Source organism: Prevotella denticola, assembly GCF_900454835.1.
GTDB classification, from domain to species: domain Bacteria; phylum Bacteroidota; class Bacteroidia; order Bacteroidales; family Bacteroidaceae; genus Prevotella; species Prevotella denticola.
Genome location: NZ_UGTM01000001.1, coordinates 1,388,946 through 1,445,202 on the forward strand (window position 1 = coordinate 1,388,946; position 56,257 = coordinate 1,445,202).

At 50.1% G+C, this 56,257-nt stretch carries 70 protein-coding genes and 2 tRNA genes (3 of these 72 cut by a window edge); 19 read left to right on the plus strand and 53 right to left on the minus strand.

Translation table 11 applies throughout. From position 1 onward, the window contains the following. Positions 1–6: the 3' end of an ISAon1 family transposase gene (locus DYH27_RS05835; protein WP_455430468.1), read on the plus strand. Its footprint begins 978 nt before the window's first position; only the last 6 of its 984 coding nucleotides appear in the window; the start codon falls outside the window, past its left edge; it ends in the stop codon at positions 4–6. Here DYH27_RS05835 and DYH27_RS05840 read toward each other — a convergent pair. The 3 genes from DYH27_RS05840 to DYH27_RS05850 form a co-directional block, all read right to left on the minus strand. Then, positions 1–316: the 5' portion of a hypothetical protein gene (locus tag DYH27_RS05840; RefSeq protein WP_029216644.1), read on the minus strand. Its footprint begins 14 nt before the window's first position; only the first 316 of its 330 coding nucleotides appear in the window; it begins with the start codon at positions 314–316; its stop codon lies beyond the left edge, outside the window. The two genes, DYH27_RS05835 and DYH27_RS05840, sit on opposite strands and share 20 nt — an antisense overlap. 797 nt (positions 317–1,113) lie before the next feature. Beyond that, positions 1,114–2,106, minus strand: coding sequence for a glycosyltransferase family 2 protein (locus DYH27_RS05845; RefSeq protein WP_025068326.1), 993 nt, complete (start codon positions 2,104–2,106; stop codon positions 1,114–1,116). Continuing rightward, a complete protein-coding gene (locus DYH27_RS05850) occupies positions 2,093–3,598 on the minus strand; it encodes an oligosaccharide flippase family protein (protein WP_025068325.1) in 1,506 nt (501 codons plus the stop codon). The genes DYH27_RS05845 and DYH27_RS05850 overlap by 14 nt, the downstream gene beginning before the upstream one ends. A gap of 57 nt (positions 3,599–3,655) precedes the next feature. On the opposite strand from DYH27_RS05850, the gene DYH27_RS05855 reads away from it, so the two are divergent. From DYH27_RS05855 to DYH27_RS05865, 3 genes are read left to right on the plus strand one after another with little or no spacing between them, the layout of a single operon-like run. Beyond that, complete coding sequence (locus DYH27_RS05855; protein ID WP_025068324.1) at positions 3,656–4,552, plus strand: glycosyltransferase family 2 protein; 897 nt, start codon at positions 3,656–3,658, stop codon at positions 4,550–4,552. Further along, a complete protein-coding gene (locus tag DYH27_RS05860; RefSeq protein ID WP_036860737.1) occupies positions 4,501–5,493 on the plus strand; it encodes a glycosyltransferase family 2 protein in 993 nt (330 codons plus the stop codon). Before DYH27_RS05855 ends, DYH27_RS05860 begins: the two co-directional genes overlap by 52 nt. 23 nt (positions 5,494–5,516) lie before the next feature. After that, complete coding sequence (locus DYH27_RS05865) at positions 5,517–6,611, plus strand: glycosyltransferase family protein (protein ID WP_029216645.1); 1,095 nt, start codon at positions 5,517–5,519, stop codon at positions 6,609–6,611. A 599-nt stretch (positions 6,612–7,210) separates the two neighbouring features. Here the strand turns inward: DYH27_RS05865 and DYH27_RS05870 are convergent. From DYH27_RS05870 to DYH27_RS05890, 5 genes are all read right to left on the minus strand, one after another. Then, entirely contained in the window at positions 7,211–8,728 is a 1,518-nt protein-coding gene (locus tag DYH27_RS05870; RefSeq protein ID WP_025068322.1) for a glycoside hydrolase family 10 protein, read from the minus strand. A gap of 153 nt (positions 8,729–8,881) precedes the next feature. Next, on the minus strand, positions 8,882–9,319 hold the full coding sequence (locus tag DYH27_RS05875; protein ID WP_013671063.1) for a hypothetical protein: 438 nt from the start codon (positions 9,317–9,319) through the stop codon (positions 8,882–8,884). A gap of 24 nt (positions 9,320–9,343) precedes the next feature. Further along, positions 9,344–9,736 (minus strand): hypothetical protein, encoded by a 393-nt coding sequence (locus tag DYH27_RS05880; RefSeq protein WP_029216646.1) that lies wholly within the window; start codon positions 9,734–9,736, stop codon positions 9,344–9,346. 71 nt (positions 9,737–9,807) lie between these two features. Further along, complete coding sequence (locus DYH27_RS05885; protein ID WP_025068320.1) at positions 9,808–10,356, minus strand: RNA polymerase sigma factor; 549 nt, start codon at positions 10,354–10,356, stop codon at positions 9,808–9,810. A 45-nt stretch (positions 10,357–10,401) separates the two neighbouring features. After that, positions 10,402–10,713, minus strand: coding sequence for a T9SS type A sorting domain-containing protein (locus DYH27_RS05890; RefSeq protein WP_025068319.1), 312 nt, complete (start codon positions 10,711–10,713; stop codon positions 10,402–10,404). A gap of 279 nt (positions 10,714–10,992) precedes the next feature. On the opposite strand from DYH27_RS05890, the gene DYH27_RS05900 reads away from it, so the two are divergent. The 6 genes from DYH27_RS05900 (at position 10,993) to DYH27_RS05925 (ending at position 23,750) form a co-directional block, all read left to right on the plus strand. Then, a complete protein-coding gene (locus DYH27_RS05900) occupies positions 10,993–12,687 on the plus strand; it encodes a putative transporter (protein WP_004352950.1) in 1,695 nt (564 codons plus the stop codon). An 848-nt stretch (positions 12,688–13,535) separates the two neighbouring features. Then, positions 13,536–16,535, plus strand: a complete 3,000-nt coding sequence (locus DYH27_RS05905) for a SusC/RagA family TonB-linked outer membrane protein (protein WP_025068318.1) — start codon at positions 13,536–13,538, stop codon at positions 16,533–16,535. 15 nt (positions 16,536–16,550) lie between these two features. Continuing rightward, positions 16,551–18,173, plus strand: coding sequence for a RagB/SusD family nutrient uptake outer membrane protein (locus tag DYH27_RS05910; RefSeq protein WP_025068317.1), 1,623 nt, complete (start codon positions 16,551–16,553; stop codon positions 18,171–18,173). Between the two features lie 32 nt (positions 18,174–18,205). Continuing rightward, positions 18,206–19,927 carry a BACON domain-containing protein gene (locus DYH27_RS05915; RefSeq protein ID WP_025068316.1) on the plus strand — a complete coding sequence of 574 codons (1,722 nt, stop codon included), beginning with the start codon at positions 18,206–18,208 and terminating at the stop codon, positions 19,925–19,927. A gap of 12 nt (positions 19,928–19,939) precedes the next feature. Then, on the plus strand, positions 19,940–22,795 hold the full coding sequence (locus tag DYH27_RS13665) for a S8 family serine peptidase (RefSeq protein WP_029216647.1): 2,856 nt from the start codon (positions 19,940–19,942) through the stop codon (positions 22,793–22,795). Positions 22,796–22,805: 10 nt separating this feature from the next. Continuing rightward, complete coding sequence (locus tag DYH27_RS05925) at positions 22,806–23,750, plus strand: PorV/PorQ family protein (protein WP_025068311.1); 945 nt, start codon at positions 22,806–22,808, stop codon at positions 23,748–23,750. A gap of 368 nt (positions 23,751–24,118) precedes the next feature. On the opposite strand, the gene DYH27_RS05930 is transcribed toward DYH27_RS05925, so the two are convergent. From DYH27_RS05930 to DYH27_RS05990, 13 genes are all read right to left on the minus strand, one after another. Beyond that, positions 24,119–24,192 (minus strand) — tRNA-Asp (locus DYH27_RS05930). 24 nt (positions 24,193–24,216) lie between these two features. Beyond that, a tRNA-Asp gene (locus tag DYH27_RS05935) sits at positions 24,217–24,290 on the minus strand. An 89-nt stretch (positions 24,291–24,379) separates the two neighbouring features. Then, the gene (locus DYH27_RS05940) at positions 24,380–24,898 is read right to left on the minus strand and encodes a GNAT family N-acetyltransferase (RefSeq protein ID WP_004352774.1); all 519 of its coding nucleotides are present in this window, start codon (positions 24,896–24,898) and stop codon (positions 24,380–24,382) included. Beyond that, entirely contained in the window at positions 24,899–26,104 is a 1,206-nt protein-coding gene (locus DYH27_RS05945; protein ID WP_025068310.1) for a glycosyltransferase family 2 protein, read from the minus strand. Beyond that, positions 26,101–26,559, minus strand: coding sequence for a hypothetical protein (locus DYH27_RS05950; RefSeq protein ID WP_013671051.1), 459 nt, complete (start codon positions 26,557–26,559; stop codon positions 26,101–26,103). The genes DYH27_RS05945 and DYH27_RS05950 overlap by 4 nt, the downstream gene beginning before the upstream one ends. Before the next feature lie 8 nt (positions 26,560–26,567). After that, positions 26,568–27,176 (minus strand): recombination mediator RecR, encoded by a 609-nt coding sequence (gene recR, locus DYH27_RS05955; RefSeq protein WP_013671050.1) that lies wholly within the window; start codon positions 27,174–27,176, stop codon positions 26,568–26,570. Positions 27,177–27,229: 53 nt separating this feature from the next. Next, complete coding sequence (locus DYH27_RS05960; RefSeq protein ID WP_025068309.1) at positions 27,230–27,724, minus strand: outer membrane beta-barrel protein; 495 nt, start codon at positions 27,722–27,724, stop codon at positions 27,230–27,232. A 257-nt stretch (positions 27,725–27,981) separates the two neighbouring features. Next, positions 27,982–28,491, minus strand: coding sequence for an Lrp/AsnC family transcriptional regulator (locus tag DYH27_RS05965; protein WP_013671049.1), 510 nt, complete (start codon positions 28,489–28,491; stop codon positions 27,982–27,984). Between the two features lie 141 nt (positions 28,492–28,632). Then, entirely contained in the window at positions 28,633–29,109 is a 477-nt protein-coding gene (locus DYH27_RS05970; protein WP_025068308.1) for an ExbD/TolR family protein, read from the minus strand. Then, on the minus strand, positions 29,106–29,651 hold the full coding sequence (locus DYH27_RS05975; protein ID WP_025068307.1) for an ExbD/TolR family protein: 546 nt from the start codon (positions 29,649–29,651) through the stop codon (positions 29,106–29,108). Before DYH27_RS05975 ends, DYH27_RS05970 begins: the two co-directional genes overlap by 4 nt. Then, positions 29,648–30,160, minus strand: a complete 513-nt coding sequence (locus DYH27_RS05980; RefSeq protein ID WP_013671046.1) for a hypothetical protein — start codon at positions 30,158–30,160, stop codon at positions 29,648–29,650. Before DYH27_RS05980 ends, DYH27_RS05975 begins: the two co-directional genes overlap by 4 nt. 44 nt (positions 30,161–30,204) lie before the next feature. Next, positions 30,205–31,023, minus strand: a complete 819-nt coding sequence (locus tag DYH27_RS05985; protein WP_004352816.1) for a MotA/TolQ/ExbB proton channel family protein — start codon at positions 31,021–31,023, stop codon at positions 30,205–30,207. Positions 31,024–31,205: 182 nt separating this feature from the next. After that, complete coding sequence (locus DYH27_RS05990) at positions 31,206–31,679, minus strand: Lrp/AsnC family transcriptional regulator (protein ID WP_004352762.1); 474 nt, start codon at positions 31,677–31,679, stop codon at positions 31,206–31,208. Between the two features lie 157 nt (positions 31,680–31,836). On the opposite strand from DYH27_RS05990, the gene DYH27_RS05995 reads away from it, so the two are divergent. Next, positions 31,837–32,958 carry a 5-methyltetrahydropteroyltriglutamate--homocysteine S-methyltransferase gene (locus tag DYH27_RS05995; protein ID WP_025068306.1) on the plus strand — a complete coding sequence of 374 codons (1,122 nt, stop codon included), beginning with the start codon at positions 31,837–31,839 and terminating at the stop codon, positions 32,956–32,958. A gap of 211 nt (positions 32,959–33,169) precedes the next feature. Here DYH27_RS05995 and DYH27_RS06000 read toward each other — a convergent pair whose 3' ends face one another. Beyond that, positions 33,170–34,018, minus strand: a complete 849-nt coding sequence (locus DYH27_RS06000; RefSeq protein ID WP_025068305.1) for a COG1361 family protein — start codon at positions 34,016–34,018, stop codon at positions 33,170–33,172. Between the two features lie 17 nt (positions 34,019–34,035). Here DYH27_RS06000 and DYH27_RS13385 point away from each other — a divergent pair, with 17 nt between their 5' ends. The 8 genes from DYH27_RS13385 (at position 34,036) to DYH27_RS13555 (ending at position 40,428) form a co-directional block, all read left to right on the plus strand. Next, positions 34,036–34,233, plus strand: a complete 198-nt coding sequence (locus DYH27_RS13385; RefSeq protein WP_025068304.1) for a hypothetical protein — start codon at positions 34,036–34,038, stop codon at positions 34,231–34,233. Between the two features lie 125 nt (positions 34,234–34,358). Beyond that, positions 34,359–34,583 (plus strand): helix-turn-helix transcriptional regulator, encoded by a 225-nt coding sequence (locus DYH27_RS06010; RefSeq protein ID WP_013671043.1) that lies wholly within the window; start codon positions 34,359–34,361, stop codon positions 34,581–34,583. Continuing rightward, entirely contained in the window at positions 34,580–34,726 is a 147-nt protein-coding gene (locus DYH27_RS06015) for a DNA adenine methylase (protein ID WP_115338002.1), read from the plus strand. The genes DYH27_RS06010 and DYH27_RS06015 overlap by 4 nt, the downstream gene beginning before the upstream one ends. 8 nt (positions 34,727–34,734) lie before the next feature. Continuing rightward, entirely contained in the window at positions 34,735–35,715 is a 981-nt protein-coding gene (locus DYH27_RS06020) for an IS982 family transposase (RefSeq protein ID WP_036876464.1), read from the plus strand. Positions 35,716–35,740: 25 nt separating this feature from the next. Further along, positions 35,741–36,472 carry a DNA adenine methylase gene (locus tag DYH27_RS06025; protein WP_029216581.1) on the plus strand — a complete coding sequence of 244 codons (732 nt, stop codon included), beginning with the start codon at positions 35,741–35,743 and terminating at the stop codon, positions 36,470–36,472. Next, positions 36,473–38,224 (plus strand): McrB family protein, encoded by a 1,752-nt coding sequence (locus tag DYH27_RS06030; RefSeq protein ID WP_029216582.1) that lies wholly within the window; start codon positions 36,473–36,475, stop codon positions 38,222–38,224. Positions 38,225–38,234: 10 nt separating this feature from the next. Continuing rightward, a complete protein-coding gene (locus tag DYH27_RS13550; RefSeq protein ID WP_244595149.1) occupies positions 38,235–39,311 on the plus strand; it encodes a DUF2357 domain-containing protein in 1,077 nt (358 codons plus the stop codon). A 13-nt stretch (positions 39,312–39,324) separates the two neighbouring features. Then, entirely contained in the window at positions 39,325–40,428 is a 1,104-nt protein-coding gene (locus DYH27_RS13555; RefSeq protein ID WP_244595150.1) for a nuclease domain-containing protein, read from the plus strand. 381 nt (positions 40,429–40,809) lie between these two features. Here DYH27_RS13555 and rplQ read toward each other — a convergent pair whose 3' ends face one another. The 31 genes from rplQ to fusA form a co-directional block, all read right to left on the minus strand. Then, complete coding sequence (gene rplQ, locus DYH27_RS06045) at positions 40,810–41,319, minus strand: 50S ribosomal protein L17 (protein ID WP_013671039.1); 510 nt, start codon at positions 41,317–41,319, stop codon at positions 40,810–40,812. A gap of 50 nt (positions 41,320–41,369) precedes the next feature. Beyond that, the gene (locus DYH27_RS06050) at positions 41,370–42,368 is read right to left on the minus strand and encodes a DNA-directed RNA polymerase subunit alpha (protein WP_004383889.1); all 999 of its coding nucleotides are present in this window, start codon (positions 42,366–42,368) and stop codon (positions 41,370–41,372) included. Positions 42,369–42,385: 17 nt separating this feature from the next. Next, entirely contained in the window at positions 42,386–42,991 is a 606-nt protein-coding gene (gene rpsD / locus DYH27_RS06055) for a 30S ribosomal protein S4 (protein ID WP_004352784.1), read from the minus strand. A 37-nt stretch (positions 42,992–43,028) separates the two neighbouring features. After that, positions 43,029–43,418: a 30S ribosomal protein S11 gene (rpsK, locus tag DYH27_RS06060; RefSeq protein ID WP_004352779.1), complete on the minus strand. Its 390-nt coding sequence runs from the start codon at positions 43,416–43,418 to the stop codon at positions 43,029–43,031. Positions 43,419–43,438: 20 nt separating this feature from the next. Continuing rightward, the gene (gene rpsM, locus DYH27_RS06065) at positions 43,439–43,819 is read right to left on the minus strand and encodes a 30S ribosomal protein S13 (protein WP_025067926.1); all 381 of its coding nucleotides are present in this window, start codon (positions 43,817–43,819) and stop codon (positions 43,439–43,441) included. A 97-nt stretch (positions 43,820–43,916) separates the two neighbouring features. Continuing rightward, positions 43,917–44,033, minus strand: coding sequence for a 50S ribosomal protein L36 (gene rpmJ, locus DYH27_RS06070; RefSeq protein WP_004352823.1), 117 nt, complete (start codon positions 44,031–44,033; stop codon positions 43,917–43,919). Between the two features lie 13 nt (positions 44,034–44,046). Then, on the minus strand, positions 44,047–44,265 hold the full coding sequence (gene infA, locus DYH27_RS06075; protein ID WP_004352768.1) for a translation initiation factor IF-1: 219 nt from the start codon (positions 44,263–44,265) through the stop codon (positions 44,047–44,049). Between the two features lie 8 nt (positions 44,266–44,273). Next, entirely contained in the window at positions 44,274–45,074 is an 801-nt protein-coding gene (gene map / locus DYH27_RS06080) for a type I methionyl aminopeptidase (RefSeq protein ID WP_025067927.1), read from the minus strand. Between the two features lie 16 nt (positions 45,075–45,090). Then, entirely contained in the window at positions 45,091–46,431 is a 1,341-nt protein-coding gene (gene secY / locus DYH27_RS06085) for a preprotein translocase subunit SecY (RefSeq protein ID WP_013671037.1), read from the minus strand. Between the two features lie 4 nt (positions 46,432–46,435). Further along, positions 46,436–46,882, minus strand: coding sequence for a 50S ribosomal protein L15 (gene rplO / locus DYH27_RS06090; RefSeq protein WP_004352807.1), 447 nt, complete (start codon positions 46,880–46,882; stop codon positions 46,436–46,438). Between the two features lie 28 nt (positions 46,883–46,910). Continuing rightward, on the minus strand, positions 46,911–47,087 hold the full coding sequence (rpmD, locus tag DYH27_RS06095; RefSeq protein ID WP_004352793.1) for a 50S ribosomal protein L30: 177 nt from the start codon (positions 47,085–47,087) through the stop codon (positions 46,911–46,913). Positions 47,088–47,106: 19 nt separating this feature from the next. Continuing rightward, entirely contained in the window at positions 47,107–47,619 is a 513-nt protein-coding gene (rpsE, locus tag DYH27_RS06100) for a 30S ribosomal protein S5 (protein WP_013671036.1), read from the minus strand. A gap of 6 nt (positions 47,620–47,625) precedes the next feature. Continuing rightward, positions 47,626–47,970 carry a 50S ribosomal protein L18 gene (gene rplR, locus DYH27_RS06105; protein WP_004352769.1) on the minus strand — a complete coding sequence of 115 codons (345 nt, stop codon included), beginning with the start codon at positions 47,968–47,970 and terminating at the stop codon, positions 47,626–47,628. A 21-nt stretch (positions 47,971–47,991) separates the two neighbouring features. Further along, complete coding sequence (gene rplF, locus DYH27_RS06110; RefSeq protein WP_025067928.1) at positions 47,992–48,558, minus strand: 50S ribosomal protein L6; 567 nt, start codon at positions 48,556–48,558, stop codon at positions 47,992–47,994. A gap of 14 nt (positions 48,559–48,572) precedes the next feature. Beyond that, on the minus strand, positions 48,573–48,968 hold the full coding sequence (gene rpsH / locus DYH27_RS06115; RefSeq protein WP_025067929.1) for a 30S ribosomal protein S8: 396 nt from the start codon (positions 48,966–48,968) through the stop codon (positions 48,573–48,575). A 124-nt stretch (positions 48,969–49,092) separates the two neighbouring features. After that, entirely contained in the window at positions 49,093–49,395 is a 303-nt protein-coding gene (gene rpsN / locus DYH27_RS06120) for a 30S ribosomal protein S14 (protein ID WP_004352786.1), read from the minus strand. 5 nt (positions 49,396–49,400) lie between these two features. Further along, the gene (gene rplE / locus DYH27_RS06125) at positions 49,401–49,955 is read right to left on the minus strand and encodes a 50S ribosomal protein L5 (RefSeq protein WP_004352813.1); all 555 of its coding nucleotides are present in this window, start codon (positions 49,953–49,955) and stop codon (positions 49,401–49,403) included. Then, complete coding sequence (gene rplX / locus DYH27_RS06130) at positions 49,955–50,272, minus strand: 50S ribosomal protein L24 (protein WP_004352818.1); 318 nt, start codon at positions 50,270–50,272, stop codon at positions 49,955–49,957. The genes rplE and rplX overlap by 1 nt, the downstream gene beginning before the upstream one ends. Positions 50,273–50,292: 20 nt before the next feature. After that, positions 50,293–50,658, minus strand: coding sequence for a 50S ribosomal protein L14 (gene rplN / locus DYH27_RS06135; RefSeq protein ID WP_004352833.1), 366 nt, complete (start codon positions 50,656–50,658; stop codon positions 50,293–50,295). Positions 50,659–50,660: 2 nt separating this feature from the next. Further along, positions 50,661–50,927, minus strand: a complete 267-nt coding sequence (gene rpsQ, locus DYH27_RS06140; RefSeq protein ID WP_004352789.1) for a 30S ribosomal protein S17 — start codon at positions 50,925–50,927, stop codon at positions 50,661–50,663. A 2-nt stretch (positions 50,928–50,929) separates the two neighbouring features. Beyond that, positions 50,930–51,124: a 50S ribosomal protein L29 gene (gene rpmC, locus DYH27_RS06145; RefSeq protein WP_004352830.1), complete on the minus strand. Its 195-nt coding sequence runs from the start codon at positions 51,122–51,124 to the stop codon at positions 50,930–50,932. Between the two features lie 5 nt (positions 51,125–51,129). Further along, entirely contained in the window at positions 51,130–51,558 is a 429-nt protein-coding gene (gene rplP, locus DYH27_RS06150) for a 50S ribosomal protein L16 (RefSeq protein WP_004335808.1), read from the minus strand. A gap of 14 nt (positions 51,559–51,572) precedes the next feature. Next, positions 51,573–52,301 carry a 30S ribosomal protein S3 gene (gene rpsC / locus DYH27_RS06155; RefSeq protein WP_004352815.1) on the minus strand — a complete coding sequence of 243 codons (729 nt, stop codon included), beginning with the start codon at positions 52,299–52,301 and terminating at the stop codon, positions 51,573–51,575. 8 nt (positions 52,302–52,309) lie between these two features. Continuing rightward, entirely contained in the window at positions 52,310–52,723 is a 414-nt protein-coding gene (gene rplV, locus DYH27_RS06160; RefSeq protein ID WP_004352772.1) for a 50S ribosomal protein L22, read from the minus strand. Positions 52,724–52,759: 36 nt separating this feature from the next. Then, the gene (gene rpsS / locus DYH27_RS06165; RefSeq protein ID WP_004352759.1) at positions 52,760–53,029 is read right to left on the minus strand and encodes a 30S ribosomal protein S19; all 270 of its coding nucleotides are present in this window, start codon (positions 53,027–53,029) and stop codon (positions 52,760–52,762) included. Positions 53,030–53,051: 22 nt separating this feature from the next. Continuing rightward, positions 53,052–53,879, minus strand: a complete 828-nt coding sequence (gene rplB, locus DYH27_RS06170; RefSeq protein WP_004352819.1) for a 50S ribosomal protein L2 — start codon at positions 53,877–53,879, stop codon at positions 53,052–53,054. 7 nt (positions 53,880–53,886) lie between these two features. Further along, on the minus strand, positions 53,887–54,231 hold the full coding sequence (rplW, locus tag DYH27_RS06175; protein WP_013671035.1) for a 50S ribosomal protein L23: 345 nt from the start codon (positions 54,229–54,231) through the stop codon (positions 53,887–53,889). A gap of 23 nt (positions 54,232–54,254) precedes the next feature. Next, the gene (gene rplD / locus DYH27_RS06180) at positions 54,255–54,884 is read right to left on the minus strand and encodes a 50S ribosomal protein L4 (RefSeq protein WP_004352800.1); all 630 of its coding nucleotides are present in this window, start codon (positions 54,882–54,884) and stop codon (positions 54,255–54,257) included. After that, positions 54,884–55,498 carry a 50S ribosomal protein L3 gene (rplC, locus tag DYH27_RS06185; protein ID WP_004352782.1) on the minus strand — a complete coding sequence of 205 codons (615 nt, stop codon included), beginning with the start codon at positions 55,496–55,498 and terminating at the stop codon, positions 54,884–54,886. The genes rplD and rplC overlap by 1 nt, the downstream gene beginning before the upstream one ends. Before the next feature lie 72 nt (positions 55,499–55,570). After that, positions 55,571–55,876, minus strand: coding sequence for a 30S ribosomal protein S10 (rpsJ, locus tag DYH27_RS06190; protein WP_004352787.1), 306 nt, complete (start codon positions 55,874–55,876; stop codon positions 55,571–55,573). A gap of 88 nt (positions 55,877–55,964) precedes the next feature. Further along, positions 55,965–56,257, minus strand: partial view of an elongation factor G gene (gene fusA, locus DYH27_RS06195; RefSeq protein WP_025067930.1) — the final stretch only. 1,825 nt of this gene lie beyond the right edge of the window; the window shows 293 of its 2,118 coding nt (coding positions 1,826–2,118); its start codon lies off the right edge, out of view; its stop codon occupies positions 55,965–55,967.

Genomic DNA, 56,257 nt, shown 5'->3' on the forward strand with positions numbered 1-56,257 from the left:
GCTTAAGAGAAGTAGGTTTGCAACTGGGTTTTAGGACTGACCCAGGATTGACCGTCACCAGGTTCTTCAGATCCGCAGGGCGGATGGCAATCGTCGGACTGCTGAACGGCGATTTGACGTCTCGTGGCAGCGTCTTCGCCAACAGTGTCGGGAAAGCCTTCAGCGGATCAACCTTCTGTTGAGCCGTCTTCTGTCCAGGCAAAATCCTGGAAGGAGTAAGAGGCACTTGGTTTTCTGGCATCACTTGCGCGGATGCAGGCAGCATTGTCATTGTCGCGGCAAAAGCTGCAATTAGTTTGGTAAATCTTTTACTCATATCTGACGGGTTTAATTAATAAAAAAAGTTTTTAAACCTATGAAAGATTTCGATTACAAATATATTAATTTTTCCTCAATACCTCCAAATAATATTACGATTTATTTCTAAATTATTTAATATTTGTGCACATTTACAAGAAAACGTGCAATTTTATATCGTTTTTATTCGTATCTGGCAGGATATCCGATAGTCGGGGACGGGCGAATATTCAGCGGAAGAGAGACACCCAACTATTTTTCATGATTGGGACAGACTTGTTTTACTTCTCAAAAAAAACGATTCTATTGTGGAATGCCCTACGGACAGACGTGTTGATGAACCACATCCTCTGTTTTATTTCTGTTTTCAGTTGCTGTCATTATTAACACTTCGCACAAATGCCACTTTACAAGCCACTTGCAACACCCCATTACATGACAGCAGTGACAGCAACCTACAAATTCTGACTCAATGTGGATTCAGGACAAGACACTTTTGATTGCGTAGGAATGTGCCTCCCCGGACAGAAATCTGGCTACATACAGTCCCGCCTATATAATAAGGCGTAATATGGGGATATGAGGCTGCGCCAGAAGTTCATGCGTAGCTAAACTGTAGGAACACACTTTCGGTTCTGAAGATGGAGAGGAATGGAAAGTGCCGGATTGACAATTGAGAACAAGAGTACCGGATGCCGGGAACTGGAGTACCAGGTACTGGGAACAGGAGTACCAGGTATCGGGAACAGGAGTACCAGACACCGGGACAACAGAATTGAGAGCCAGCCTGCAAAAGAACACAGGTGCTCATCACGATTAAACAGTCTCCTTATTGCGCCCGGCAAAACCACGGAGCAGGAAGTACAGTTCTTCCTGCAGGCGGAAGAGCAGCCATGAACAGCGCAGAGGCATATAGCCGAATTTACGTTTAAGAGAGGGCTGCACCTGTTTCAGGTTGACAGTCTGCCAGACATGACGCATGATTTTCCTCCCCTTCCGGCGGTCTGCTGCGGAGAGTTCCCTGCGGTGAAGATAATAGAAGAGATAGACTCCGACCAGATTGAGCCACCGTACCGTTTCATAACAATGCAGGTCGTCATCCGACGCACCTATATCGACGAGCTGGCGCCGCATACTCTCGTTGGCCAGAAGGAAATCGAAGCGGTGGACACTTGCCTGATGCGTGACCGACACAGCCTGCTGCCGATAATAATAAACGCCGTCGCAAAGGGCCACCTTACGTGAATAGTAATAATGGATTCTCGTAGTGTTGTCATCACTGTATACCCTTTGCGACTCATCGTAGGGATGCGCTTTGTGGAGGGTACTGCGCACAACGTAACAACCGTGAATTCCCCAGGTCAGGCTCTGCCGGAAGGCTTCCTCGCCATTCATCATATTGAAATGAGGCATGGAATACTCCTCCTGATGCCCATCCGCATAGACGCAAAACAGACGGAACAACACACAGTCGACCTCTGTCTGGCAGAAAGCCTCGCATACCCTTTCCAGCGCATCCGGCCCCAGCCAGTCGTCACTGTCTACAAAGCCGATGTAATCTCCCGTTGCACAAGACAGTCCGATATTCCTCGCATGAGCCTGTCCCCGGTTCTCATCCAGTGCTATCACCCTGAGACGTGTGTCCCGGGCCGCATACTGATGCAGGATATCCAGAGAGTCATCCGTCGAGGCATCATCAACGCAGACCACCTCAACGTCTTTCAGCGTCTGGTTCAACAGCGAATCAAGGCACTGAGGAAGGTATTCCGCTGTGTTATAGACGGCAACGAGCACACTAATCTTTGGCATGACGGATAAACTTATTCTTCAATCTACTTATCAAGACATTCCACAGCCCAGTCTTCGACTTCAGCACACGAAAGGAAACCATCATGCTTACGACACACAGTGCGGCAGCAAGCCCCCACCGCAACCAACCGCAGTCAGAGCGGACACAAAGGAACACAAAGAAACCGATTGACAGCTGGACAGCGGCACAGCGCAACACAGAAGAAGACTGCCGGTAACCATAATGGAAACGAGCATAGACATAAACAAAAACAAAACTGAAGATTCCTGCCGCAGCCACACCGACACCGGCACCGAAAACACCCCATTGCCTGAAGCCGACTATTACCAGTGCGGCAAGGCACACATCATACAAAGACTCCAGAAGCAGGTAAGAGCGCGAGTCGCCTTTCGCCAAAGGGATATACTCTACCGGCAGACGTATTGCCCGTACGTACATGGCAAGGACCAGCACCTGTGCCATACTGAGGGCGGGCAGGAATTTGCCGGAATAAAGGGAGACTGTCAGCTGGGGCAGGAACAACAGAAAGAGCGTCAGAAGGGGGGAGATGAGCAGGAGTGTGACTTCTATCTGGCGGTTGACAATCTGGTTAAAGGTAAAATTCAGGCTGCTTGCACCTGACAGCCGAGGAAAATAATCGGTCTCCATGGCTGAAAAAACCATCCCAGAACAGACCATTGTCATCATGAAAGCGGCATTGTAGAAGCCGACCGCCTCAATGTCCGCCACATTGTTAAGGTAACTCCTAATAATGAAGTCCGCACCCGACCCGAGGATACCGGCAAGGACAAATGCCGTTCCCAGACGGATCATACCCCACCCTTTGACCAGAAACGGCCTGCGGAAAGAGACACGGAAAGGATAAAGTCGGCAAGAGACCATGGCTGTGAGAACCATCTGCACCAATGCCATCAAGACCAGAGAGGGGACGATGGCTGCATTGCCGAAGAGATAATAAAGCGGAACGGTCAGGACCAATGCACCAAGCACGTTATACACTGAGACGGAGGCCAGCGAACGAAGACGGCGTACACCCTTGAGGATGGCAAGCTCGCCGCCGCTCAAAGCAGCCAGTGACACACAGGGAGAAAGAAAGATGAAGTGCAGCGTATGCCCATCCCAGGAGAAGGTGTATCTGCTGAGCAGAGGACTGAACACGATGCAGACCAGCAGACCCAGCAGGGCTGTGAGCAGGCTCCACGAACGGACAAGGGCGATATCCTCCGTCAGTTTTTCCTTGTCTTGCCGGTCGTAGTCCTCTGATATATTGCGCACGGCACTCATCGGAAGGCCAAAGTTGGTGGAGTCGCCGATGAGCTTTGTCGTGGAGTTGAACAGCGAGATAAGACCGACTCCCTGCGGCCCAAGCAATATGGCCACGAACTTGTTGCGGACGACACCTATCAGCACGTTGAGGCCCTGCACACCGCCAAAGAGGCTGATGTACTTCAGAATATGCAGATAACCATCCGTATGGGTGTCTTTTTTCATCGTATTATCTAACGGATATAAAAGTTTTTTATTATATTTGCATCAAACAATGATTGCATGAAACTGTCCATCATCATCCCCATCTATAACGTTGAAGATACACTCAGACGCTGTCTGGGGAGTGTACTGGGACAGATGGACGACAGGATGGAAGTGATCATCGTTGACGACGGATCGACGGATACCTCGGGACAGATTGCGGAGCAGATGACAGCTGGGAGGACTGACTGCCGGTTTATCCGCCAGGCCAACAAGGGACTCTCTGCAGCAAGAAACGCAGGAATAGAAGCGGCGACAGGAGAGTACATCACCTTTGCCGACTCGGACGACCTTGTTGCCAAAGGTACTTATACGGCCTTGCTGGCCGTACTTGCAGAACATCCTGCCTATGACATCCTTGAATATCCCGTCATGCTGCATTACGGATGTCCTGCCAAGCAGCATCTGCTGACTTTCCCTGACGCCGTAGTCGGTTCCATCCGTGACTACTGGCTCTGCGGAGGTCACCTCCACACGTATGCCTGCAACAAGCTGTACCGCCGTGAGCTCTTTGCTGACATACACTTCCCCGAGGGCAAGGCATTTGAGGACGCATACACCTATCCTTTCCTGCTGCAGCGTGCCAAGGTGGTGGCGACGACCTCCGTAGGACGGTATTACTACTGTCACAACGACAGGGGAATCACGGCACAGGCCGGGGGAAAGGAGCTGACCGACCTGCTGGAAGCGCATCTCACACACCTACATCTATGGGGCAGGCTGACACGGGACTATTACCAGGCACTGCTCAACATACAGATGGATGTCTACGAGGCAACACACGCTGCCCCCGTCCTCCCTGTCCTGCCCTATAAAGGAACCCTGAAACTCTTTGTTCTCCACTTAATAGGATTAAAACGCTTATGCCAACTCAACCGGTTTATACACAGAATAAGGAAAAGAAGCCGCTCGTAAGTTTCATCGTCACTTACTGCAACGAACCCATTGCCATGCTGAAAGAATGCCTCAGAAGCATTCTGGCATTAAGTCTGAACGAATCGGAACGGCAGATCATCATCGTGGACGACGGCTCGGACCTCTCTCCCATCAACGAGCTGATCACACTCACAGACAACATCATCTATGTTCGCCAGCCCAACCGGGGACTGAGCCGGGCACGCAACAGAGGCATGGAACTGGCCGAAGGCAGGTTCATCCAGTTTGTCGATGCCGACGACTTCCTGCTGACAAACACCTACGAACAGTGCCTCGACATTATCAGGTACAAGGAAGCCGACATGGTGCTCTTCCGTGCGACAAGTGCCGAAAAGTCTGTTCCTCTGTCCGAGGCGGAAGGCCCAGTGGGCGGAACGGAATACATGACCCACCACAACCTGCACGGCAGCGTATGCTGCTATCTCTTCGGGAGAGCCATCCTGTACGGCCTGCGCTTCACGGAGGGTACGCTGCACGAAGACGAGGAGTTCACGCCGCAGCTGATGCTGCGGGCGGAAAGCCTGTATGCCACCGAAGCGAAAGCCTATCATTACCGTACACGCCACGGCTCCATCACCCACCGTACTGACAGACGATGGAAGATGCGCCGTCTGTCGGATGCCGAGCAGGTAATCTGCCGCCTGAAGGAAAGGGCGGACTATCTCCCTGTCAAGGAACGTATTGCTATGGATCGGCGTATCGCCCAGCTGACAATGGACCTTATATACAACGTGATGCTACTGACGCATGACGAGACCCACCTCAACCACGTACTGCAACGTCTGGCGCGGCGCAGGCTCTTCCCCCTGCCCGACAAGGGCTATACGGCCAAATACAGGTACTTCAGGAAGATGACGAACTCCGCCTTGGGGCGCAAGATGCTGATGATGGCATTGAGGATAAAGAAACACCCATTATAACCGTGGATTTTGAACCGAGACGCATGAAAATCCTTCTCTTAGGCGAATACAGTAACGTACACAATACGCTGGCACATGGACTCCGCAAGCTGGGGCATACGGTGACGGTCGTGTCAAATGGGGATTTCTGGAAGAATTACCCACGTGACATTGATGTCACCAGACGGCCGGGGAAGATCGGCGGTATGCTTTTGCTGGCAAAGATTTACGCCCTGCTGCCCCGTCTGCGAGGCTATGATGTCGTGCAGTTCATCAATCCTTTGTTCTTTGAACTGAAGGCGGAACACCTCTTCCCGCTCTTCCGTTATCTGAAGAGGCATAACAGGAAGGCCGTGCTGTGTGGTTTCGGAATGGATTACTACTGGGTACACACCTGCTCAACGGCGATGCCCCTGCGTTACAGCGACTTCAACATCGGCAATGAACTGCGTCAGAACAAGGAGGCAATAGCCGAGAGAGAGGATTGGATGGGTACGGACAAAGAACGTCTGAACCGACTGATGGCAGAGCAATGTGACGGAATCGTGACGGGACTCTACGAGTACTGGCGATGTTACAAACTGTGTTTTCCGGCGAAGACAATCTTTATCCCTTTCCCCATCATCGTAGGAGAAGCACCGGTCATCGCTGATGAAACGCCGGAGAAGCTGAACCTCTTTATCGGAATCAGCAAGAACCGTTCGGCTTACAAGGGGACGGACATCATGCTGCGGGCAGCCGAAGCCGTCAAGCAGCAGTACCCCGACCGCCTCGACCTCACCGTCGCAAGCGGACTGCCTTTCGCCGAATACGTACGCACGATGCTCGGCTCTGATGCCATCATGGACCAGCTTTACAGTTACACACCGTCTATGAACCCTCTGGAGGCCATGGCACACGGCATCATCTGTATCGGTGGCGGAGAACCGGAGAACTACGAAATCCTCCACGAGACCACGCTCCGCCCTATCATCAACGTCCTGCCGACCTACGAGAGCTGTGTTGCCGAGCTTACCCGGCTCGTCACCCATCTTGACCTCATCCCCCGGCTGCGCCGTCAGAGCTACGCCTATGTCCGCAAACACCACGACCACATCAAGGTGGCCAAGCAGTACGAAGCCTTTTACCGGTCGCTGTAGCCGGGCTTCATACGCATTGTCCTTTCAGTTTTTACTCATTGCAGCAATTGATCCGATAAAACAGCAATATGTAAAAACGAACTTACCACAGTCCGGATATGATAGATACCGGACTGTGGTAAGTTCTTTGCTGACAGTCTACTTACGACTGCAAGATGCTATTTGACAACATAATTTTCTATCCAAGGAAGACAATGAGCAAAAAAACCTCCATCTCGGAAACAGAGTGATAAAATCTGTCTGAAATGCGAAAACCCATCCCTTGTATGTGCCTTTCATGTCACTACAGAACTTTTCAAGAAATTAGCATTTATCGCAATATAAGTTTTTATTTTGTCTGCTGTCATTTTAACATTTCTCTCCAACATTCTGTATATAAACATTTTAAATTTGAGAGAAGCGTGACGGAAATGACAGGAAACATCGTCAGGGCCTGTACCCTGTCTAAGCCATATCCTAAAAATTCCACGCCGGTCTGTCGTCGATATGGATATTGTCAACTCGTTGTGCTTCTTCAGAACCTACCTGAGGGGAATTCATCACACACGCATCCGACAGGGGCAGATGAACCATAAATAAAAAAACAGAAAGGTGAAGCTTCAAAGCTTCACCTTTTTCTTTTTCCCTGTACTCTCATTGCTCATGCGGTCGAGCGCAGTGACGACATAGATGTATTTTGTTCTGCCGTCCTTGTAGTCGAGCCGGAGTCGGTTGTCGTAAGGCATACCGACAATCTTGGACGGATCGTCCGTATCGAGCGGTTCACCGGGCAGGAAACGGTAGACGACATAGCGGTGGGCTTCGTCCTGCCAGCCTTTCCCTTTCGGTGCTTTCCACGTGAGGTAACAGCCGTCACGTTCATGTTTCGCCTTTACCTTCTTCGGTTTCGACGGAGCATCACCGTCAATGAAAGGCATGAGCGGCTGCAAGGCAGGATAACGCCAGTAGTCTGTCCGCAGGAGCGTTCCGTAGTTGCCCGGGTTGTCTACCACCGCCTTCGCATACCACAGTACGGTTCCCTGCACATTCGCTGTCTGTCGGTGCAGGCGGTGTTTGGCGGGAAGCTGGTGGGAGGCGGGGTTCTGCGGGTCGGCATACTTCACCGTCCGGAGCACATCCTCGCCGATGTAAAGCGGACGGTTGGCGGCCTTGCGGTTCCACCAGCCGATGAGTTCCTGATAGTCGGCGGCTCGGTTGCCGATTTCCCAATAGAGCTGCGGTACACAATAGTCAACCCATCCGTTGTTCACCCATTTGAGCACGTCGGCATAGAGGTCGTCATAATTCTGCAGACCGCTCGTCCGGCTGCCGTTCCTCGGGTCGCTCTTCTGGTTGCGGTAGATGCCGAACGGCGACACACCGAACTTCACCCATGGCTTCCGCTGGTGTACCGATTCGCCCAGCTGCTTGACGAAGAGGTCTACATTGTCGCGTCTCCAGTCTCTTATATCAGTGAATCCACGGCTGTCATGCTGGAAGTCACGCTGGTCGGGAATGGTCTGACCGGCAGCAGGATAAGGATAGAAATAATCGTCGATATGGATTCCGTCGACATCATACCGGCTCACGATATCGTCGACCACTCTGCAGATGTAATCCCTGTTCTCGGGCAGGGCCGGGTTGAGAATATAGAGTCCGTCATAAGAGAAGATGCGGTCGGGATGGGTAACCGCAATGTGGTTTGCAGCCAGCTGGCTGGTCGTCTTCGTCTTGGCACGGTAAGGATTGATCCACGCATGAAGCTCCATACCCCGCCTGTGACACTCGTCTATCATCCACTGCAGCGGATCCCAGTAAGGCGACGGAGGCGTACCCTGCCGTCCCGTAAGGAACTTGCTCCATGGTTCGTACCTGCTTGGATAGAGCGCATCACACTCTGCACGCACCTGGAAGATGATGGCATTCACGCCGTCCTTCTGCAGCTCGTCCAGCTGATAACACAACGTACGCTGCATTTCCTGTGTGCCGATACCTTGGAACTGTCCGTTCACGCACTGTATCCATGCACCACGGAATTCCCGCTTCTTAGGCTGGCTCTTGCCATAGGCCATATTACCGATGCCGATGAGCAAAACAACGGCAAACAACAACTTCGAGAGAGGATGGATTAGTCTCATGTATTCTTCAATTTGTTTTCAAGGAAAGGAAGAAAGTGGAAGGAAGTAAGGTAAGAACTCTTAAATCCCTACTATTTACTTCTGTACATTTTAGATTCTGCTTTCTCGTCTTTTACTCCCTTGTATCTTTATACTTTCCTCGACCTTAACTTTTTACATTTTCATCTTTGGTTCTCCTCCTGCCATTTTTCGGAATGTCTGGCGGTGAAACCTGCGTTCAGCCTCCAGCACCTGCATCAGCTTCCTGCCCGGAATGACCCTGAGCATTTTCCGGTGATAATGCTGTTCCATCTGACGCAGCTGTATTTCAAGGCCGTCCGCCTTTTCAATCAGCCTGCAGGCCTCCTGGTCGGACGACGGCTTCGCATTATGCAGCGTCCGCAGCCGGTCGAAGACAGGACGCTGCTTCGCCATCATCTCGTCATAGACAGGGAACAGACGTGCCGCCTCCTGCCGGGTTAGTCCTGCTTCAACCGTAATGAACCGGTGCAGTTCTGCCCTGAACTTATCGGGATCGAACCTCCGCTGTGCGCCCATTGACACAAAGCAGAGGAAGGCACAGAGTGTCAGTATCAGTTTTCTGTATTTCATAATTCGCATACGTAATACCATCAGCTAATCATCCGCCATATAGGCATACATATCGTCTTCATCCATCATGAGGTAGTCGGCCGCCTCGTCAAATTCATCCTGCGATGTGACGGTCTGTTCCTTGCCGGTTCCCGACCTGCTGAAGGTCCCGGTCATGCTGCCCTCCTTCGGGGACAAGAACATGGAATAGGCCAGGAAGCCTGTCAGCACCACACCGACCGTCATCGCAGCAGCTGCCAGCGGACGCAGACGGCGCACAAGCACACGGTACGGTTTCTCTGCAGCAGACTTCTCTTTCCGTTCTTCTGCCGGCAACTGTGCCATGATGCGTGAAGGAAGCCGGGAGAAATAGTCGTCCGGAACAGAGAAAGGCCGTTTGCTGCCATATACGGATTGTAGCTGATGTTCTGACTCCATAGGAATTCTGCTCTTGGATATAAATTAGACTCCGGCAAGGCGGATCGGTTTAAACGTCGGAGCGGGAAAATCTACTCATGCCGCTTTACATAATCCGTAATCTTCTGCACGGCGATATGGTAAGAGGCTTTCAATGCACCCTCACTCGTACCGAGCACCTCGCTGATTTCAGAATATTTCATCTCGTCATAATACCTCAGTGTGAACACTGTGCGCTGCACGTCAGGCAATGTTGCAACGGCTTCCTGCAACAGGGCCTGACTTCTGTCACCGTCGAAATACGTATCGGCCAGAAGCCGGTTGGCAACAGAAAGGTTGGCATCCGCACTTGCGAGTGTCGCCGTCTTCGCATGACGAAGGAAATCAAGAGCTTCATTGATGGCTATCCGGTAGAGCCATGTAGACAGCTTCGCCTTTCCCTCAAAAGACGGCAGGTTCTTCCATGCCTTGAGAAACGTATTCTGCAACACGTCATCGGCATCGTCATGTGTCAGGACTATGCCACGAATTTTCCAGTACAACGGCCGGCTGTACTGATTCACTATCATGGGAAAGACCTTTCGCCTTCCTTCCGGACTCGCCAACAGGCGGTCCATTTCCGACTCATCGAGGGGAGACACTGTCTTTCAGAAACGGATTATCGCATCAGGAGTACAGGCAGTCTCTTAACGCACCGAAATTTTACGGACGATCCTGCCCACCTTGACGATGTAACATCCTCTGGGCAGGCTGAGTGTATAACGCTTGTCGTTTCCATCGACCTTCACACTCATTACGCGTACCCCTGTCACATTATATATATACAGCAGCTCGTCTTCCGCACCCACAACGTGCAGCACGTTTCCTGCTATGGACACCGAGACCGTCTGGAAGTCCTGATCGATGGCTTCCGTCTCCGTGCGTGCCTGCACCGTGACAGCTCCCCCGAACGAAAACAGGAATGCAAACAGGAAAGGAGTAAATATCTTTCTTACCATAGACGTATGCTTTTATTGTCCAACTACAAAGATAACAACTTTCGAGACACATACACCTATTTTATTGTCTCAACAGCCGATTTTTTAATGTTAATTAAGCAATCGCTGCCGCCTGCATCCGTCAGCGGCAGGTCTAAAGGCCCGGAAGCCCCATCCATACCCTCCTCGCTGTCCTGGGACAAAGAAAGGAAGATTTTAGGCACAAAGCGTCAAAATGACTGTCAAAGATTAGTTTATATGCCTTTTAATCATTATCTTTGCAACCGATAAATAATACTTATGGACTGGTTAATTCAATTATTTCAGACACAGGATTCAGTGGCACACATCGTGCTGCTCTATTCCATCGTAATCGCCTTAGGTGTCTATCTCGGAAAAATCAAGATCGGAGGCATCTCACTCGGCGTCACCTTTGTGCTTTTCGTCGGCATCATTGCCGGACACATCCACTTCACGGGACCACTGCCCGTGCTGAACTTTCTACAAGACTTCGGTCTGATCCTTTTCGTCTTCATGATCGGTCTGCAGGTAGGGCCGGGCTTCTTCGAGAGTTTCGGAAAAGGCGGACTGAAACTGAACCTCCTCTCGTCAGCAGCCATCCTGCTGAACATCCTCGTGATGTTCGCCTGCTATTTCATCTTTTTTGACACCGCTGACGACAAGAACCTGCCGATGATGGTGGGTACCCTATACGGTGCCGTGACGAACACGCCGGGACTCGGTGCTGCCAACGAGGCACTGCACAGTGTCTTCAAAGACGGCATGAACTTCGACATCGCTTCGGGCTATGCCTGCGCCTATCCGCTCGGTGTCGTGGGCATCATCGGTGCAACCATCGCTATCCGGTACATCTGCAAGGTAAACCTCAAGGCAGAGAACGACAAACTGCTCGAGGAAGAGGCGGAGAACCCGAACGCCAAGCCGCACATCATGTACCTGAAGGTGGCGAACGCCTACATTGCAGGCCGCACGCTGAAGGAAATTTCCGAGTTCCTCAACCGTGATATCGTCTGCACACGTATCATGCACAACGGCGTGATCACCGTTCCGATGCGCGACACCGTCTTCGAAATGGACGACGAAATCCTCATCGTCTCTGCCGAGGTGGATGCCAAGGCCATCCAGGCTTTCATCGGTCCAGAGATTACCGTCGACTGGCACGAAGAGGACCAGCCGCAGAAGATGATCAGCCGCCGCATCGTCATCACGAACAGCTCGATGAACGGGAAGACACTCGGCAAGATGCACTTCAGTTCCGTGTACGGCGTGAACGTCACACGCATCAGCCGCCAGGGCATGGACCTCTTCGCCGGGCGCAATCACCACTTCATCGTCGGCGACCGCATCGTGGTGGTAGGGCCGGAAGAGAATGTGAACCGTGTCGCCGAAATGATGGGCAACTCGGAAAGACGTCTGAACACGCCGAACATTGCAACCATCTTCATCGGTATCCTCTTCGGTATCTTTTTCGGCAGTCTGCCCATCGCCATTCCGCAGATGCCCGTACCGTTGAAACTCGGTCTGGCAGGCGGTCCGCTGATCATCGCCATCCTCATCGGCCGCTTCGGCTACCGGATGCACCTCGTCACCTATACCACTACCTCCGCCAACATGATGCTGCGTGAATTCGGCCTGGCGCTCTTCCTGGCGTCGGTGGGCATCAAGGCCGGTGCCGGCTTCTGGGAAACGGTAGTACAGGGAGACGGTCTGAAGTATGTCTACACAGGCTTCCTCATCACGATCATCCCCATCCTCATCATCGGGACGATCGCCCGCCTCAAGTACAAGTTCAACTACTTCACCATCATGGGCATGCTGGCCGGAACCTATACCGATCCCCCTGCACTGGCCTATGCCAACTCCATCTGTGCAGGTGAGGCACCTGCCATCGGCTACTCGACGGTCTATCCGCTCAGTATGTTCCTCAGAATCTTTACCGCACAACTGATTGTTCTGTTCTTCTGCAGGATGTAGAGGGGGCGGACCGACAGCCTGGCGGGAGTTACAGGCATCCCACTGTGGAACGGGAAAACCTGCGTCTGAAAAACGGCAATGCCTGAAGCCTACGGAAAAAGGCTGCGTCAAATATCTCAAATACAGAGATATCTGACGCAGCCTTTTTTCATGTTGACACAATGACCGTGAAACGCACCACCTACAACGAACCGTATGACCTGCCTGAAAGCAGATGAGAAACGCCCTGTTTCTGTCCTTAAATTTTACGCCATACATCACCCGCTTAACACCCGCCCCCATACTTCCTCCGCACCGGAAGAGACACGGCCGGAACGTATAAGGAAAGGGAAATGCCGAAAGGCTGTATTCAGCTTATAACCAGACAGATAATCCATGTGCAAAAAACGGTGCCCAATTGCAGTGCAAACAGGCCTTACTTGGCGGCCAAGTAAGCCTTACTTGGGACGCTATCAGGCGTTTGTTGGAACGCCGTCAGTGGACAGTCAGAAGACGGACAGCCGTCCTTTACACTTCCAGAGGAGAAAATAACAGAGAAAGAGGGAGTAGTCTATGCGTTAAATGTAAAGGTAATTCATAACATATCCTCTTCTCACACAGGAAATACAATCGTCCCGGGAAAACTGCAAAATGCCATAAAATACCAAACAAGCATTCAAAAAAAGTGTAATTTTAGTTTGTACTTATAAAAATTATACATATATTTGCAGGCGAATTAAGGTTTACGGCTGAAGTGATCAGTCCTGATCTATACCAATAGTCTTTTAGAAGAATTGGATTAAACTTATTCTGTAAACATGGGCTGATGCCTGTGGAAAACAATAATCAACCTAAATTATTGCATTTTTATGAAATTGAGAATTTGGATGTTGACCCTGTTCTTGTTCATCGGATTGAGTCCGCTTTGGGCACAGACAATATCCGTAAAGGGAAACGTCGTGGATGAAAACGGGGAGGCTTTGCCCGGTGTTAGCATTATTCCGAAGTCGGCTCCGAAATCCGGAACCGTGTCTGACATCGACGGCCGGTTTACCGTCAGCGTGCGGAGCGGAGAGAAACTTACATTCAGCTTCGTAGGCTACAAGAGCATCGAGCAGGTTGCCGCACCACAGATGGACATCAGGATGGAACCATCGGACCAGATGATGAACGACGTGGTGGTGGTCGGCTACATGGAGCGCAAGGTAGCCAACACGTCGGCATCAGTGGTGAAAGTAAGCGCAAAGGACCTTGCCATGAAGCCTGTCGCCAACCCGCTGGATGCGGTACAGGGAAAGGTGAGCGGCCTGCAGGTGTTCTCTTCCTCAGGTGAGCCTTCCGCCCGTCTGTCCATGGCCCTGCACGGACAAGGGTCGCTGGGAGCCGGGACAGGCCTGCTCGTCATCATGGACGGAATGCAGGTCAGCATGGCGGTACTTCAGGCGATGAACCCCAACGACATCGAGAGCGTGCAGTTCCTCAAGGATGCCGCAGCCACGTCTATCTACGGTGCGCGTGCGGCCAACGGTGTCATGTACGTCACCACAAAGCACGGAAAGACGGAAACACGTCCTTCCATCAACATCAGAGCACAGTATGCGGTGTCGTCGCTGGCTAACTCCGACTATTTCGACCAGCTGATGAGCGGGCCGGAGCTGCTGCGATACTACCAGGAGACCGGCATTTACACTGCCGACGAGATAGCCACCTTCAAAGACAAATATTTCAAGGAGACCGACTTCAAATGGTATAAATATGTTTACCAGCCGGCACCGATGTACACTGCCGACGTCTCCGTGGCAGGCGGCACATCAGCCGTGAGATACTATCTGTCGGGCGGCGGACTGAGTCAGGACGGACTGCGCATGGGTTCCAGCTACAAGAAGGTGTTCGGACGCATCAACCTCGATGCGAAGCTCAACGACTGGATCCGTGCCAACGTGAACACACAGGTATCTTATGATGACACACGTGTCTCCCCCTTCGGCAACAACAACGCCGTAGGCGGAGGACTGGCAGCCATGAATGCCCCATTCGCCTCGCCCTATGATCCAGACACAGGGAAAGAGCTGGAACGTGTACCCCTGCTCGACATTGCCACGCCGTCTCATGTCATCTCGACAAATCCCGCCAAGACCAACGCCTTTATCCTCTCGGCCAACGGCAACCTGACCATCACACCTGTCAGAAACCTGACGCTGCGGTCGCTTGTCGGACTGGAGCTGGATTACGGCAACAGCCGCTCACGCACCCTTCCGAGCTATTACCGTGCCTACGGCAACGGAAGCTCAGAACGAGGCTATACCATGGCATCCAACGTTACCGTCACCAATACGGCTGCCTACAACATGGCCTTCGGCGACCATCATCTGACGACCCTGCTGGGACAGGAGTATACCAACTACAAAGATGACGGATTCTCGGCAGGCGGCTCCGGCATCCTGGACGACCGCCTCTACCTGCTCAACAACGTCACGAAGAACAAGTCGGTCGGCGAGGAGACGAACGGCTATGCCTTCCTTTCATTCTTCACACAGCTGTCCTACGACTTCTCCGAACGTTATTTCGTCGACCTCGTCTTGCGCAATGACGCCTCTTCACGCTTTGGAAAGAACAAGCGCAACGGACTCTTCTGGTCGCTGGGTCTTTTGTGGAAGGCCAAGAAGGAGAACTTCCTCAAGAACGTGGAATGGATTGACGAGCTGGACCTCAAGGCCAGCTACGGTACACAGGGCAACTCCTCCATTCCGCCTTACAGCACGGCGGCATACGCCGGGAAGGTAGGCCAGAAGAAAGGCGACATGAGTCTGGGATTCGTCAGCCTCGGCAATCCGGACCTGGGATGGGAACACCAGAGCAAATTCACCGTCGGCGTGAAAACACGCCTGTTCAACAGGCTCGACCTGAACATAGAGTATTACAACCGTGTAACAAGCGATATGCTCTTCGAGGTGCCGCAGCCTTATTCCTCCGGTCTGCCAGTCGGCAGCGCAGGTTATCCCACACGCTACGAGAACGCCGGCCGCTACCTCAACCATGGCATCGATTTCCAGATGAACGTCGACCTCCTGCGTGGACGCGACTGGGGTATCTCGGCCAACATGAACTTCAACTACAACCGTGACAAGGTGCTTGAACTCTTCGAGGGCCGCCAGACCTGGCAGGAACCGGGCGGGCAGCTCGCTTACATCGTAGGCAAACCGGTCACCTTCGTCGTACCGCTGTACAAGGGCGTGAACCCCGATACGGGTGTTCCCGAGTGGTACAGGCCGGGCAAGGACAAGTACCAGACGCACAGAGATGACAAGGATGTCGTCAGCGAATGGTCAAGTTCGCTGGACCAGAATACGGGTGTGAACGCCTATACGCCATTCACCGGCGGATGGGGAATATCCGCCTATTGGAAAGGATTCTACCTCACGGCCGATTTCTTCCTGGCTCTCGGCAAGCACATGCTGTCGGTAGACAAGCAGTATTATGAGAACGATTACTTTGTCCGTGACAAGAAGGACAACTCGAACGGATCGCGCCGCCTCTTCGACTACTGGAAGAAGCCGGGTGACAGAACAGAATTCCCCTCACTTGAATGGGTGCGCGACCCGGCCCACCAGAGCACTTATGTCGACACGAAGATGCTCGAGAACGCCTCGTTCATGCGCCTCAAGAACTTCACGCTGGGCTATGAACTTCCACACAAGATGCTCGGACACCAGAATGTCGTACGGTCTGCAAAAGTCTTTTTTACAGGGCGCAATCTGCTGACATTCACGAAATTCCGAGGCATAGACCCGGAGGTGAACCGCAACGTTTCCTATGGTGTAAATCCCAATACCAAGCAGATGAGCATCGGTGTGGAAATCGGTCTCTAACACGAAAACATAACAATGAACACGCAAATGAAAACAACGAAGATATTATTCTGGGCATTGACGCTCATGGTCACTCTCCAAGGATGCGATCTCGACCGTGAGCCTGCCGACTACATCGACTACGCTGCCTCATACCGCAATATGCAGGATGCCAGGAAATGGGACAACGGCATCTACTCGACGCTCCGCGGCAAGTTCGGGGGCGGATACATCCTGCCGCAGGAGGCACAGGCGGATATGCTGAACGCCCATGCGGCCTTCGGAAACCTGTACGGAGAGTTCCATGGATGGAACATCAAGCCGGAAAGCAATGTGCTGCAGGAAATCTACCATTCCTATTATAACGCACTGATCGATGCGAATGTCGTCCTGACACTGCTGCCCGGACTGGAGGCAGGCAATGCGGAGATACCGGTGAAGAACCATTATCTGGGCGATGCCTATTTCGCCCGGGCGTTCTATCACTTCAATCTCGCACTGCGCTGGGGCATGCCCTACCAGGAAAGCACTGCCGACAAGGACCTGGGAGTCGTCCTGGCATTGACCCCGGGGGACTTGAGGAAGTCCGCACGAGCTACCAACGCACAGACCTACGGCTTGATTCTGTCCGACCTGCACAAAGCAGACTCGCTGCTGAGCGACCTCCCCGTCATGCAGGGCAACAGCGAAATAAGCGCAGATGCGGTGAAAGCACTCCGTGCACGTGTCTACCTGTACATGGGTAACATGGCGAAAGCCTACGAGGAGGCCAAGCAGCTGATAGACCGCGGCACCTATCCCCTCATCAAGCCGTATCAGGCAAAGCTGAACAGTGAGAACAAAATTGATCCGCGTGAAGATGCCTTTGCACAGATGTGGTTCTATGACAACGGCAGCGAACAGATATGGCAGCCCTTCGTGGACAAGGAGAATGAAATCGCCACTACCACGGGACTTTACGGTGCCGACCTTTCCACCGCTACCTACTGGGATGGCAAACATGATGCGGGAAAGACCGGCGATTACAACAAACCGGCTTACGTCCCGACACGTGAGGTAATCAACAATCTCTTCTCCGGTGACAACGACCACCGCGCACTGGCACTGTTCGAATTTGTCCGCACTACGGTGAACGACATGAATGTGTCGGCACAGCTCTATGTCATCGCCAAGTTCAAGGGAAATCCCAACTATGCTACACTGAACAGTACTCACTGGGGAGGATATGTGCCGAACGGCAACCAAGCCCCCAAGCCCTTCCGCATCGCCGAGCAGTACCTTATTGCCGCCGAGGCGGCCTACTGTCTGGGAAACATGGGCGAGGCGCAGCATTACCTGAACCAGCTCCGTATGTCACGCGGTGTTCCTACCACCAACCTTGTCGGTGACGACCTCTACAAGGAAATCAAGGAGGAACGGGCAAGGGAACTGGCCTATGAGGGCTTCCGCCTCTGGGATCTGCGCCGATGGAAGCAGGGCGTCAGCAAACGGACTTTCCAGGGACGCGAGAACTATTACCAGGTGCCTGCCTCGTTCTTCGCCGGCGGATATAAAGTGAACATAGAGCCAGACAACTATATGTTCGTATGGCCGTTCCCGAAGAATGAACGGCTGATTAACACGAACATCCAGCCTAACCCGGGCTGGGAAGACAAATAAGGATGTATCACGCAACAAACCAACAATACGCTATGCACAAGAAAATAAGAATATGGGCGTTACTCATGGTCGTCCTGATGGCGGCAGCCTGTCAGAAAGACCTTACCCTGGGCGGGCTTGACAATGTCGTCTCAAGTGACATACCCTCCGTCACCCTCAAGCAGAAAGGCGAGACCGTAGCCGTCGACTTCGCCTCACTCGGCGACGAGTGGCAGATAGAAAGCGGTGCGTATGCTTCATGGCTCACTGCCGTGAGAAAAGGGGCACTGCTCGAACTGACCGCCGGTGCCAACGAGAGTGCGGAAGAGCGGCGGGCAAAGGTCGTATTGAAGACACCAAGCGGACAGCAGATACTGACTGTAACACAGTTCGGCACCGATCCCGTCATCGCCGTCGACGGAAGCAACGGCACGGAAATCTTCAATCACGAAGCACACCCGGCTGTGGAACTGAAGGTCATCTCCAATTCAGACAACTGGACCGTCGAGCAAGTCGACAAGGAGAAAAACAGCTGGCTTACCGTCAGCACCGACCCGAAGGAACGCAAACTGCGGCTGAGTCTCACCTCCATCGAGCGGAACAGCCAATGGGCGCAGAGCAGCCGGAGCGAAAAACTCTTCCTGACCAACGGCAACAAGCACTATCTGCTGACCGTAACGCAGAACGGATTCGTACAGTTCCAGTTCCCGGTATGGGACCTTGATAACTTCGACATCAACCGTGTCACCGCACTTGAAGAAGAAAGGAACAATCATCGGGACAAGGCTTTCGAAATCGATTCCCTCCTACCATGGGGGACGGACACCAAAAAAGCCTTCTATGCCTTCCACTCTCCCGGAGAGCAGGCACCTCACATCCTCTACCAGCAGAAGAACTATGGTACGGATATGTTCTGCGCATGGCTGAAAGCCCCCAAAGGGAAGACCTTCCAGAAAGAGTCGTATGACAGCTGGCTGAAACAGAACAACTTCAAACCGGGCAACAAACAGCGGATTGACACGGAGACACAATACTACAGCGACGACATTGACAAGACCCGCCTGATGAACGTCTACAATTCCGTAGACAACTACAAAATGCACGGCGGCATCTTCCAGAGTGCCTGCATGCGGTATATGGAGTCCTCCAACGATCTGAAGTTAGACGGCAACGGAAAGGTAGAGACTTTCCCGCTGTTCCCCTCAGCCTACCTGCACAACAAGGCCTTCAAGCTGAAAGAAGTAGTCGAGTTCGAACGCAAGCGTGGAATGAAACCCGACTTCAACAACCTGTACAACAACGAGAAGGTAACGGCCACCACCGAAGACCCGCTGTGCAAGTACTCCCGCCTGCTGTTCGTCCCGGAGAATGCAAGCTACGATCCGGGATCACTGGCCAACGTTATCTACTTCTTCAACTGGCAAGGCGTAACCCCCGAGGACAAGGATGCCGGCCTGCTGCCCGACGCTGAACTCAGCGGGACCGTAGGCTCCTGCCAGGTGTTCTACATGGGTGGCGAGGTGTTCTACAACCGTGAGGAAGAAGGTACACCCGGCGTGTACTCATGGTACACCTACACCCTGCCCACCAGCACCCGGCGCGCCATCGAGAACAAAGGCTACAGCCTGGTGCGCGAGGCAAGTGGCGGATTCGTCACCTACTACCGAGGGGACGAAGACCTGATCGATATGCGCCCGCAGGAGACACGTACCGTCATCAGCTACTACAAGAGCAAGCACTATGTAGACATCATCAAGAAAAACCTTAACTATTAGACATCACACACAATGAAGAAGTTCAGCAATCTATACATACTGGCTGGTATCATGGCTCTTGTCATGGGACTTTTCTCCAGCTGCCACGACGACATGCTTCCGGAACAGAACAGTCCGGACCAAGCCGCACAGACTTCTGATGATGCTTTCCCCTGGGAGCCGGGACTGGCGTTCATCAAGCTGAAAGCCGGTGTCACACCCACTACACGCGCCGCCACACAGACCGTGACATGCGCCCAGGTGTTCGACAATGCGAATGTTAAGGTAGAACAGATCTTCGACATGACCAGCGAATATGCCAGTCTGAAACGCGCACGCGGACTGGACCGCTGGTTCGTCGTGAAATTCGACAAAAGCAAGGATGTCGCCGAAGTTCTTAAAGAACTGAACGACGACCCGGCCATCGAGAAAGCCCACGGCAGCGTCAGGATTGTACCGGAAGAAACGTCCTATGCGTCCGTCACACGTGCTCCGATACAACCCGGCCAGCTGACGGCCGCCAACGACGGAAAGGGCTACATGAATTTCAGCGACCCTTACCTGCAATACCAGTGGCATTACACAACGACCAACGACGTGTACCAGACCTTCAAGACCGGAGCTGACATCGACCTCTTCCCCGCCTGGCAGAAGGAAACAGGCGACCCGCATGTAGTAGTCGCCGTCATGGACTCCGGAATCGATTTCACCCACGAAGACCTGACTGGATCGGCATGGGAGGGGAAGGACCCCAAGACAGGCGAGACCATCCACGGCCGGAATTTCTGGGCGGCCGAGACCGGCAACGGCAATCCCAATGAAATCATTCCGGGCGGACACGGAACACACGTGGCAGGTACCATTGCGGCACGGAACAACAACGGAATCGGTGTCTGCGGTGTGGCAGGCGGCAACGGCAACCCCAATTCCGGCGTACGGCTGATGAGCTGCGAAATCTACGGACACGATGACAAGAACGAGACGGCCACGACCGACTATATCGTCAAGGCCTTCGAATTCGCTGCCGAGAACGGCGCATCCGTAATGAACTGCTCATGGGGCTATGGTTTCGACCGCAAGAAGTACCTCAACAACGAGAACTTCCAGAGCATCTTCAAACACCAGTTCGACCTGCTGAAAGAGGGAATCAATTACTTCACCGACTATGCCGGGTGCGACCCGCAGGGCAAGAAAAAGCCTGAATCCTATATGAAGGGAGGACTGATCTTCTTCGCCTCGGGCAATGATGCACAGTACGACATCGACATGATTCCAGCTTCCTACAACCGGGTGGTAGCCGTAGGAGCCATCAACAGCATGGGCATTCCCACCGACTACATGAACAAGGGGCCGTGGGTGGATGTCCTTGCGCCGGGCGGCACCACGGATGCCGGAGAAGTCTACAAGGGCGTGTTGAGCACTGTTCCAAAGAACTTCGTGAACCTGTCCACCGGTCCTTATCCCAATACCGACTTCACCTTGCCCGACAATCCGAACTACGCATACGCCCAGGGCACATCAATGGCAACACCGCACGTGACCGGCATCGCCGCACTGGTCGTCTCCAAGTTCGGCAGGAACAATCCCAACTTCACCAACGATGACCTGCGCCGCCGGATTCTCGGTGCCGTCAAGCCGGCCAGCCCCTATGCCGTCAAGTCCGATGCCAACCTTGCGGGCAAGATGGGTGTCGGCTTCATCGATGCCGATTTCGCCCTGTCCGATGCTGAAACGGTAAAGCCGGAAGCACCGGTCGTCACCGTGACGGATTACTCAGCAGATGCAGAAAAAGGCTATTACGACGCCCAGATCAACTGGAAGGTTACGGCCGACGAAGATGCGCTGAACCCGCAGCACACCGCATTCTCCTACGACATAAGACTTTACAAGAAGGCCGACCAGACCCAACCCATACAAAGCCTTATGCGCTATTCATACGAGATGCCTGTCGGGACACCGATGGAACAGACGTTCACCGGTCTGGAGACAGACGTGGACTACGTGGTGAAAGTGGTGGCGTGCGACCGCTTCAACAACCGGTCACAGGAGGCGACAGCCGGCTTCAGGACAAGACTAAACCATGCCCCCGTCTTCACGGAGACCATAGACGAACCGCTCCGCCTGCTCGACACACAGTCCTTTTACCACAAGCTGCTGCCCGTGAAAGATGAGGACGGACACTCCTGGACCTATACGACTTCCGAACTGCCGCAAGGCGTTGAGCTGAAGCGTTCGGGCAATACGTTCGACCTGCTCATAAAGGTGGGCAAACCCGGGAAATATGCTTTTGAGGTGACACTTACCGACCAGCTGGGCGGACAGACCATACAGAAATTCGCCTATGAAGTCGTTGCACACACCGCCCCTACGGTAACGAATGTGCTGGGCGACGTTTCTCTCTTCGAGCAGGGCGAACCCATCCACATCAATCTGACAGACGCCTTCACGGCGATGAGCGGACGCAAGATGAGCTTCCAGGCCGTGTCCGACGACGAGGAAGTGGTGAAGGTGGCCGTGAACGGCTCGGAACTCACACTTACCCCCGGCAGGAAAGGTACGGCAAACCTGACCGTCACCGCTGTCGACGGGAACAAGCGGACAAGTGCGACCGTCAAGGTACGTGTGACCGACAGGAACGCTCCGGACGCACACGCCGTCTATCCCATCCCTGCACACAGCTACATCAAGGTGCTCATGCGCAGCAATGTCGACAAGGTTCATGTCATTGTCACCTCGGTACATGGACAGAAACTCATCGAAGAGACCCTGACCCCTGACAGCCGTACACACGAGATAACCCTGGGCATAGACCGCCTTGTACCCGGTACGTATTATCTGCTGCTCAAGACGGCACGTCTGACAAGCAAGCACACTTTCATCAAGAAATAAACAGCACACAATGAACAAGATCACAACGGCACTCCTCATCCTGGGCACAGGACTTGCGATGAGAGCCACGGCACAAAGCCGCATACTTCCCCTACTGGAAGGGACAACCGACGCACGCACTGCCGCCATGGGTGGTACAATGCTTGGCAACACCGACCAGATGCACATCTATACCAACCCGGCCGGCCTTACTTTCGGCGAAAGGAAATTCTCCGCCGACGCTTCGATTGAAGCACAGCCCAAGACGGATGACGGCCGGCTGACACAGTACAACCTGTCTGCCGGATACCAGTTCAAGAACCGTTCCGCACTGATGGGCGGCGTACGTTACCTGGGCGGACTGACCGTCCCTGTAACGGGAACGCACGGAGAGGCCGGAAGTATTTCACCTTATAATATAGCATTAGACCTGGGCTACTCCTTTTCCGTGACTCCTGAAATAGCCGTATACGCTACGACCACTTATGCCCGGGACCATGCAGCCACCCATGCTGACGCATGGGCATTCTCCGTAGGTGCAGGCTATCAGAAAGCTTTCAGTCTCTCCCCTGCCCTGCCTACCCGCCTTACCTTCGGTGCGCGGCTGATGGATTTCGGCAAGTCGGTAAAGTTCGACGACACCGGTATCCCGCAGAGCCTGCCGACCTCTGTCGTACTGGGCGGTGACTGGAAGGCGGACATAGCCCGGCAGCACGCAGTTACCTATGCGCTGTCGTACCGTTATTTTACGCCGAAGGAAGCCCACGAAACCTTACTCTGCACCGGTCTGGAATACACTTACAGGCAAATGGTCTCTGCACGCATTGGCTACCGCCATGCCGACAAGGGGTCTGATGCCCTGACCTTCGGTGCAGGAGGAGAGCTGGCCGGTATCAGACTTGACGTGGCCTACCACCACGCCTTCGCCAGCTACGGCATGAACACCTTTACGGTAGGCCTCGGCTATGCGTTCTAAAAACAGCAGCCTCCGGATTTTTTCCTTCACCTGAAAGGAAGAACGTGAAGACACATCTGCCTTGCGAAGTATCGCTCTGGAAACAGAGAGGATGAGCCGGAAAAAGGTGCGTCAAAATATGCCGGAAATAACGTGGTGCTTACTTGCGTTCCAAGTAAGGCTTATTCGGGCTGCAAGTAAGGCCTACTTGCACGCCAGGTAACGCCTGTTTGGCCTGCAATTAAGCACCTTTTCCCGACCCGTCTATATCCTCCTGATTACAAGTACGTTACAACCACCCAGGAAACAACATTCCCGAGTGATGCCGCCTGAAAGGAACAGACACGGAAAGACACAAAAAAGCCCTGACAAATAAGCCAGGGCTTTTGCGGTGTGTACGAGATTCGAACTCGTGACCTCCTGCGTGACAGGCAGGCATTCTAACCAACTGAACTAACACACCCTGCATTACAGAAAAAGAGGCCTGCGGTGTGTACGAGATTCGAACTCGTGACCTCCTGCGTGACAGGCAGGCATTCTAACCAACTGAACTAACACACCAGATAACTGGATGGAGAAAGCCCCTTTTCTGTTTTGCGAGTGCAAAGGTAACAATAAAAATCCGTACTGCCAAGAAATCAATACGCTTTTTAAACAAAAAATTGCATGACCCTTGCGTCCTGATAACCGCCGTCACAGTACAGCCACGACTTCAGAATACTGTCGCCGGTGAACCCCAGCGAGGCAAGGCAACGCTGTGATTTCTCGTTCCTTACACCGACGACAGCATAGACCTGTTTAAGGTGCAGCACATCATGTGCATAAGTCATCAGACTTGAAATGGCCGCCTGTGCATAGCCTCTCCGCCGGTACTGCTGCATGATGACGATGCCCAGTTCCGCCCGCTGATGCTTGGGATCGAAATTGACAAGGTCGATCACGCCCACCACCTCATGCGAACAGTTTTCAATCATCATGCGGATCTGTCCGTCGATATAGATATCGTTTTTCGCATCGGCAATATAATTGTGGAGGGCATACCGGCTATAAGGAACATTCGTCGAGGCAATGTTCCACAGACTGCGGTCGTTTTCTATCTGATAGAGCACATCGAGGTCTTCAGGCTCCATGGCTCTCAGCGTAACGGATACTTCATGTTCCTTCTCCATTCATTGTCCTCCTATTATCTCATTCATGGTTATAATGCAGTTTTCGCATACATGATAGAATCCTATGTGAATATTAGACTGCGGCTGCCGGGCGAAAGCCTCAAGAATACTCTGATAACTGTACTGCGCGGTGTCGTAAACTACACAGAACTCCCCGCCCTGCCCCACCAGGCTCTCAAGCAGGGTGGAATGAACAGACGGCAGGCCTTCGTCTCCTGCCACATAACTCATTGCCGAAAGCGCATTGTCGGCAGCCAGCTGCTCACAACACCGCACCATCTCCTCTCCACCCACGAATATATAATGTGGACAGGAAACGGCGACAGGACTTCTGAACCCCATCTTCTTCCGGACAGTGCCCACCGTCATTCCCACCAGAGATCCGATGGCCTTCGCATAGATAGCCGCCTTGATGGGCAGACGCCAGAGTACATTCATTCCGCCATAATGCTTGCGGAAGAAGATGAGCATGGCCTCATAGAAAACGTGGACATAACGGAAGCTGGACTTCTGCGTACTCTCGCCTTTATAATGCAGGATGTGAACAGGCAGGTACCAGTTTTCGCAGCCGCCTTTCAGCAGTCGGTAACTCAGGTCGACATCCTCACCATACATGAAGAAATCCTCGTCGAGCAGTCCGACACGTTCCAGAGCCGACCGGCGCAGAAAGCAGTAAGCACCGCTGACCACCTCGATCCGCCCCGGTACATCCCACGGCAGACTGCCCATGTAATAATGGGCGAACCTGTCATGCTGTGGAAACCGCCGACAGAGTCCTGTCATCTTGTAGAAGGCCACAGATGGAGAAGGCAGGCCACGACGGCTCTCCGGAGCTCTTCGTCCACGGTCGTCAATCATCTCGACACCATGCGCACCTGCCGCAGGATGACTGTCCATGAAAGCGATGGACGACTGAATGACCGTTTCGCCCACGACCGTGTCAGGATTCAGCAACAGCACATATTCGCCCTTGCACTGGCGGAGGGCAATGTTGTTACCGCGTGCGAAACCCAGGTTATGCGCACTGGCGATGACATGGACAGCAGGGAAACGGCTGCGGAGATATGCCACAGATCCGTCATGAGAATGGTTGTCAACCACAAACACTTCGGCCTCCACGCCTTTCAAAGCACGGAACAGACTTTGCAGACACTGCCCAAGATAATACTTGACATTGTAGTTTACGATGACAACACTCAACTTCATTTGTCCTCTTCCTCCGGATTATCCAAATGACATTCGTGCATACAGCGTTTCCTGCCGGGATAGATGAAGAAGAGACTCAGGGCCAGAATGACGGCAAGATAAAAGAACCCGGCAAGGTCGCCAAAGGCATAGTAAAAGAATAGATTGAGTACCATGGGCACACAGATCAGCATCATCCGCACGCTGCCCCAGAAGAGCAGACGGCGCGAAACCTGCTGTCCGCCGTTCCGCAGGTCTCTCCTGACGGGTCCTGTTCTGAACAGGAAGAGTGCCAGAGGGATGACGGAAAGGGTCAGGAACTGCATCAGAAACTGCAGGGTCACCACTGTCCCGCTGTCCGCACCGGCCCATCCGCCGGGCAGAAGCAATCCGGTTTCAAACATGGCGACAAGCAGCACTGTCAGCAGACAGGAGCCGGCAAGTTCCGAAAGAAGTATTTTCCTTGTTCTGTCCATCACTGCAATCAGCTTTCAAAAGGCGTACGGTTCAGAATGCTTCTGCCCAGCGTCACCTCGTCCGTATACTCGAGTTCATCGCCGACGGATATGCCCCGTGCGATGACCGATAGTTTCACGTTCTTTCCCTTCAGCTTCCGCGAGAGATAGAAGTTGGTGGTATCACCCTCCATCGTGCTGGCAAGGGCAAGAATCACCTCCTTCACGCCTCCCTCGTCCACACGTTTCACGAGCGAATCAATCTCGAGGTCGTGCGGTCCGACACCGTCCATCGGCGAGATGATGCCGCCCAGCACGTGGTACAGTCCGTGGAACTGCTGGGTATTCTCAATGGCCATCACGTCCTGTATGTTCTCCACCACGCAGACCAGCGAAGCATCCCGCCTCGGGTCGGAACAGATGGAACAGACATCAGAGTCCGAGATGTTATGACACACCTTGCAGTATTTCACATCGTGTTTCACCCGTACAACGGCTTCGGCAAAGCCATCCACCTCATCGGCCGGCTGACGGAGCAGATGAAGAACAAGGCGCAGGGCGGTCTTCCGTCCCACGCCCGGCAATTGGGAGAAGGCCTCAACGGCACGTTCCAGGAGCTGGGAAGGATATTGCTGCATTGCGATTATTCAAGCCTCTACACACACGTCGTTCCGCTGACATCCCTCTCTTGTCAGTCGTCAAAAAGATAAATACCAATCCCCACCTTAAGGCCTACCGTCGAGTAGTCCGACTTCTTGAACGACTGGTCGTAATAGATGGCCGGTTCGATGGTGACTGAACGGTTGAGGAAGAAGGCATAACCCACCTCGAGACCCGGCATCATATCATTGTAGCTATGATTGGCATGGAGAAACTTCACGCCTGCACCCAGATAGAGTCCGTTCTGCGTGATGTAGTACCGGCCGGCGGCACCGACGGTGATGTGATCGGCAACGGCCTTAGACCCATTGTGTACTGCATCGACAGAAGCAAGTACCATGACGTTATCCCAAGGGAAGTATCCGGCCTTTCCCTCAATGCCGATATTGAATCCATCCTGACTGTTGTAGTGCAGGTCAAGTCCTGTAAGGGAAGCTCCCAGATACCCCTTACCTTCCTGAAACTGTGCTGATGCACAGAGGCTTACTATCATTGCTGCAACAAGCAGCATACTTCTTCTGAACATAATAACTTATGAAAAAATGAATACTAAGGATTGACAAACAGTACCCTAAGGTTTATGCCAATATGTTAAGACAAAGGTAAGGATAATATTTTGATTGAAGAAAAATATGGCATCCTTTGTAATTTATTAAGAAATGAACAGATACAGAAAACTCCCCCTCTGATGCTTTCAGGGAGGGAGTTATGGGGGACGGCGGCAAGCGGCAGACAAACGACCGCCATTGCCAGCCCGTGCAGATTCCCACTGACTGACAGAGACTATTCCTCGTCTTCGTCCTCGTCGTCAGGCACATGATCGGCCACCTTCATGCCGTCAATAGGCAATGCGCGGTCGATGACAGCGTTGTAAGAGATGGAACTCTCACTGCGCGACAGCCCGAGCGGCATCAGCTTGTCGTGGATAATCGCCATCAGGTGATGGTTGTTGTAGGCATACATCTTCAGGAAGAGGTCGTACTCGCCTGTCGTGTAATGACATTCGACAACTTCCGGAATTTGCCGCAAAGCCTCTACCACATCATCGAATTTCTCCGGGTTTCTAAGATTCAAGCCGATGAAAGCACAGGTCTCATAACCAATGCGTTCCGGGTCAATGATAAACTGCGAGCCTTTCAGGACTCCAAGGTTTGTAAGTTTCTGAATACGCTGATGAATTGCTGCGCCGCTGACGTTGCACGCACGTGCAACCTCAAGGAACGGGATGCGGGCATCCTCGGCAATGAGGCGCAGAATCTTCTTGTCAAGATGATCTAAACTTCTATGTGCCATTCTATACAATTGTAATATTGTCTACAAAGGTACGAAAATACTTTTAATCAACCAAAGGGAGACCGCTTTTTTACAACAAATTACAACCCGATTCCAACATTTTAATCACTTTTCAATTACCCGCCACCAGCAGACAGATGGTCATTCAGCTTTTCTCTGTCTGTCCATGACAGCTGTAAAGTTGACATCCAGCACATTAGCCTCCCTCAATGCCTGCTTGAGATCCATGATGGTTCCCATGTCTACATGGCGGTCGGCCTTTATGCTAACGCTGAGCCGGCGGCGTTGTTCCGGCGGAAGTGCGGCGGAGAGATGGACAAGATAGTTCCTAATCTCAGGAATCGTCGTGATCCTGTCGTTGAGCTGGACGACCATTTCCTTTCCGTCCACCTTCCCGATCCGGTTGACCGGGCGGCCGATGTAAATGTACTGCACGCTCGACTTATTGTACAGACGGGACAGTTCCGTGGCCGAAGGTACCTGGTACTTCACGTGTACCGTCGTCTTCCGCATATGTACGACCAGCATGAAGAAGAAGAGGATAGAGAAGATCAGGTCGGGAAGGGAGGCCGTGTTCAACGCCGGTATTTCGTGTTTCCTGCTGCGATAGAGTCTCATCTTCCACCTCCTTTCACCGTCTTCTCCAAACCGCCGACAGCATATACCTCCGTAATACGGATGGGCACTTCGGAGGCCACCTGGTCCTGCTGTTCACGGCTGCACTGGTCGAACATCTTGCCGAACAGGCCAGACGAACGGCGGTTGCGCACGGCGTTATAGGCAGCCACCAGCTGGTCCTGCACATGGAGGTAGGTGTCGTAAGAGGCCTTACGGTCGGTCTGCAGCTGAATGAGATGCCCTTTTCCGTTGGCTTCTACGAACTGCACCGCACGCTGCCGTATTTCCTTCATCGTCACGGTCTTGCCGTCAAGCGTCACCCTGTTGCCGCCATCGATGACAAGGCGGATGACCCTTCTGCTGTCCACGGCTGCAGGAGTCTTCTTCGTCCTGTCGATAGCCGGAAGCCGGCGAGCCAGCCCCCGGTCGAGATCCATGGAGGATGCAACCAGGAAGAGTATCAGCAGCATGAACGAGATGTCAGCTGTCGAAGTCGTATTCAGCCCCGGGACGCTGCGTTTCTCCTTTCGTCGGAACATCATCTGTGCTCCTTTCTGTAATAACGCGTAGCCCCGAAAGCGACGACTCCCGCCGCCAGAACAAGCAGAAGCAGCGAACTGTTGACGAACATATCCGACATACGGAGCCAGAAGGCATCCGAGAACATCTGTCCGTTGACGCTCATCGCCTGCGTAGAACCGAAGACAAAAGTCAGGACAAGAATCAGAAACGTTACACCATAGGTAATCCAGGCAATCTTCCGGGAGGGAATGCCGTTCGTCAGTCCTTCACGGCTGTTCGCTCTCCGCACGCCATACACGACAGCCACGACCGACGCAAGGACGGCCAAGCCGAGCAGAATACCCATGAAGCCGAGCAGGACATCGGTCAGCAGCGGAGCCTTGAAAGACGGGTCGGCGGCATACGGTAAGTCGAACCCGACGAGATAGAACGCCAGAAAGACAACAGCAGAAAGAGCTACTGTCACATAGAGAACACGCTGCGATATGCGTTCCTCATCCATCTTTGCCAACCCTTTTATCTTTTTCATCTTGCACCTCCAATTAATACAATGCCGTCCATCCGGCAACTCGTCTACTTGTCAACTCGTCCAACTGTCAGCTTATACTTCATGATCGCATCCAGCAGCGAGATGGCCGACTCCTCCATCTGTGCCGTAATATGCTCGATCTTCGAGAGAATATAATTGTAGAACACCTGCAGGACAAGGGCCACGATGATACCGAAAATGGTCGTTATCAGTGCCACCTTCATGCCGGCCGCCACGATCGTAGGGCTGATGTCGCCGGCCTCCTGTATCTGGTCGAACGCCATCACCATGCCGATGACCGTCCCCAGAAAACCGAGCGACGGAGCCATGGCGATGAAGAGCGTAATCCACGAGCAGCCTTTCTCGAGGTTGGCACTCTGCACACTGCCGTAGGAGGTAACGCTCCGTTCGATGTTCTCGATGGAGTCATCGATGCGCAACAGGCCCTGGTAACAGATGGATGCCACCGGACCGCGCGTGTCACGGCTCAGCGTCTTGGCCTGTTCGATGTCGCCGGCCGCTATCATATCCTCCAGTCTGCCCACGAACCGTTTGGCATCGATCTCCGACAGACTCAGATAGATGATGCGCTCAATGCAGAACGCCAGCCCCAGCACCAGCGCCAGTGCCACAAGCGACATGAAGCCCGCATTGCCCTCGATGAACTTCCGCTTCAGCGACTGGTGGAAGCCGGCATCCTTTGCCGAAGGCTTCTGCACGGCAGCCGTGTCCGCCACGCCTGTGGCATCCAGTGCCGCATCCGACAGTGTATCGGCAGCAGCGGCAGGCTGGGCCTGCAGAACTGTCGAGCAAGAGAAAGTGAGAATGGTTATGATTGCTGACAGCGCAATTATTTTCCTCATAATTTCAAACCCCTTGGGGTCTCCTTGGTTTATATACCGGCATCATTACCTTTTTACAATGAAAGGCACGACAGCCTTTTCTGGCGGGGCAGGACCTGCCCCGATTATCTGCGCAAAGGTATATAAAAATGTAATAACCGCCAAGTCTTTGTGCTTTAAAAGATTTTAAAGACCCGTGGCTGCTACGGAACCGGCACTCCACGGGTGTTCTTGGTCTCGTCGATGACGAAGATACTGTGCAGGCTTCCGATACAGTCGATCTTGCCCAGGGTGTTGAGCATGAACTGCTGGTAGCTCTTCATATCCTGTGCATACACCTTGATGAGGAAGTCGTAATCGCCGCTGGTGTTATAGCACTCCGTAATCTCGTCAATGCCCTGCACCACGTCCATGAATTCCTGGATAAGTGCCTGAGTATGCTGCTTCAGCCGGATATTGCACAGCACGAGGATACCGTTCCCCACCTTGTGGGCATCGACGACGGCCATGTAACGCACAATGTAACCCTCACGCTCCAGCCGCTTCTGCCGCTCGAAGACCGGAGACGGCGAGAGGTGGACACGTGCAGCCAGCTCCTTCACCGTCAGATGGGAGTCCTGCTGCAGGATTTTCAGAATCCGGCGGTCTGTCTCATCTAGACTGGTTGTATGCTCCATTTCTTCCACTTTTTGCAGAATAATATTCTGTCAGATTGAACAAAACACAGCAAAGGTAGCATATTTTCCTGAATCATGCAGGATATTTTGAGGATAATTATCTTTTGCATAACTTTGCACCCACAATCCGTCAGGAACAAACAAGAAAACAAAAGATATGAGCAACATTCCATCCAACGCACCTTACCGTGCCGACATCGTGGGCAGTTTCCTCCGCCCGGCAGAACTGAAGGAGGCAAGAAAACAGTTTACAGAAGGAAAGATAGACCGCCGGCAGCTGAAAGCCGTGGAAGACCGCCTGATTACCGACCTGATTGCCAAACAGAAGGCGCACGGCCTGAAAGTGATCACCGACGGCGAGTTCCGGAGAAGCTACTGGCATCTGGACTTCATGTGGGGATTCAACGGCATCGAGGAGATAGAACTCGAACACGGCTATCAGTTCCACGGCGAGGAGACGACACCGGGCTCTATCCGCCTGACAGGACGCATCAGCGGAGAGAACCACCCCTTCGTCGAGCACTTCAGGTTCGTCAAACAGTTCGAAGAGGAGGGTATCACCGCACGCCAGACAATCCCCGCACCGGCGCAGCTGCTCGCCGAGCTTTACCGGGGCGACAACACGAAGAACACGGAGGCGGTGTACCCGGACTTCGACCTGCTCCTGCACGACATCGCCGAGGCTTACCGGCAGGTAATAGCCGACCTCTACGCTGCAGGCTGCCGCAACATACAGTTCGACGACTGTACATGGGGAATGATCGTCGACAAGGATTACTGGAAGGCGCGCGAGGGCGACCACGCCACCCTGGAGAACGAGGCGGAGAAATACCTGAAGATAAACAACCTCGCACTCGAAGGCAGACCGGCCGACATCGCTTTCACCACCCACATCTGCCGGGGCAACTACCATTCCACCTACGCCTGCCGGGGGGCTTACGACCCGGTGGCACCGTTCGTCTTCGCACAGGAGAATGTCGATGCGTTCTATCTGGAATACGACGACGAACGTTCCGGAGGTTTCGAACCGCTGGAATACGTGCCTGCCGACAAGAAAGTCGTACTGGGACTGATTACGACCAAACGGCCGGAGCTGGAGGACGAAGCGCAGGTCAAGGCACGCATTGCAGATGCCGAACTGTATGTCGCCCACGACAACCTCTGCCTCAGTCCGCAGTGCGGCTTCGCTTCCTGCGAAATCGGCAACAAACTGACCGAGGAGGAACAATGGGCGAAGATCGACCTCGTGCAGAAGATCGCCGCCGACGTGTGGAAATAAAGATGCCTGTGGAAACACATTGAGGGCGTGCCCGACAGTCTGCCGGGTACGCCCTCATTCCGTTCATACGCCGTTCCGGTTGTCCGCCATCAGAACCGCACAGAAAAACTTAGTCGGAAATCCCGACACATCTCAAGGCTGGCTTTAAACAGCCGCCGTCACACAACCCTGTCAGCCAACTTGTCAACTCGTCGACTGTCAACTCGTCCACTCACTTCCCCGTTCTTATATTGAATTCCGTCACCTTGCTGATACTCTTCTGTCCTTGCAGGACCGTCACGGCGAATGCGACCCTCCCGGTCTTCAGTTTCTTGTCAGCCTTCACAAGTGCCGTGTAGCGGATGCCCTTGCCGGGGGCGATGCTCTCCACATGAATGGAAGGACTGATGTAGATGTGCGGATTGCCTGTCGTCTCCAGCACCGAGGGCTGAACATCATAGACAGGCTTCTCCCCGCGGTTCATCACCTCGAAGATGATCTTTCCGACCTCATTGCGCGAGAGCACACCGTCCTGGTTGTCATCCACAAAGCGGGCATTCAGGATCTCGATGTTAGGCGTATAGCGGTAACTTCCGGCCAGCTCCTCCACACTCGACTCCGCCGGAGCCTTTGTCTTGGACTGGGCGGCACTGTAATCGCCTGTATAGTCACTCCCCTGGAAGTCGTAGAGGCGGTCGTCGCCGGAGTTCATCGCATCAAATCCGCTGCTGTCACGCCTGCCGGACAGGGCGTAGTCGTCCGTCTGGCTGTAATCATCCCACCCAGTATGGCTCCGCTGCATACGGGCCTTGCGCTGCTGCACTTTCTCATAGCGGTCGTGTACCTCATCCTGCGTACGCTGGTCGGCCTTTGCTCCTGCCGAAGCACCGATAATGGCACCGCCCGCCATGCCAACAATCGTCCCTATATCCGAACCGCGTGCGCCGCCCGCAATACCACCGATGGCACTACCCAGCACGCTGCCCAGCGATCCGCCGGTCATCGCTCCCGAGCCGGCATACGTCCCGCAGCTGCTCAGCAGGACAGCTGCCGAAATCGGTAGAATAAACAATTTCTTCATAACTTACAAATTACTTTATGTTTACAAAGGTAGTCATATACTCCCATATCCGCAAAGCCATTTCCCTACCAGACGAGGGGGAAACCCTAAAACTGCACTTCCCAACCGATCGGGAATACGATTCCCAACCGATAGGTACACCTGTTCCCAACGGCTGGGAACAGGAGTACCAGACACTGGTAAAAACGGACTTTTGTAGCAGTGCATCAGCCTGAAAACAAGAATCGCATATTTAACAATAGAAGATTATTCATTTTATTGCGAATATCCTATAAACTTCATCAAGACATTCTTTATATGGAGAAAAAAACGTATCTTTGCCAAGAGAAACGATTACTATATGGCAAGTAAAAATTTAAATAGGCTAAAAGTAGTTCTTGCAGAAAAGCGACGGACGAACAAATGGCTGGCTGAACAGTTAGGTAAAGACCAAACAACCGTATCTAAATGGTGTACCAATTCAAGTCAGCCCGATTTAGGCAATCTGATGCAGATTGCAAAAATATTAGATGTAGAACTGACTGACTTGGTAAGGTTCGAAGAATTTAAGAAAGGCAACGTATGAAACCAATTATTAAATATCGTGGAGGAAAAAGTAAGGAAATAAAGAATTTCTTACAGTTTATTCCTCATGATTACGATAAATATGTCGAACCTTTTGCGGGTGGTGCTGCCCTATATTTACCCGTTGGCGGAATTAAAATGTAGCTATAATGATATACAAAAAGTTGCACATATCGTTGATTTTTAGTAACTTAGTGAAGTCAAAACCATTAAGTACAAATCCTCGTATGTGCAACTTATACACAAAATTCGTCAAAATCCTTGAGATATGCAAGCAATTCTCTCACAACCTTGTCAATGAGCAGGGAAATATACCCCGTCGTGGTCCCATGCCAAAATTTTCAGATTTGGAGGTCGTTGCCTTGTCCTTGACAGCGGAATCAGAGAGCATTGATAGTGAAAAATGGCTTTTTGATTATAAGCTTCAGGAGTACAAAGACAAAATACCTAACCTCATATCTCGCAGGCAATTCAACGACCGTAGAAAGAATACCGCAGGATTATGCGAAGACATACGAAAGAGAATCGCTGCCCAAATGGACGGTGGGGAAACTCAATTCTTCGTAGATTCCAAGCCGATAGCCGTATGCAGGGTTGCCAGAGGGAAGCGTTGCAAGATGGGGCGAATGGGAGATTTCTCACAAGCACCGGATTTCGGCTTCTGTGCATCTCAAAATATGTATTACTTTGGCTATAAACTCAATGCACTCTGTGGGTTAAGTGGGGTGATACACTCCTATGACTTGTCAAAGGCCAGCGTGCATGACCTCAATTATATGAAAGATGTCAAGCTGGTCTATCATGACTGTAACATCTATGGCGACAAGGGATATATAGGGGCTGATGTTCAACTCGATCTTTTCCAAACGGCTCACATTAGATTGGAATGTCCATATAGGCTGAACCAAAAGAATTGGAAACCAAAATTAATCCCTTTTGCCAAAGCCAGAAAAAGGATTGAAACTCTCTTCTCACAACTCACAGATCAATTTTTGGTTATCAGGAATTATGCGAAAATAACAAATGGTCTGTTTGCCCGAATAATCGGGAAAATTAGTGCGCTGACCATATTACAATATGTCAACTTTATTAATAACAAACCCATCGGAAGAATTAAATACGCACTAAATTAATTCCGCCAACGGGTTATATTTTTATTTGGAGCCACAGCAGGCATTGATTAATGACATAAACACAAGACTCACAGATTTCTACTTGACGGTTCAAAATAACTATGAACAGTTAAAGAAAGAATTGGACAGCTTGGAAAGCATTTATCATTCCAATCAAATAGAATATGAAATACAGAAAAAATCTGAGGTTATGCAAGGATATGTCGAAAATAAGAATGAAGTTTTGTATTACTTACTCAGAGATATGTATAATGGAAAGATTGAAAAAAAATATTTAGAAGCAACATTGTATTACTTTATAAATAAAACATCATATTCGGGAATGTTGAGATTCAATTCTAAAGGTGAATTTAATGTTCCTTTTGGTCGATATAAAAATTTCAATACCAAAATGGTATCGGAAGAGCATAGTGCATTATTGAGAAGAACAGAAATTACACAAATGGATTACTCTAAAGTATTTGAGAGATGTTCTACCACAGATTTCGTTTTTCTGGATCCTCCATATGATTGTGTGTTTACTGATTATGGAAATGTTGGCGGGAATGACTTTTTGGAACAGAACCAAGTAAAATTGGCTGAAGATTTCCGAAATTTGTCTGCAAAGTCTTTGATGATAATAGGAAAGACTGAACTCACAAAAAAATTGTATGAACCATATATTGAAGCAGAATACTCTAAGAAGTATGCGGTAAATATTAGAAATCGCTTCAAAGCGGAAAGTATGCATTTAATTATAACTAATTATAATATATAAATGGACTCTATAACTCGCATAAAGGAATATATTAAGAAGAATTTCTCCAGTTGGATAAAAGTTGACTATTCTGAATTTGATGAAAAAATCGATTTCAGAAAAGATTGGAGTGAACTTTACAAAATAAATGATGAAGAGATTATACTAATATCATATACTAATATTAGTATAACAGGGACAGACCGTCCTAAACCACAGCTAAGAGTGTTTTTAGACGAATATAAAAAGCCATTTTATTTTGCAAAGAAACACCAGTTTCGTTACTATTTGTTTTCTATATTTACCAAGGAAGATGAAATGGCAAGGGGACTAAACAATTTCAATCCCAAGGAGTATATTATTTCGATTGAAACAAATCTTGATAAAGAAGGCTCTCGAAGAGATTTAAGAAGTATTTATGATTATGCGAATGACAAACTTAAAGGAAGAAAATTTCTAAAATGTTCTCGTTCAAACTATAAAGCAGATATAAATCAGGCTTCATTCATCTATATTGGTTCACAAGACCATCCGGAAAAAGATATTTTCGAGAATTTTGTGAATATGTTTGACTCAAGACCTTATTTGAATTCTATAAATGAATGGCCTGATGATATTAAACATGCAGAAACTTTAGAAAATGTGGTAAATATTTACCGCCCCTACATCACCGCCATCAAGTCCAAGCCATTCCTTTTGCTTGCAGGAATCTCCGGCACTGGCAAAAGCCGAATAGTACGAGAGTTGGCAAGGGCTTGTTGGGACGAAGGAACGGACGAATACAAGGCGCAAAAGCCCAAGAACTTCCAAATGGTACAGGTGAAGCCCAATTGGCATGACTCAAGCGATTTGATTGGTTATGTGAGCCGTGTCAGCGGCAAGGCAGAGTTTGTGGCAGGAGAGTTCTTGAAATTCATCGCCAAAGCATGGGAAAACACTGAAACTCCATACTTCCTGTGCCTGGACGAGATGAACCTTGCCCCTGTAGAGCAGTATTTTGCCGAATATCTGAGCGTGATAGAATCACGCAAGAGTCATGAGGATGGCACTGTAACAACAGACCCTATAGTTGAAAAGGCTAACGAAGAATGGTATTTTAATCTGACTGCCTCGCTGACATCAGACGAGGATATTCGCAAGCAATTCAACGAGCAAGGCATTTGCATTCCTCAAAACCTCATAGTCGTAGGCACGGTGAATATGGACGAGACAACATTCTCTTTCTCTCGCAAGGTGCTTGACCGCGCCATGACCATTGAAATGAACGAGGTAGATTTGCACGGAGGTCTGACCGAGCGCAATGAGCCAATAGGCAAACTCGACAAGGCAGAACTTATAGGCTATGCCGTTGATGGTGTGGATGTATATGCAGCCAACAAGGAGGTCTGTGAGACTGTGCTGACTTATCTTGATGCGGTTAATTCTGTATTGGAAGGTACACCCTTCAAGATTGCCTATCGTACACGCAATGAGTTCTTGCTTTATGTGGTGAACAACTTACCGTACAAGAAGGGAGAAAACGATGAGGAATTTCCACAAGGGTATGTCGTGGCCCGTGCTTTGGACGAGATTACCAGCATGAAAGTACTGTCACGCATTGAGGGTGACGATACAAAGGTCAGCGACAAGCTCCTTGACAGCCTAACCGAGACCATTGAAGAAGGATTGAGAGAAGTGTCGGGAGATGAGAATACCGTAAAGTCCATATCATTGGCAAAGCTGAAGGAAATGAAAGACAAACTTGTTTCGGGTTATACAAGTTTTTGGAGCTGAAAAGGTATAGATGGAACTATTGACAGTTGAGCATAAGGATTTCACGATGATTGTCGAATGTACGAAATTCGACGGCATTTGGAACAAGGCCAAGGGTAACGTGGGCGAGGACAAACTCTACTCCACTTACTCTTGGTCGGAAGGTGTAGTGTCGGTGAAACGGACAATGGATGCCGACCATGAGACAGACATCGAACAAGGCGTTTCAGCCCCAGCCACATTCTTCGACAACATGGACTATCCCATTTGGATAGAATTCAATGACTATGTGAATGACGCCCAGTTTGGTTCCATCCTGCAAAACGACAATGACCGATTTAGCTTTCGTCGTCACATCTTGGCTGGGGTTGTCAACTACAAAAACGAGATTGGGCGGAGCGAGATACAGATTATATATAAGGTAGGCAAAGAGATAAGGACATTCCGTTTCGGCTTTGAAGTTCTGAGCACAAAGCTCGATTATCATGAACATTGGCGTGTCATCGTGGAGGATATTGAGCGAGAATACCGCATGTTGTCATTGGACTATATGAGGCGCACGTTTCATGGTTTTTCTCCCGACCAAAATGGAGAGCATCCCGACATCGTCTGGTGGAGCGTGTTTGAGGGGGAGCAACAGAAATTCATAAAAGCTTGCAAAAGCATCATAGACCGCCCTCGCCACAGACTTCATGGTGAGGAAGTATATCTGAGAGCTGACAAGCTGAAACAAACTCCACATAACATTGAGAACAGGCTGGCAGAAAACCGCCGAGAACCAGCATATCTCTATCGTGTGGAGCAACAGATACAGTCGAACGACACGCAAGAGAACCGCTTTCTGAAGTTTGCCCTTCATCAGATAAGCAAGCGGTATGAGAAACTGCGTCAACGCATTGAGGCCATAAGGACTGCATCCGACACGATGAAAGCAACCATGCTTGCGACCTCGGAAACATTGAAGCGACTGCAACATCATCCGTTCTTCCGGACTATAGGACGGTTTAAGGGAATGAGCCAAGAGAGTATGGTGCTGCAAAAGGCGACGGGCTATAGCCTGGTGTACCGCACATGGAACTTGCTAAGAAGAAGCCTACTCCCTGAATGACGGTCTGTATCGCTTGCAGACAAAGGATATAGCCACGCTGTATGAGATATGGTGTTTCATAGAAGTAAGCCATATCGTCAAAGAGCAGCTGCACCTGGGAGATGAAGATGTGGAGCACCGCAACCGCATGGAGATGAACGGTATTTTCTCATGGGAACTTGGAAAAGGTGAACACTCACGCATATTGTTCCGCAAGGATGGCATAGAGTTGGCTGAGCTGGTCTATAATCCTAAGAATGCCGATAAAGAAAACGACAATGTGGGCATGAAAAATCTGGTAGTGCCGACCGTGCCACAGAAACCAGACATTGTGTTGCAGCTTACCAAGAACGACTTGCAGCAAGGCATGAAAATGACCTATCTCTTTGATGCGAAGTATCGCATTGATGGCAGGGACAATGGTGTGGATACACCACCAGAGGATGCCATCAATCAAATGCACCGCTATCGTGATGCCATATACTACAAGGATTATGATGCCAATGCCTTGAAGAAAGAGGTCATAGGCGGTTATATTCTCTTCCCTGGTGACGGCGATCCGGATGGCGTGGCTGTATCGAAGTTCTACAAGACCATCAAGGAAGTGAACATTGGTGCTTTTCCTCTTCGCCCTAAGGATGTGGAGAACAGAAAACTCTTGGAAAATTTCATTGAAGAACTCATCCAAGCCAAGTCCTATGAGACCATTGCCCATGTCATACCGCAAAAGGGTACGTATGTGGAAGTTGGCAACCGTGTGCTTATAGGGTTAGTGAAAGAGGACAATATACAATATCAGGCGTTCGCTGACGGAACGGCGACCTTGTATTATACAGGAAAACAGTTCCCGACAACCATCGCCTTGCAAGACCTACATTTCTTCATGCCTTACATCAAAGGGCAAGGAGTGCGTGATGTGTATGAGATTACCAAGGTGCGGACTATTACAAGTAAAGAAGCAAAGCAAACAGACGAGGACGATGCCGATAGCAAAGCTCTCCGCTTGGCTTTTGAGCTTAAGTATGTCCGCAAACAATATGCGAACCTTCAGCCAATAGATACAACAAGAATGATTGGTTACACGTTTGTTGATACGACTTTTGAAAAGTTGGAGGAATGTATGGCAACAAACAAGTAAGTTCGCAGTAATTTTCTTATTTTGAAATAAAAAGGAAATACCTTCTAAAGAGGAACTGTTACGGCTATTAGACGGTCAACCCATCAACGCAGCAGCTATCCGCAGCATCTCACCTATACCCTCATACGTGAAGAGCTGGCACGGCTATACAGAACATCTGTACAAGAAGCCACCGACATCATCGGCAAGCAACTTGACTGTGCCCCGCAAGAGGACATCTCCGGCTATATCTTCATGGTACCCAAGCGGGCGCACAAACGGTTCCGCCACAATGGGTATGTGTCAAGAATACTGAGGTAGAAACATCGTCAACCAAATCAAAAAAACTCCCGATACCTTAAGTACCGGGAGTTTTTATTATAGAGATAATATCTATTCGGATTATTCAGCCTTTGCCTCTTCAGCTGCATTCTCCTTAGTTTCAGAAGCCTCTGCAACTGGTGCTTCTGCAACAGGAGCGTCAGCTTTCTTTGCAGAGCGACGGCTACGACGGGTCTTCTTGGCTTCGGCCTTTGGAGCCTTGGCCATATTCTCGTCATAGTCGACCAGCTCGATGAATGCAATCTGAGCAGCGTCACCCTGACGGGTACCAAGTTTGATGACACGCGTGTAACCGCCTGGACGGTCAGCTACCTTTACTGAAATCTCCTTGAAGAGTTCAGTAACAGCCTCCTTGTTCTGAAGATAACGGAATACAACACGACGTGAATTAGTCGTATCATTCTTGGAACGTGTAATCAGCGGCTCTACATACTTCTTCAGAGCCTTTGCCTTGGCGAGGGTCGTAGTGATTCTTTTGTGCTGGATCAGCGCAACTGCAAGGTTTGCAAGCAGTGCTGCGCGGTGGTCAGCAGTACGACCCAGATGGTTGAATTTCTTATTATGTCTCATTTTGTTTTTTACCTGTTGTGGACAAAGCCGTCAACTCGTTAACTTGTCAACTACTCTTTATCCAATTTATACTTTGTAATGTCGGTTCCAAACGATAGATTCAGACTCTCGAGCAAATCATCAAGCTCAGAAAGCGATTTCTTGCCGAAGTTGCGGAACTTCAGGAGATCCGTCTTGTTGTACTGTACGAGGTCGCCCAGCGTCTCCACGTCAGCAGCCTTGAGGCAGTTGAGCGCACGGACACTCAGGTTGAGACTGGCATCGGTCAGCTTCGTCTTCAGAAGCTGGCGCATATGCAACACCTCCTCATCAAACTCCTGGTTGCCCTCCTGATCCGGATTCTCAAGAGTAATCTTCTCATCAGAGAACAACATGAAGTGATAAATAAGGATCTTTGCAGCCTCTTTCAGCGCATCCTTCGGGTGAATGGAACCATCAGTCGTAACTTCAACAACCAGTTTGTCATAGTCGGTCTTTTGCTCAACACGATATGGTTCAACGGCATATTTTACGTTACGGATTGGGGTGTAGATGGAATCGATTGGAAGTACGTTTACATCAGTGCAGAACTCACGGTTTTCCTCAGCAGGGACATAGCCACGCCCCTTGTTGATGGTCAGATCAATCTGCATAGAAGCCTTGGAGTCTAAATGACAAATCACCAAATCAGGGTTTAACACTTCAAATCCAGTCAGGTACTTACCGATATCACCTGCTTTGAATTCGGTGGAATTCTCTACGGTGATACTAACTTTCTCATTCTCGAATTCTTCTACTACTTGCTTGAATCGAACTTGCTTGAGATTCAAGATGATGTTGGTAACATCTTCCTTCACACCGGGAACTGAAGAGAACTCGTGCTCTACACCAGCGATACGGATGGTGTTGATAGCAAAACCCTCCAGCGATGAAAGGAGAATGCGGCGAAGAGCGTTGCCGATGGTAACACCGAAGCCAGGCTCAAGCGGACGGAATTCGAACTTGCCGAAATGGTCATTGGCCTCCAGCATCACTACTTTATCAGGTTTTTGAAATGCTAATATCGCCATTAATTTAATGAATTTTATTATTTAGAGTACAACTCAACGATTAACTGCTCCTTAATGTTCTCAGGAATGTCAGCACGGTCGGGACGATGAAGGAACTTACCGCACTTGGCATTTTCATCCCACTCAAGCCATGGATACTTGCTGTGGTTGAAGCCAGCCAAAGCTGCCTCTATGACTTCAAGCGACTTAGCCTTCTCACGGACACCGACAACATCACCTGCTTTTACCTGATAAGAAGCAATACCTACGACATTACCGTTAACAACAATGTGTTTGTGGCTGACGAGCTGGCGGGCTGCCGCACGGGTAGGTGCAATACCGAGACGGAACACTACGTTGTCCAAACGGCTCTCAAGACTCTGGAGGAGAACCTCACCTGTAATACCGTCTGCCTTGGCAGCCTTGTCGAACAGGTTGCGGAACTGACGCTCCAAAACGCCATAAGTGTACTTCGCTTTCTGCTTCTCCGCAAGCTGAGCACCATACTCAGACACCTTACGGCGGCGGTTGTTGCCATGCTGCCCCGGAGGGAAGTTCTTTTTAGCTAATACCTTATCTGCGCCGAATATCGGCTCACCGAAGCGGCGTGCGATTCGTGATTTTGGACCTATGTATCTTGCCATAATTAATATGAATTCTTTTATTAGTTATAAGATGTGATTATACACGACGACGCTTTGGAGGGCGGCAGCCGTTGTGCGGCAACGGAGTAACGTCAACGATTTCTGTTACCTGAATGCCTGCTGCGTTCACCGCACGGATAGCACTCTCACGACCGTTACCCGGACCTTTGACAAATGCCTTTACCTTGCGAAGACCGAGGTCGTAAGCGACCTTAGAACAATCCTCTGCTGCCATCTGTGCAGCATAAGGCGTGTTCTTCTTAGATCCGCGGAATCCCATCTTACCAGCTGAAGACCAAGAGATGACCTGACCCTCGTTGTTAGCCAAAGATACAATAATATTATTGAATGAGCTGTGCACATGAAGCTGTCCCAGCGCATCAACCCTTACATTTCTCTTTTTAGATGTTGCTGATTTTTTTGCCATAATTAATTTCCTCCTTAGAATTACTTAGTAGCCTTCTTCTTATTAGCAACAGTCTTCTTCTTTCCCTTACGGGTACGAGCATTGTTCTTAGTACTCTGACCGCGAACAGGAAGACCATTACGATGTCTTACACCACGATAGCAACCTATATCCATGAGGCGCTTGATGTTCATCTGGATCTCTGAACGGAGATCACCTTCTACCTTGAATTCAGCACCGATAATTTCACGGATCTTGGCTGCCTGGTCGTCAGACCACTCGCTGACCTTCAGGTCACGGTTGATACCAGCCTTGTCCAATATCTTTGCTGAACTACTTCGACCGATACCATAGATATAGGTCAATGCGATTTCGCCACGCTTGTTCTGGGGCAAATCTACTCCAACAATTCTTATTGCCATTGTTTGATAATTGATTAAATAAATGTCTTTTTTCGCCAAAAAGCATACAAAGGTAAGCATTAATTGCGAGACAGCTTATCCTTTTCGCTTTTTTAACTTAGCCCTGACGCATTTTGAACTTAGGGTTCTTCTTGTTGATAACGAACAGACGTCCTTTGCGACGAACAATCTTGCAGTCGGCTGTACGCTTCTTTAATGATGCTCTTGTCTTCATATCTCTATGTTGTTTATTTATATCTGAAAACGATTCGACCTTTTGTCAAGTCATAAGGACTCATCTCGACCTTCACTTTGTCACCAGGAAGAATCTTAATGTAGTGCATTCTCATTTTTCCGGAAATGTGAGCGGTGATATCAACACCATTCTCCAGCTCCACGCGGAACATCGCATTTGACAGTGCCTCAAGGATTGTTCCGTCCTGCTCTATTGCAGTTTGCTTTGCCATATTCTAATCTAAAAATTTTGTCTTTCTAAATGTTCTATTTCCTCAAAAGAAGATAAGATGTCTGCCTTTCCGGCTCTGACGGCAATCGTATGCTCGAAGTGGGCCGCCGGAAGGCGGTCACGTGTGACAATACTCCAACGGTCCGGCAACATAGCGATTTCACGGCTGCCCATCGTCACCATAGGTTCGATTGCAATGCACATCCCTGCTTTAAGCAATGTACCGGTACCCCGTCTGCCATAATTGGGGACAGGGGGATCCTCGTGCATCTCACGACCGATTCCATGCCCCGTCAACTCACGAACAATACCATAGCCACGTTCCTGACAATAATCCTGAACAGCCTGTCCGATGTCTCCGACATGGTGACCCGCCTGCGCAACCTCAATGCCTTTGTAGAGAGACTCCTTTGTCGTCCGAAGCAATTCCCGTACTTCTTCACTGACTTCTCCCACACAGAAAGTATAACAACTGTCACCATTGAAGCCTTTGAGTAATGTCCCGCAATCGACAGAGATAATATCTCCGTCCTTCAGGACCACATCATCAGCCGGGATGCCGTGTACCACGACATCATTGACAGATGTGCAGATGCTGCCGGGGAAAGGAGGCCCGTATGGACTGGGAAAATCCTTGAATGTGGGTACAGCCCCATTGTCACGGATAAACTCTTCGGCAATGCTGTCCAGCTGCAACGTCGTTACACCGGGCTTCACATGGCGGCCGACCTCGGCCAGCGTCTTGCCGACCAGCAGGTTCGCCTCACGCATGAGTTCGATTTCATCTTCTGTCTTCAGAAATATATTCATTCCTCAAGATAAAGACTTAATAGGCAGCAACACCACCGTTCCCGCGTGTATGACCGGAATTAAGAAGTCCATCATAGTGGCGCATCATCAAATGCGACTCAATCTGCTGGAGCGTATCAATCACGACACCGACAAGAATCAGCAATGACGTACCACCGAAGAACTGACCAAAAGCATCCTGAACATTCAGGAGACCAGCCAATGCCGGCATGACGGCGATAAAAGCGATGAACAAAGAACCGGGCCCCGTGATACGGGTCATAACAGTATCAATGTAATCGGCAGTGTCCTTTCCAGGCTTGACACCAGGAATAAAACCGTTGTTCCGCTTCATATCCTCAGCCATCTGAGTCGGATTAAGTGTAATAGCCGTGTAGAAATAAGTAAATACTACAATAAGAAGCACATAGACACAGTTATACGCCAGACTCTTTGTATTCATAAGAGACTGGAGAACAGAGCTGGTATTATCAGTTGAATACTGAACGATAGCCAACGGAATGAACATCAATGCCTGAGCAAAGATAATCGGCATTACATTAGCTGCAAACAGCTTCAAAGGAATATACTGACGTGCTCCGCCATACTGCTTGTTTCCAACCACACGCTTTGCATACTGGACGGGGACTTTGCGAGTACCTTGTACGAGAAGGATAGATGCACATACGACAGCATAAAGGATGATGATCTCAACGATAAACATGACGAGACCACCACTTGTAATGGCCGTAAAACGGCTGCTTACTTCCTGAATGAAAGCCTGTGGCAGACGCGCAATGATACCGATCATAATGATCAGGGAGATACCATTGCCGACACCCTTGTCCGTTATGCGCTCACCAAGCCAGAGAATGAACATCGATCCTGCCGCCAGAATAATGGTTGCAGGAATCATGAAAGTAGTCCAGCTGACACCTGTTGCCAGTGCGCCGGCTGCCTGCATCTTCAAGTTCATCAGGTAAGACGGTGCCTGAAACAGTAGGATCACTACTGTCAGGACACGCGTATACCAATTGATTTTCTTATGGCCGCTCTCGCCTTCACGCTGCATCTTCTGGAAATAAGGAACAGCGACAGCAAGAAGCTGCATAACGATAGAAGCTGAGATGTATGGCATGATTCCTAATGCGAAGATGGACGCATGGGAAAATGCACCACCGGAGAACATGTCCAGAAGCGACATTAGGCCGCCTGCGGTCTGTGACTGCAATTTTTCCAGAAGGGCCGGGTTGATGCCGGGAAGCACAACAAACGACCCAAAACGGTAAATAGCCGTGAACAGAATGGTGATGAGGAGTCGCTGGCGCAAGTCCTCAACCTTCCAACAGTTCTTCAGTGTCTCAATAAACTTTTTCATTAACTTAGATTATAGTTGTGTTACCACCTACTGCCTTAATAGCTTCTTCGGCAGACTTAGAGAAAGCATTGGCTGAAACTTCCAGCTTCGCTTTCAGTTCACCGTTACCGAGAACCTTTACAAGTTTCTTGCCGCTGGTAAGACCCGCAGCCTTCAACTCCTCGATTCCGATTTTGGTGAGGTTATTCTTCTCGGCAAGTGCCTGAAGAGTCGAGAGATTTACTGCGAAATACTCCTTGTGGTTGATGTTCTTGAAGCCTGCCTTCGGAACACGACGCTGGAGAGGCATCTGACCACCTTCGAAGCCAATCTTTCTCTTGTAACCAGAGCGTGACTTTGCACCCTTATGACCACGGGTAGAAGTACCACCGAGTCCGGAACCCGGACCACGACCGATACGACGACGTGAATGTGTAGAGCCAGCAGCTGGTTTCAAATTATTTAATTTCATAATTACTGTTTCCTGTTAAAAAAATTAATTAATCAATTACTGATACCAGATGATGTACCTTACGGATCATTCCGCGGCAGCTTGGAGTATCCTCTACTTCAACAACCTGAGAAATCTTATGAAGCCCCAGTGCAAGCAAAGTGCTCTTCTGGTCTTTGGGAGCACCAATACGGCTCTTAATCTGCTTAATCTTAATTTTTGCCATAATTTAATTTCTCCGAAATTTAACCGTTAAATACCTTGTCCATACTGATACCACGCTCACCAGCCACTGTATACGCATCACGCATGGAAGAGAGTGCAGCGATGGTTGCCTTCACGAGGTTATGGGGGTTGGAAGAACCCTTCGACTTAGCAATTACGTCAGAGATACCTGCGCTCTCGAGAACGGCACGCATAGCACCACCGGCTTTCAGACCGGTACCGGCAGCAGCCGGCTTGAGGAGAACATGAGCGCCGCTGAAACGAGCCTCTGCCTCATGGGGCACAGTACCTTTCAACACCGGGACCTTGACGAGGTTCTTCTTTGCAGCGTCAGTACCTTTCTGGATAGCAGCGGTAACTTCACCAGCCTTGCCAAGTCCCCAGCCAATAACGCCCTTACCGTCACCTACAACGACGATAGCTGCGAATGTGAAAGTACGACCACCCTTTGTAACCTTGGTTACACGGTTGATAGCAACCAGACGGTCTTTCAGTTCTACATCACTATTTACTTTTACTCTATTCATTGCCATAATCGTTTAGAATTTAAGTCCTCCCTCACGAGCAGCGTCGGCCAGAGCCTGTACGCGGCCATGATAGAGATAACCGTTACGGTCGAAAACAACCTGCTCAACACCAGCAGCCTTAGCATGCTCTGCAACGAGTGCACCGACTTTCTTGGCCTGATCAATCTTGGCCATCTTCTCAAGGCCGAGAGAAGAAGCAGAAGCAAGGGTCGTACCGGTCAGATCGTTAATAACCTGTGCATAAATCTGCTTGTTACTGCGGAAGACGCTCAGACGCGGACGCTCGGCAGTACCGTTCACACTCTTACGAATGCGGAACTTTATCTTAATTCTTCTTTGTTCTTTCTTTGTTGTCATAATCGTAATGATGTATTAAAGTTACTTAGCTGCAGCCGTCTTACCAGACTTTCTGCGAATAACCTCACCCTGGAACAGGATACCCTTACCCTTGTAAGGCTCAGGCTTACGGAAAGAACGGATCTTTGCACAGATGAGACCGAGGAGCTGCTTGTCAGCTGATTCGAGAGTGATAATCGGATTCTGGTTACGCTCGCTCTTCGTCTCCACCTTCACCTCGGAAGGCAGCTGGAGAAAAATCGGATGCGTATAGCCGAGTGAGAACTCCACCAGATTGCCCTGGTTTGAGACACGGTAACCGACACCGACAAGCTCCATTGTCTTCTTGTACCCCTCGCTGACGCCAACGACCATGTTGTTGACGAGTGAACGGTAGAGACCGTGGAAAGCCTGCTTCTGCTTGTAGTTCACCGGGGTGTCCTCATCAACCTCGAATGTAACCTGACCATCCGCAATGACAGTCTTGATAGAAGAATCAACCTTCTGAGAAAGTTCACCCTTAGGACCTTTTACTGTAACGACACCATCCTTGAGAGCCACTGTAACACCAGCGGGAATACTAATTGGTAATTTTCCTATTCTTGACATATTCAATCCTCCAATTAATAAATGTAACAAAGTACCTCACCGCCGATCTTCTCGGCAGCAGCCTCCTTGTCAGTCATTACACCTTTAGACGTGGAAAGGATAGCGATTCCAAGTCCGTTAATTACTCTCGGCATCTCTTTGTAACCTGTGTACTGGCGGAGACCAGGGGTAGAGACACGCTTCAAGCTCTTGATAGCGCTCTTCTTCGTTACAGGATCGTACTTCAGTGCGACCTTGATTGAACCTTGGGGACCATCCTCCACGAACTTATAGTTCAGGATGTAACCCTTCTCGAAGAGAATCTTGGTGATAGACTTCTTCAAGTTAGACGCAGGAACCTCAACGACACGGTGATGAGCCATGATTGCGTTTCTGAGTCTTGTCAGATAATCTGCTATTGGATCTGTCATAAAATATAAATGTTTAATTGATCGGGACCATCCCGACAATATTAAAAATCGCTTGAAAGCGGATAATGAACTGCAAAGGTACAAAATATAAATTACAATTCACTACCGCATCAATATAATTTGATTACCAGCTTGCCTTCTTCACTCCTGGAATAAGTCCCTGGGAAGCCATCTCACGGAACTGGATACGGGAGAGACCGAACTGGCGGATGTAACCCTTCGGACGACCGGTGATCTTACAACGGTTGTGCAGACGGATAGGGTTAGCGTTCCTCGGTATAGACTGCAACTTGCGAGCTGCCTCATAAGCCTCTTCAGGATCATTTGAAGTAGCGATAATCTTTTTCAGAGCTGCGCGTTTCTCGGCATAACGTGCGACAAGTCTTGCACGCTTTACCTCGCGAGCTTTCATTGATTCTTTTGCCATATCAATTAATCGTTTTTAGCATTCTTGAATGGAAGTCCGAAGCCCTTCAGCAAAGCAAAACCTTCTTCATCAGTCTTAGCCGATGTAACGAAGGTTATGTTCATACCCTGGATACGGTCAACCTGATCGATATTAATCTCCGGGAAAATAATCTGCTCGGTGATACCAAGCGTATAGTTCCCCCGTCCGTCGAATTTGCTCTCGATACCCTTGAAGTCACGGATACGCGGCAAAGATACACGGACGAGCTTTTCGAGGAATTCATACATCCGCTCGCGGCGCAGCGTTACCATGACACCGATAGGCATCTTCTTACGCAGCTTGAAGTTGGCAATATCCTTCTTGGAATACGTTGCAACAGCCTTCTGACCTGTGATAGAAGAGATTTCATTGACGGCAACTTCGATGATTTTCTTATCCTGCGTTGCATCGCCGAGCCCCTGGTTGATGACAATCTTCTTCAATACAGGAACCTGCATGATTGAAGAATAATTGAACTGCTTCTGCAGAGCCGGAACAATCTGCTCCTTGTATTGTTTCTTTAACTGAGCTGTATCCATTACTTAATTTCCTCCCCTGACTTTTTAGCGATACGCCTAACAGTCTTGCCCTCACGCTCAATCTTGATGCGCGTAGCTTTACCGCTCTTCGGATCGATGAGACTTAAATTTGAGATATGAATTGCAGCCTCCTGCTTAATGATGCCCCCCTGAGGATGGGCTGCAGAAGGTTTCATGCTCTTCGAGACCATATTCACGCCCTCGACGATAGCACGCTCCTTGTCTGCAATGACCTTAAGCACCTTTCCGGTCTTACCCTTGTCTGCACCGGCAAGGACAATGACCTGATCGTCTTTCTTTATATGGAATTTTGCCATTTTATTTTTCAATTTAATCATTAGAGAACCTCAGGTGCCAAAGAAACGACTTTCATGTTCACTGCACGCAGCTCACGGGCAACAGGACCGAAAATACGGCTGCCACGGATCTCGCCTGCATTGTTCAGCAATACACATGCATTGTCGTCGAAACGGATGTAAGAACCGTCTGCGCGGCGGATTTCCTTCTTTGTGCGAACAATCAATGCCTTTGATACTGCACCCTTTTTCAATTCACTTGATGGGATGACGTTCTGTACAGCAACTACGATAACGTCACCAACACTTGCATAACGGCGGCCTGTACCACCCAGCACACGGATGCACTTAGCTTCCCGGGCACCGCTGTTATCACATACTGTAAGTTTTGATTCTGTCTGTATCATAATTACTTAGCTTTTTCAACAATTTGAACTAATCTCCATCTCTTTGTCTTGGAAAGAGGACGAGTCTCCATAATCAGCACCGTATCACCTACATTTGCCTCATTCTTCTCGTCATGGGCATGGTACTTCTTTGTCTTCTGGACAAACTTACCATAAATAGGGTGCTTCTCCTTGAACTTAGACGCAATAACGATGGTTTTATCCATTTTGTTGCTGATAACGACACCCTGTCTTACTTTTCTTAAATTTCTTGTTTCCATCTGGACCATTGTTATTTGTTAAGTTCTCTCTGAGAAAGTTCAGTTTTCATACGTGCGATGTCACGACGAGCGGTCTTAATCTGAGATGGATTCTCAAGCGGAGTAATCTGATGGTTCAGCTTCATCTTGGTGAGAGCTGCCTCAGCATTCTCAATCTTCTCAACCAAATCCTTGGTCTCGAGCTCTTTTACTTCTTTAATCTTCATCTTTCTTAAGCGTTTTTATCGAAATCACGTCTAACAATAAACTTTGTCTTAACAGGCAGCTTCTGGGCAGCGAGACGAAGGGCCTCCTTTGCAATGTCAAAACTTACCCCTTCTACTTCAAAGAGGACACGACCCGGAGTAACCGGTGCTACCCATCCGGCAGGGTCACCCTTACCTTTACCCATACGCACGTCGGCAGGCTTGCGGGTGATCGGCTTGTCTGGGAAAATACGAATCCAGACCTGCCCCTGACGGTTCATGTAGCGGTTCACTGCTACACGGGCGGCCTCAATCTGGCGGCTGTCAATCCACTTAGCCTCAAGCGTCTTGATGCCGAATGAGCCGAAAGCCAACTGTGTACCTCTGTGAGCGTTGCCTTTGTTGCCGCGCCCGTCCTGAGGCCTTCTATATTTTACTCTTTTTGGCTGTAACATGATAGCTTCTTCTTTTAACGGTTATTGTTTCTTCTGCGATTACCCCTTCCGGAACGTCCACCATTATTGGAACGGCCGTTGCTCTTCTCCTGGGTGAAGTTGGGAGTGAGGTCAACTTTGTTGTAGACTTCACCACGGCAAATCCAGACCTTGATACCCAACAGACCGACCTTGGTAAGAGCCTCTGTCTGACAATAATCGATGTCTGCACGGAAAGTATGCAGTGGGGTACGCCCCTCCTTGAACATTTCCTTACGGGCCATTTCAGCACCGTTCAGACGACCTGTAATCTGAACTTTAATACCCTCTGCACCAGCACGCATGGTATTGGCAACAGCCATCTTGATGGCGCGACGGTAAGCAATCTTGCCCTCTACCTGACGAGCGATATTGTTACCCACGATGTTTGCATCAAGTTCAGGTTTCTTAACCTCGAAGATATTAATCTGAATCTCTTTCTTGAAGAGGTTCTTCAACTCTTCTTTGAGCTTGTCAACATCCTGACCACCTTTGCCGATAACGATGCCCGGACGAGCGGTGCAAATAGTAATGGTGACGAGCTTCAATGTGCGCTCTATGACAATACGGGAAACGCTTGCTTTCTCCAAACGCTTGTTCAGGTAAGTACGGATCTTACGGTCCTCTACGAGATTATCCCCGAAGTTCTTGCCACCGAACCAATTTGACTCCCAACCGCGGATGATACCAAGACGGTTGCTAATTGGATTAACTTTCTGTCCCATTCTACTATTTATTTATCATCATTATTAGCGTCAGCCTTCGAGTCGACGAAAAGCGTGACGTGGTTAGAACGTTTGCGGATTCTGTAGCCACGGCCCTGCGGTGCAGGACGCATGCGCTTCATAGTAACACCTTCATCAACGAAGACCTTAGAGATATAAAGTTCACCGTCTTCAGCCTTGCGGTCATTCTTCGTCTCCCAGTTGTTGATAGCCGAGCGCAGAAGTTTCTCAACGTTCTGGGCGGCTGCCTTCTTGGAGAATCTCAGCACACCAAGGGCACGATTGACCTCCATTCCACGAACCATGTCAACAACATAGCGCATTTTGCGTGGAGAAGAAGGACAGTCCTTGAGCTTTGCAAAATACTGGCTTTTCAGTGCTTCCTTACGAGCTTCAGCCTTTATATGTTTTCTTGCTCCCATTATATTTTCTGTTTTCTAAATGGATTATGGACCTGCTTACTTCTTGTTGTTACCGGAATGGCCACCGAACCGGCGCGTAGGACTGAACTCTCCGAGCTTGTGACCTACCATGTTCTCAGTAATGTAAACAGGGATAAATTTGTTTCCGTTATGAACTGCAACAGTGTGACCCACAAAATCAGGGGAAATCATTGATGCCCTGGCCCATGTCTTAACGACATTCTGCTTACCACTCTCGTTCATGGCGAGAATCTTCTTCTCGAGTGATACGTTGATGTATGGACCTTTTTTTAATGAACGACTCATAATTTACTCTTAATTACTTTGATTACTTCTTGTTAGCTCTCTCAATGATGTACTTGTTTGAAAGCTTCTTAGGTGCACGAGTCTTGAGACCCTTAGCGTACAAGCCCTTGCGTGAACGTGGGTGACCACCGGACTGGCGACCTTCACCACCACCCATCGGGTGATCAACAGGGTTCATAACAACACCACGGTTGTGAGGACGCCGCCCCAACCAACGAGATCGACCAGCCTTACCAGACTGCTCAAGTGCATGGTCAGAGTTACCTACACTACCAACAGTCGCCTTACAAGCCGACAAGATCTGGCGTGTTTCGCCAGAAGGGAGCTTGATAACACAATAACTGCCTTCACGAGAAGTAAGCTGAGCAAAGTTACCAGCCGAACGAACGAGCAATGCACCCTGCCCCGGACGTAACTCAATATTGTGAATTACGGTACCGACGGGAATGTTAGCCAGTGGAAGGGCATTCCCGACCTCAGGTGCTGCCTCAGCACCTGACATCAGTGTTGCACCCACCTGCAGTCCGTTAGGAGCAATAATGTAACGTTTTTCACCATCAGCATAGTATAACAGCGCAATGCGGGCAGATCTGTTAGGATCATACTCGATTGTCTTCACTACAGCTGGAACACCATCTTTCTCCCGCTTGAAGTCGATAAGACGATACTTCCTCTTGTGACCTCCGCCCATATAGCGGACAGTCATCTTACCGGTGTTGTTTCGACCACCGGTAGAACGTTTACCGTAAACGAGAGACTTCTCTGGCACGGATGCAGTAATCTCCTCGAACGTGCCAATAACCTTGTGTCTTTGTCCCGGTGTGACCGGGTTGAATTTACGTACTGCCATCTTTTATTTAAATATTGCTGTAAAAATCAATTGAATCGCCATTCTTCAAAGTGACGATAGCCTTCTTGAATGCGTTCTTCTGTCCCTTTACGAGACCGGCCTTGGTGTAGCGTGCCTGACGCTTACCTGCATAACGAGCCGTATTCACACTTACTACTGTAACGTTGTACAGAGCCTCAACTTCTTTCTTAATCTCAAGTTTGTTGGCATCAGGCTTGACAATAAAGCCATACTTCGGCTGGGCCGGAATGGTTTTCTTTTCCCCCTTGTGCTTTACAACCTTATCCACAGAAGACTTGTTTGTCAAATTGGACATCTTCTCAGTGACCAACGGTTTAATGATAAATCCCATAATTCTTCTTGTCTCCTATATTATTACTTGATTAAGATTCCATCGATGACTTTCAGAGAGTTCTCAGTAACAACAAGCACATCAGCATTCAAAACCTTGTAAGAATTGACCTGTGCCGCCGTCATTACCTCTGTCTTCTGCAGATTACGAGCCGACAAATATACGTTTTTCTCTACTTCCGGCAAAACGAGAAGCAACTTCTTGCCATCTACTTTCAGATTTTTTGCAATGTTTACGAAATCTTTTGTCTTCGGAGCATCAAGATTGAAATCCTCTACGACAACGATTGCATTCTCCTGCGCCTTGTAAGTCAATGCAGACTTACGTGCAAGAACTTTCACTTTCTTGTTCAGTTTGAAACTATAGTCACGTGGCTTCGGACCGAAGACACGACCACCGCCAACGAGAACCGGTGAGTTGATGTCACCACGACGGGCACCGCCGCCGCCCTTCTGACGACCCAGCTTGCGGGTAGAACCGGCATGTTCACTTCTTTCCTTCGACTTGGCTGTACCCTGACGCTGGTCTGCGAGATACTGCTTGACTGCGAGATAGAGGACGTGGTCGTTAGGCTCAATACCGAAGATATTCTCGTTAAGAGTTACCTTGCGGCCGGTCTCCTGACCTTTGATATCTAATACGTTAATATCCATTACTTGCTAATTATTACGGTTGAACCATTGCATCCAGCTACACTGCCCTTCACGAGAAGAAGATTGTGTTCCGGAATAACCTTTAACACCTGAAGGTTCTGAGTTGTCACTCTGTCACCTCCCATCTGGCCACCCATACGCATGCCCTTGAAGACCTTTGCTGGGTAAGAACAAGCACCGATAGATCCCGGCTTGCGTGCACGGTCGTCCTGACCGTGAGTAGACTGACCTACACCACCGAATCCGTGACGCTTTACAACGCCCTGGAAGCCTTTACCTTTGGACGTACCTACAACGTCAACGAACTTCGTGTCGTTGAACAGTTCAACGGTAATCGTGTCACCGAGGTTATACTCCTCATCAAACTTGAACTCGGCCAAGTGCTTCTTCGGTGTTGTGCCGGCTTTCTTGAAGTGTCCCAGCTGCGGCTTGGAAGTTCTCTTCTCCTTCGCCTCACCGAAACCTAACTGAACAGCCTTGTAACCATCCTTCTCAACAGTCTTGATCTGGGTTACAACACAAGGACCAGCTTCGATAACAGTGCACGGTACGTTCTTACCGTCGGCACTGAAAACGGATGTCATTCCGATTTTCTTTCCTAATAATCCTGGCATTTCAATTAATTATTTAAAAATGAATGTAAATGCTTTGTTTGTTTTAAATCGTTTCTTACTCGTCAACAGCGACTACACCTTGATTTCAACCTCTACACCTGACGGCAGTTCCAGTTTCATCAGTGCATCAACAGTCTTTGCCGTTGAGCTGTAGATGTCGATGAGACGCTTGAAATCAGAGAGCTGAAACTGCTCGCGCGACTTCTTGTTGACGAATGTAGAACGGTTTACAGTGTAAATACGTTTGTGTGTCGGCAATGGAATAGGACCACTGACGATAGCACCCGTAGCCTTCACGGCCTTCACAATCTTCTCTGCTGACTTGTCAACCAACTGGTGGTCGTAAGACTTCAGCTTAATACGAATCTTCTGACTCATGTCTTTGATTTAATTGATATTGAATTTAGATAAAGGCTGCCCTTCCATAAGAGTCATTCGCTATGGAAGAGCAACGCCTTAAATTGATTTACTTCACAAGGTCCGAATTGCCTTTCAGCTCATCAAGAATCTCTTTGGCGAGGTTGCTTGAAACAGGTGAGTGGTGATCATACTCCATAGAAGAAGTGGCACGACCGGAAGTGATGGTGCGGAGAGCAGTCACATACCCGAACATCTCTGACAGCGGGACCATCGCCTTCACGATGCGGGCACCGCTGCGGGCCTCATCCATACCCTGTACAAGACCACGACGCTTGTTCAAATCACCGATGACATCACCCATGTTTTCTTCAGGGGTAACGACCTCTACCTTCATGATAG

Coding starts and splice junctions, on each gene's coding strand:
- rpsS (WP_004352759.1), bottom strand. CDS start 53,029: ATGAGTCGTTCATTAAAAAAAGGTCCATACATCAACGTATCACTCGAG.
- DYH27_RS05940 (WP_004352774.1), bottom strand. CDS start 24,898: ATGGAGAAGGAACATGAAGTATCCGTTACGCTGAGAGCCATGGAGCCT.
- secY (WP_013671037.1), bottom strand. CDS start 46,431: ATGAAAAAGTTTATTGAGACACTGAAGAACTGTTGGAAGGTTGAGGAC.
- rpsJ (WP_004352787.1), bottom strand. CDS start 55,876: ATGAGTCAGAAGATTCGTATTAAGCTGAAGTCTTACGACCACCAGTTG.
- recR (WP_013671050.1), bottom strand. CDS start 27,176: ATGCAGCAATATCCTTCCCAGCTCCTGGAACGTGCCGTTGAGGCCTTC.
- DYH27_RS05905 (WP_025068318.1), top strand. CDS start 13,536: ATGAAATTGAGAATTTGGATGTTGACCCTGTTCTTGTTCATCGGATTG.
- DYH27_RS05855 (WP_025068324.1), top strand. CDS start 3,656: ATGAAACTGTCCATCATCATCCCCATCTATAACGTTGAAGATACACTC.
- DYH27_RS05865 (WP_029216645.1), top strand. CDS start 5,517: ATGAAAATCCTTCTCTTAGGCGAATACAGTAACGTACACAATACGCTG.
- rpsM (WP_025067926.1), bottom strand. CDS start 43,819: ATGGCAATAAGAATTGTTGGAGTAGATTTGCCCCAGAACAAGCGTGGC.
- rplC (WP_004352782.1), bottom strand. CDS start 55,498: ATGCCAGGATTATTAGGAAAGAAAATCGGAATGACATCCGTTTTCAGT.
- DYH27_RS06010 (WP_013671043.1), top strand. CDS start 34,359: ATGGCAAGTAAAAATTTAAATAGGCTAAAAGTAGTTCTTGCAGAAAAG.
- rpsQ (WP_004352789.1), bottom strand. CDS start 50,927: ATGGTCCAGATGGAAACAAGAAATTTAAGAAAAGTAAGACAGGGTGTC.
- rplD (WP_004352800.1), bottom strand. CDS start 54,884: ATGGATATTAACGTATTAGATATCAAAGGTCAGGAGACCGGCCGCAAG.
- DYH27_RS05850 (WP_025068325.1), bottom strand. CDS start 3,598: ATGAAAAAAGACACCCATACGGATGGTTATCTGCATATTCTGAAGTAC.
- rpmC (WP_004352830.1), bottom strand. CDS start 51,124: ATGAAGATTAAAGAAGTAAAAGAGCTCGAGACCAAGGATTTGGTTGAG.
- rpmJ (WP_004352823.1), bottom strand. CDS start 44,033: ATGAAGACAAGAGCATCATTAAAGAAGCGTACAGCCGACTGCAAGATT.
- rplF (WP_025067928.1), bottom strand. CDS start 48,558: ATGTCAAGAATAGGAAAATTACCAATTAGTATTCCCGCTGGTGTTACA.
- DYH27_RS05960 (WP_025068309.1), bottom strand. CDS start 27,724: ATGTTCAGAAGAAGTATGCTGCTTGTTGCAGCAATGATAGTAAGCCTC.
- rpsD (WP_004352784.1), bottom strand. CDS start 42,991: ATGGCAAGATACATAGGTCCAAAATCACGAATCGCACGCCGCTTCGGT.
- DYH27_RS05875 (WP_013671063.1), bottom strand. CDS start 9,319: ATGAAATACAGAAAACTGATACTGACACTCTGTGCCTTCCTCTGCTTT.
- DYH27_RS05985 (WP_004352816.1), bottom strand. CDS start 31,023: ATGAGGAAAATAATTGCGCTGTCAGCAATCATAACCATTCTCACTTTC.
- infA (WP_004352768.1), bottom strand. CDS start 44,265: ATGGCAAAGCAAACTGCAATAGAGCAGGACGGAACAATCCTTGAGGCA.
- rplE (WP_004352813.1), bottom strand. CDS start 49,955: ATGGATACAGCTCAGTTAAAGAAACAATACAAGGAGCAGATTGTTCCG.
- rpsN (WP_004352786.1), bottom strand. CDS start 49,395: ATGGCAAAAGAATCAATGAAAGCTCGCGAGGTAAAGCGTGCAAGACTT.
- DYH27_RS06000 (WP_025068305.1), bottom strand. CDS start 34,018: ATGAAGAAATTGTTTATTCTACCGATTTCGGCAGCTGTCCTGCTGAGC.
- DYH27_RS13385 (WP_025068304.1), top strand. CDS start 34,036: ATGTTTACAAAGGTAGTCATATACTCCCATATCCGCAAAGCCATTTCC.
- rpsC (WP_004352815.1), bottom strand. CDS start 52,301: ATGGGACAGAAAGTTAATCCAATTAGCAACCGTCTTGGTATCATCCGC.
- rplQ (WP_013671039.1), bottom strand. CDS start 41,319: ATGAGACATAATAAGAAATTCAACCATCTGGGTCGTACTGCTGACCAC.
- DYH27_RS05970 (WP_025068308.1), bottom strand. CDS start 29,109: ATGAGACTCTATCGCAGCAGGAAACACGAAATACCGGCGTTGAACACG.
- DYH27_RS05880 (WP_029216646.1), bottom strand. CDS start 9,736: ATGGAGTCAGAACATCAGCTACAATCCGTATATGGCAGCAAACGGCCT.
- rplW (WP_013671035.1), bottom strand. CDS start 54,231: ATGGGATTTATCATTAAACCGTTGGTCACTGAGAAGATGTCCAATTTG.
- rplN (WP_004352833.1), bottom strand. CDS start 50,658: ATGATACAGACAGAATCAAAACTTACAGTATGTGATAACAGCGGTGCC.
- rpsH (WP_025067929.1), bottom strand. CDS start 48,968: ATGACAGATCCAATAGCAGATTATCTGACAAGACTCAGAAACGCAATC.
- DYH27_RS05980 (WP_013671046.1), bottom strand. CDS start 30,160: ATGAAAAAGATAAAAGGGTTGGCAAAGATGGATGAGGAACGCATATCG.
- map (WP_025067927.1), bottom strand. CDS start 45,074: ATGAATATATTTCTGAAGACAGAAGATGAAATCGAACTCATGCGTGAG.
- DYH27_RS06015 (WP_115338002.1), top strand. CDS start 34,580: ATGAAACCAATTATTAAATATCGTGGAGGAAAAAGTAAGGAAATAAAG.
- DYH27_RS05945 (WP_025068310.1), bottom strand. CDS start 26,104: ATGAAGTTGAGTGTTGTCATCGTAAACTACAATGTCAAGTATTATCTT.
- DYH27_RS05845 (WP_025068326.1), bottom strand. CDS start 2,106: ATGCCAAAGATTAGTGTGCTCGTTGCCGTCTATAACACAGCGGAATAC.
- DYH27_RS06050 (WP_004383889.1), bottom strand. CDS start 42,368: ATGGCGATATTAGCATTTCAAAAACCTGATAAAGTAGTGATGCTGGAG.
- DYH27_RS05965 (WP_013671049.1), bottom strand. CDS start 28,491: ATGGCACATAGAAGTTTAGATCATCTTGACAAGAAGATTCTGCGCCTC.
- DYH27_RS05910 (WP_025068317.1), top strand. CDS start 16,551: ATGAACACGCAAATGAAAACAACGAAGATATTATTCTGGGCATTGACG.
- DYH27_RS05890 (WP_025068319.1), bottom strand. CDS start 10,713: ATGGTAAGAAAGATATTTACTCCTTTCCTGTTTGCATTCCTGTTTTCG.
- rplP (WP_004335808.1), bottom strand. CDS start 51,558: ATGTTACAGCCAAAAAGAGTAAAATATAGAAGGCCTCAGGACGGGCGC.
- rplB (WP_004352819.1), bottom strand. CDS start 53,879: ATGGCAGTACGTAAATTCAACCCGGTCACACCGGGACAAAGACACAAG.
- DYH27_RS05915 (WP_025068316.1), top strand. CDS start 18,206: ATGCACAAGAAAATAAGAATATGGGCGTTACTCATGGTCGTCCTGATG.
- DYH27_RS05900 (WP_004352950.1), top strand. CDS start 10,993: ATGGACTGGTTAATTCAATTATTTCAGACACAGGATTCAGTGGCACAC.
- DYH27_RS05990 (WP_004352762.1), bottom strand. CDS start 31,679: ATGGAGCATACAACCAGTCTAGATGAGACAGACCGCCGGATTCTGAAA.
- DYH27_RS05860 (WP_036860737.1), top strand. CDS start 4,501: ATGCCAACTCAACCGGTTTATACACAGAATAAGGAAAAGAAGCCGCTC.
- DYH27_RS05925 (WP_025068311.1), top strand. CDS start 22,806: ATGAACAAGATCACAACGGCACTCCTCATCCTGGGCACAGGACTTGCG.
- DYH27_RS13665 (WP_029216647.1), top strand. CDS start 19,940: ATGAAGAAGTTCAGCAATCTATACATACTGGCTGGTATCATGGCTCTT.
- rplX (WP_004352818.1), bottom strand. CDS start 50,272: ATGGCAAAATTCCATATAAAGAAAGACGATCAGGTCATTGTCCTTGCC.
- rplR (WP_004352769.1), bottom strand. CDS start 47,970: ATGACAACAAAGAAAGAACAAAGAAGAATTAAGATAAAGTTCCGCATT.
- DYH27_RS06030 (WP_029216582.1), top strand. CDS start 36,473: ATGGACTCTATAACTCGCATAAAGGAATATATTAAGAAGAATTTCTCC.
- rplO (WP_004352807.1), bottom strand. CDS start 46,882: ATGAAATTAAATAATTTGAAACCAGCTGCTGGCTCTACACATTCACGT.
- DYH27_RS05995 (WP_025068306.1), top strand. CDS start 31,837: ATGAGCAACATTCCATCCAACGCACCTTACCGTGCCGACATCGTGGGC.
- DYH27_RS05950 (WP_013671051.1), bottom strand. CDS start 26,559: ATGGACAGAACAAGGAAAATACTTCTTTCGGAACTTGCCGGCTCCTGT.
- rpsE (WP_013671036.1), bottom strand. CDS start 47,619: ATGGCAATGAATAGAGTAAAAGTAAATAGTGATGTAGAACTGAAAGAC.
- rplV (WP_004352772.1), bottom strand. CDS start 52,723: ATGGGAGCAAGAAAACATATAAAGGCTGAAGCTCGTAAGGAAGCACTG.
- DYH27_RS13550 (WP_244595149.1), top strand. CDS start 38,235: ATGGAACTATTGACAGTTGAGCATAAGGATTTCACGATGATTGTCGAA.
- DYH27_RS05975 (WP_025068307.1), bottom strand. CDS start 29,651: ATGATGTTCCGACGAAAGGAGAAACGCAGCGTCCCGGGGCTGAATACG.
- DYH27_RS05870 (WP_025068322.1), bottom strand. CDS start 8,728: ATGAGACTAATCCATCCTCTCTCGAAGTTGTTGTTTGCCGTTGTTTTG.
- rpmD (WP_004352793.1), bottom strand. CDS start 47,087: ATGGCAAAAATTAAGATTAAGCAGATTAAGAGCCGTATTGGTGCTCCC.
- rpsK (WP_004352779.1), bottom strand. CDS start 43,418: ATGGCAAAAAAATCAGCAACATCTAAAAAGAGAAATGTAAGGGTTGAT.